Consider the following 57119-nt stretch of genomic DNA (forward strand, 5'->3'; position numbering starts at 1 on the left):
GCGCTCAGGCTTAACTGAACAGACGCATGGCGCGCTTGGAACCGGCAGGAATCTCGGCCGACTCCATCGCGCTGTAAAACGCACTGACCTGCTCGGCGATGTCGCTCAATGCGGCATCCGACAACAGCTGGTCGCTGTCGTCCACGACGGTGCCGCCCAGGCGCATCGCCAGCGAACGCGCACAAGCGATCATGGCGCCGTAGCCGTCGCGGGCCGGACCGACGCGCGGTACGTCCAGCAACAAGGTCAGGCGATCGGTGGTTTCTGCCGCGCCGGTGGCGTTGGTCGACATCGAGAACAGGACTTCGCCCTCGCCGTCCTGCATCACCAGGTGACCGTCGGTGCGGCGGTCGAAGCCCTGGCGCGTGAGCGCCGCCAGCAAGGTGCTGACGTTCCATGGCGCGCCGTTGGAGCGCACGTTCACGCCCAGCTGCACGTCGTGGTCCATGATGAACTGATGCAGCGCTTGCGCGGTTTTCATCACGTCGATCATGTCCGGGACTTCCGGTTCGGCGCCGATGGAATCGGTGAACTCGCGCAAGCGCATGATCAGCTCGGAATACTCCAGCTCGTTCAGCGCATTGTTGCGATTGGCCAGCTGCACGCCGGCCAGCAAGGCGTTGTACACGCTGCCGTGGGTGATCGCTTCCCATTCGCCGTCCACGGTGCGGCCGACGAAATTCACTGTCTTGTTGCCGACATGGCGCAGGTTTTGCACCCCCGGCAGAATCTTTTCGCCGCGCACCGACAAATCGAGCGCGATCGGGATGATGCAGTCGACCAGCTCATCCACCGGCAGCTCGCGTTGCGGTTGAGCAGCGGCAGCTTCTGCAGCCGGTTCCCCGGCGTACATGGTCGAATCGCTGAGCGAAGCCTCGACATGGCTCAGGTCGGCTTCCAGCTCATCCGCGCCCAGCGGATCGGCCGGGTAGTCGGAATGGCTGTCAACCGGCGTATCGAGCGACAGATAGGGCTCGATCGACTCGTCGTCGGAGGCGGAAAACTGCGGCTCGGCCGGCTGATTCAGCGGTGGATTGTGTGGATTCGGCACCGGCTTGGGACGCTCGTACAATTCCGGCTCTAGCCGGTCGTCCTCATACATGGACGCCGGCGATTTCGCCATCGGAGCGGTTTGCAGCGGGGCCGCCGCAGGCATGGGCGCTGCGGCGGGCGCTGCCGACACGGGCGCCTGATACGGCTTTTGCGCAGGCGGCAAAGGCTGCGACTGTGCATCGGCATTCATCAGCACATCGTCGTGATCCGACGAAAACGCGCGCTCGACGGTCTTGCGCGTCTTGTGCTCTTGCCATTTGTTATAGGAGATCACGCCGACGACGATCACGCCGCCGATGACGATCAGACTGGTCTGGAGATCTGTCATGCCGAATGTACCTTGGAATTATTCTTGAAAGTGACGCGCGCAGCGGCGCGGCTCATCACTGGACCGGCGCAAGGCGCCAGATCAATACGATCAAACATGTTCGGTTCGATAAAACTGGTCATAGCTGGTCTTTATGGATTCCTGAGAGTCGACAGATATTTGCACTGGTGCTGCAATGAAACCGGTACAACGCTGTCGTTACCATCTTGTTATTCTTTGCCTGAATCGCTTAGCAAGTCGTGCTAAAGCCCTTGTATGACAAGCCGTTTAGGGTAGTGTTCCGTTATAGGCTTGTCAAGCTGCACAAGCCCCGCGACATCCCGGCGCAAGCCGAAAAAACTCCAACTTGCGCCGCGTCCCTGCCTACCCCGTTCCGGCCGTCATCGCCGGACATCAGGCAGCCTGCACCTCCGAGGTGAAATTGGCTGCCGCTTCCATGTCCACCGCCACGATACGCGAGACGCCCTGCTCCTGCATGGTCACGCCGATGAGCTGATTGGCCATTTCCATCGCGATCTTGTTATGCGAGATGAACAGGAACTGCGTATTCGACGACATGCGCTTGACCATATTGCAGAAGCGCTCGGTGTTGGCGTCGTCCAGCGGCGCATCCACTTCGTCCAGCAGGCAGAACGGCGCCGGATTGAGCTGGAACATCGAGAACACCAACGCCGTCGCGGTCAACGCCTTTTCACCGCCGGACAGCAGGTGAATCGTTGCATTTTTCTTGCCTGGCGGCTGCGCCATGACCTGCACGCCGGAATCGAGGATTTCGTCGCCGGTCATGATCAGCTTGGCCTGGCCGCCGCCGAACAGGATCGGGAACAGTTCGGCGAAGTGGCCGTTGACCTTGTCGAAAGTATCTTGCAACAAGCCGCGGGTTTCGATATCGATCTTGTGGATCGCGTCCTGCAGCGTGGTGATGGCTTCGTTCAGGTCGGCGTGCTGGGCGTCGAGGAAATTCTTGCGCTCGGACGCGGTCGCCAGCTCATCCAGCGCGGCCAGGTTGACGGCGCCCAGTGCGGCGATCGCATTGGTCAGGCGCGTCACTTCGCCTTGCAGATAGGATGGGCGCATGTCGTCGGTCAGCTTCTCCGACAACGCCGCCTCGTCAGCCTGGGTGCTGGCCAGCGCTTCCGTGAATTGCTCCTGATTCAGGCGTGCAGCCTGTTCCTTCAATTGCAGTTCGGTAATGCGGTCGCGTTGCGGTTGCAGGCTGCGTTCGTTTTGCAGGCGCGCTTCTTCGTGCTGACGCAGCTTTTGCGACAACTGATCGAGTTCGTGACGGGCATCGGCCAGCGCACGTTCCTGATCGGTGCGCTTGTCCAGCAAGGATTGCAGACCGGCCTGCGCCGCCTGGTCGTCGAGGCTTTCGAGTTCCAGGCTGCCCTGTTGCATGCTGGCAAACAATTGCGCCGCCTGCTCCAGCGCGGTGGCGATGTTGCGCTTGAGTTCGTCGATCTTGTTGCGCTGGGATTTTTCCGAAAACTCGGTTTCCTGCGCAGCGCGTTCCAGCTCGCGCAGGCGCTGGCGGGCATCGTTAAGCTGTTGTTCTTTGCCGAGATAATCGGTCTGGCCGTTTTCGTGCGATTCCTGCAGCTCGGCCAGCTCGATGTCGAGTTGCTCGAACTTGGCTTCGGACTCGGTCTTGATTTGCTGCTGTTCGGTTTCCTGCGCTTCGATTTCGGCGAGGTCGGCGACGATTTGCGTGCTGCGTTGATTGAAACGCTCCTGCACTTCCGACAGCTTCATCACTTCGATCTGCAGGCTGTGTGCAGCCTGAGTCAAACCGGCGGCGCGCTGACGCAGTTCCTGCAGGCGCTGCGTGGCGTTGGTCATGGCCGCATCGGCGCGTACAGCACGCGACTTGGCTTCTTCCGCCAGCATGTATTGCGCACGCTGCTGCTTGGTGATGTTTTCGATTTCCTGCTGGCGCGCCAGCATGCCGTCCTGCTCCGAATCGGAGGCGTAGAAACGCACGCTCGACTGGCTCACGACGTGGCCTTGCTTGGTCACGAACAAGGCGCCGTTCGGCAGTTTGCTGCGGTCGACGAAAGCGCTGGCGGTGTCGTCGGCGATGAAGATGTTGTGCAGCCAGTCCTGCATCAGCGTGCGCAGGCCCGGATCGTTGAGTTGCAGCAGATTGATGAAAGGCTTCAGGCCGTTCGGCGCCGGTTCGGAAGGCTGGCCGGCCGGATTCGGTGCGAACAGCGCCAGCTTGGCCGGCGGCGCATCGTTGAAAAAGGCCTTGGCCCAATCCAGGTTCGATACTTCCAGCGCCGACATGCGCTCGCGCAGCACGGATTCCAGCGCGGTTTCCCAGCCGGCGTCGATGTGCAGCTTCTGCCACAGGCGCGGCAGATTGGCCAGCTCGTGCTTTTCCAGCCAGGGCTGAACCTTGCCTTGCGTCTGCACGCTTTCCTGCAATTGCTTCAGGGCCGAGAGACGCGCTTCCAGTTGCGCCAGTTCGGTGGTTTCCTTGCTGACCAGCTCTTGCGCGGTGCGGCGTTCTTCTTCCTGCTTCGGCAACTGCTCTTGCGCTTCTTCGAGATACATCGACGCTTCTTCCAGCGAGGCCTGTTTCTCTTCCAGTTGCAGCTTGAGATTGGACAAATGCGCGTCGTCCGGCATGTTGAGGCCGTTCTTTTCCTGCACCAGGCGCTCGCGGCGCACGGTGAGGCCGGACAGGATGTTGGAGGCGTTGCGCTGATGCGCCGACTCCAGTTCGATCTGCTGCTGAATCTGCATGATCTTGCCGCGCGACTCAGTGGTCTTGAGCTGCGCTTCGCGCCAGGCTTGTTCCAGCGTCGGCACCTTGTCGGTCGCGTCCTGCACGGCTTGCTGCGCCTGCTCGACGCGCATGCCCTGCTCTTCCAGCTGGATCTCGGCTTCGGCCAGGTCGTCCTGATGCTGCGTGCCCTGGCGCTGCCATTGATCGCGTTGCGCCGTCAGCGAATTCAGTTGCGATTGCAAACGGCTGCGCGATTCGATGACGAACTTGATCTGCGCTTCCAGGCTGCCGATTTCGGAGTTGGTCTGGTACAAGTGACCTTGCGCCGTATGCAAGCGGTCGCCGGCGCCGTAGTGTGCCTGGCGCATGTGTTCCAGCTCGGTTTCGACGTGGCGCAGTTTGGCAGTTTGCTCTTCGAGGTCGATCTGCGCGCGCTCGATTTCGCGGAAGTATTTTTCCTGCTCGGCCTTGGCTTCGTTCTTGCGCAACAGCCACAGCAGTTTTTGCTTCTCTTCCTGATCGGCGGTGAGCTCGTTGAATTTCTTGGCGACGGCCGCCTGCGCCTCCAGCTTTTCCAGATTGCTGTTGAGTTCGCGCAGGATGTCTTCGAGACGCGTCAGATTTTCGCGCGTGTCGTGCAGGCGGTTTTCGGTTTCGCGGCGGCGTTCCTTGTACTTCGATACGCCGGCGGCTTCTTCCAGGAAAATGCGCAGTTCTTCAGGGCGCGCTTCGATGATGCGCGAAATCATGCCCTGGCCGATGATCGCGTAAGCGCGCGGGCCGAGGCCGGTGCCGAGGAAGATGTCCTGAATGTCGCGGCGGCGCACTGCCTGGTTGTTGATGTAATACGAAGACGTGCCGTCGCGCGTGAGCGTGCGCTTGACGGCGATTTCTGCGTATTGACCCCATTGACCTGCGGCCTTGCCCATGGCGTTGTCGAAGATCAGTTCGACTGACGCGCGGCCGGCCGGCTTACGGTTGGTGGAGCCGTTGAAGATGACGTCCTGCATCGATTCGCCGCGCAGCTCGGAGGCCTTGGACTCGCCCAGCACCCAGCGCACCGCATCGATAATGTTGGACTTGCCGCAGCCGTTCGGGCCTACCACGCCTACCAACTGCCCCGGCACCTGGAAATTCATCGGATCGACGAAAGACTTGAATCCTGACAATTTAATGGAATTTAAGCGCACGTTATCTACAATTTCACAGAGTTTGACGGAAGCAGGCAAATTCGCCCGCAATAGCCCGGTATCATAACATTCCGGGAGGGAAAACCGCTGAAATCAGGGCCCGCAACCGCATCTCGATCGGCATTCCTGACAGCGGCAAAGGGCGAAAAGCAGCGAGGCAATGGCGACAAATGCAAAACGGCTTGCCTGATTGCTCAGACAAGCCGCTTGGGCCCGCCGCTGAAGTCTGCCTGCAGACAATGCAAGTCCGGCTTCTAAGCGATCAGAATGTTTCCCAATCGCCATCATCGCCAGCCGGCGACTTCGGCGCTGCCGGTTTCGCGTTCGCGGAAGGCAATGCACGAACCGGAGCCGCCTTGCGTGCCGGCGCCGGAGCTGACGCTGTCACAGGCTTGCGAGCTGCGGCTGCGGCAGCAAGCTTAGCGGCAGGCTTGACCGCGTTCGCCGCCGGACGAGCGGCAAACGCCGGCGCTGCCGGCGCGACCTCACTTGCCTGGAAAAAGGCAACCGCCTCCTTCAGTCGGCGTGCCTGCTCTTCCAGCGAACCGGCCGCCGCCGCTGCCTGTTCAACCAGCGCCGCATTCTGCTGCGTGGTCTGATCCATTTGCGTGATCGCCATGTTGACCTGGCCGATGCCGCTGCTTTGCTCTTCGGTCGCCGACGAAATTTCACCCATGATGTCGGTCACGCGCTGCACCGCATCGACCACTTCGCCCATGGTCTGGCCGGCGCGCTGCACCAGTTCCGAACCGCTGTCCACGCGCGTGACGGACACTTCGATCAGGTCCTTGATCTCTTTCGCCGCTTGCGCGCTGCGTTGCGCCAGACTGCGCACTTCAGATGCGACGACGGCAAAACCGCGCCCCTGTTCGCCGGCGCGCGCCGCTTCGACCGCTGCGTTCAGCGCCAGAATATTGGTCTGGAAAGCAATACCGTCGATCACGCCGATGATGTCGGAAATCTTGCGCGAACTTTCCGTGATGCCTTGCATGGTGTCGACCACTTGCCCGACCACTTCGCCGCCGCGGCGGGCGATGTCGGAAGCGGTATGCGCCAGTTGGCCGGCCTGGCGCGCGTTGTCGGCGTTCTGCTTCACGGTCGAGGTCAGCTCTTCCATGCTGGACGCAGTTTCTTCCAGCGACGCCGCTTGCTGCTCGGTGCGCGAAGACAGGTCGAGATTGCCGGCCGCAATTTCCTTGGCGCCGGTATCGATGGATTCAGTGCCGGTGCGGATGCCGCTGATCACCGTCGACAGGCGTTCACGCATGACGCTCATTTCATAGAGCAGGCTGCGCTTGTCGCCCGGACGCGTCTTGATGTCCATGGTCAGATCGCCGGAGGCGATGCCCGAGGCAACTTCAACCGCATACGCCGGCTCGCCGCCGAGGCTGCGCGTGATGTTGCGGATGATCGCCAGCATCATCGCCGAAACGATCACGCCGACCACGATCAGGATGCCGGCCAACTTCATCAGGTTCTGATAAAAGTCGCTTTCCACGTCATTGAGGAACACGCCCGACACCAGCAGCCAATCCCATGGTTCGTAGTAAATCAGGTAGCTGACTTTTTGCGTGCGGTTGGTATCGTCGGCGCCCGGCAGACGGCCCATGTAGTTGACGAAGCCGCGCTGCTGCGACTTGCCGACCTTGACCATTTCGACGTAGTAGAGCTTGCCGTCGCTGTCCTTGCGGTCGGAGACATTCTTGCCGACCACGCTCTTGTTGGTCGGGTGCATCAGCACGACCGGCTTGGAGTCGAAGACGAAAATGTAGTTGTCGTTGTCGTAACGCATGGCGGAGATCCGCGCCAACGCATGTTTCTTGGCGTCCTCGACCGTCGTATTGCCGGCAGCGACTTCCGCGGCATAACTCTTGAGGATGCCCTCAGCGGTTTCGACCACGCGCTTCAGGCCGGCTTCGCGCTCATGGATCATGTTTTGGCGGGTATTGAGCGCCGACCATGCGGCCAGCACCAGCAGGCCTATCCACATGACGACCAAGGCCAGCAACAGCTTTGCCTTTAATGTTTTCATTGTTACAACTCCGTTCAGTATGCAGTATCAGGGGGAGATTTATTTTTGAACCGTCAACACTAACTTACTTCACGGCAAAGGTATCCGGAGAACAAGGCGGTTTACTTCGTGCGATTGCAGCATTTGAAAAGAACGACGCCCCTGGCATGAGCACCGCCCCCACTATCGCCCCCTTGTGGTGCATGTCATGCAAGCTTTCCAGCGCAGCTTGAACACTGAGTGAATCCCTGTGCGCGATGCATCGGCATCGCCGGCCTTCAGCGTTCAACGACGACTCGGCCCCAACAGATCCGTGTGTTCAATCATTCTTTACCGAAGGTCTGGACAGGCACCCATTTTTTCTGTTCTGCGCGATACATCGTGTAGAAAGGATTGATCAAATTGCCCAGGGCATCGAATGAAATTGTCGTGCTTAGCCCCGGGTATTTGATGGTGTGCAGCGCCGCCACTATTTTCGCCGGCTCCAACGAGTTGGCTTGTTTGATTGCGGCAATCAGGACGCCTGTTGCATCGTAGGCGAAGGGTGCGGAAAACCCGATCTCACCCTGGAATCTGGCTTTGTAATTTTTCTCGAAAGACTTCCAGCCGCGCATTTTTTCCGTATCTTTCCCGGGCGACAATCCGAACGTGTTATCGCCGTCGTCGCCGACGAGTTGCAAAAATACAGGTCCGACGGTGCCGCCTCCCGTCAGCAGTTTCGCCGCTATGCCTTGCCGCTTCATGCTACGCGCCAGCACTGCAGTCTGCGCGCCCAGCCCGCCGAAAAAAATGAGATCGACGTTTTGCTGGTTCTTGATATTGTTTAATGCCGCATTGAAATCCGACGTCTTGCTCGACACCACTTCCCTGGCGACAATGTCCCGGCCATTTTTCTGCAAGGCTTTGACGAACTGATTGGCAAGGTCGCGCCCAAAAACAGTGTCGTCATCGATGACTGCGATGCGTTTGGCGCCCAGCGTCTGCATGGCATAGCTGGCGGCGTGAATGCTCCCTTCATCATCATGTCCGATGATCCGAAAGCTGTTGATATAGCCGGCCTGCGTATAAGCATGCCCGGTCGAACCGGGGGCGATCTGAGGGATTCCCGCGGCATGATACAGGCTTGATGCGGCGATGCTGGCGCTGGTGTTCCAGTGCCCGATCACGCCCACGACGCCCGACTTCACCAGATAATCGGCGATCAGCGCCGCCGTGCGCGGGTCGCCGCGATCGTCTTGCGGCAACAGCTTGAAGACAATGGTCTTGTTATTGATTTTGAGACGGCGTGCATTGGCTTCATCGATCGCGAGTTGGGCGGCATTCTCCATGCCCTTTCCTGCCGGCGCATAGTTGCCGGAAAGCGGTGCGGCGAAGCCGATGAGGACGGTTTGCGAGTTGTCGTCCGCCGCGACAGCCTGCACGGCAAAGACCATCGCTGCAATTCCACACCATATTTTCGGGACTATCGCGAAGTAGCGCATGTTCTGACCCCCTTGATTTTTTTATGGACAACTGCATGAATGCACTTTTTTAGTCAGTGCATTACTGATGCGCAAAAAATCACCCGGACGCGAATAGGCGCGGACAAGGACGAACGGAGTCAAAACCCTGCATTCCCCCATTGAATCCCGGCGCAGACCTGTCGTTGCCGTGTATCAATCCCGTGCATCAATCCCGTGTATCAATTCCTTTTATTTTTAATCGTTTTTTGATGGCTTCATCATGGCCAATTTCCGATACCTTGTCAAAATAGACATGCATCGCGCCGGAGACAGCCGGCCCGGTCCGCATTCTCGCCGCAACAATCAGTATAATGTCGCCCTATCCCTCTCTCGCTACGCTCCTCCGTGAATCCATTACTCGACAAGCTGCAGCCCTATCCCTTCGAAAAACTGAAACATCTGTTTTCCGACGTCACACCGAATCCCGACTACCGGCACATCAGCCTGGGCATCGGCGAACCGAAACATCCGACGCCCGCTTTCATCAAGCAAGCGCTGACCGACAACCTCGCCGGCCTGGCCAGCTATCCCAGCACGATAGGCTCGGAAGCCCTGCGCGGCGCCATCGCCGGCTGGCTGGAGCGCCGCTACGGCTTGCCGAAAATCGATCCGGCCACGCAGGTGCTGCCGGTCAACGGCTCACGCGAAGCGCTCTTCTCGCTGACGCAGACCGTCATCGATCCCTCGCAAAAAGACGCGCTGGTGATCTGCCCGAATCCGTTCTACCAAATCTATGAAGGCTCGGCTTATTTGTCGGGCGCGCAACCTTATTTCGTCAATTCGGACCCGGCGCGCAACTTCGCGCCCGATTTCAGCACCGTGCCGGACGATATCTGGCCGCGCGTGAAACTGGTCTTCCTGTGTTCGCCGGGCAATCCGACCGGCGCCGTGCTGTCGCTGGAAGATTGGAAGAAGCTGTTCGACCTGTCCGACCGTTACGGCTTCGTGATCGCTTCCGACGAGTGTTATTCGGAGATCTATTTCAAGGAAGAAGCACCGCTGGGCGGCCTGGAAGCTGCGCACAAGCTGGGCCGCGGCTACGACCGCCTGATCGCCTTCTCCAGCCTGTCGAAGCGCTCCAACGTGCCGGGCATGCGTTCGGGCTTCGTCGCCGGCGACGCGGCGATCCTGAAGAAGTTCTTGCTGTACCGCACTTACCATGGCGGCGCCATGAGCCCGTCGATTCAGAATGCGTCGATTGCCGCCTGGAACGATGAGACCCACGTGCAGGAAAACCGCGCCAAATACATCAAGAAATTCAGCCAGGTAACACCCCTGCTGCAGGAAGTGCTGGATGTCTCCTTGCCGGACGCCAGCTTCTACCTGTGGGCCAAGGTCGACAAACTGACCTCAATCACCGACACGGAATACGCCAAGCGCCTCTATGCCGAATATAATGTCACGGTATTGCCCGGCAGTTATCTGGCGCGCGAAGCCAACGGCGTCAATCCGGGCCAGCAACGCATACGCATGGCGCTGGTCGCCGAAGTGGAAGAATGCCTGGAGGCGGCACAACGCATTGTCGCTTTCACACGCAAACTGGCGGCCGCATAACGTTTTCAGCACCTCAGCCATCCCGGGCGCAGTTTCCATCGAGCATTCCAGCATCAAAGAAACGACGGCCCGGTTTTTATTCATTTTCAACCTAGATAAAACAAGATGACACAATCCATCCAGCAAATCATCGATCAGGCGTGGGAAGACCGCGCCAGCCTGTCGCCGAAGACCGCTCCTGCCGACATCCGTAACGCCGTGGCGGAAGTCATCGTCGGCCTGAACGAAGGCACCCTGCGCGTGGCGGATCGCCAAAGCGTCGGCCAATGGCAGGTCAACCAATGGGTCAAGAAAGCCATCCTGCTGTCGTTCCGCCTCGAAGACAACGTGCCGGTCAGTTCCGGCATCCCCGGCTATCCGCAGTTCTACGACAAGGTGCCGACCAAGTTCGCCAACTACACCGCTGAAGATTTCGCCAAGGGCGGTTTCCGCGTGGTGCCGCCGGCAGTTGCCCGTCACGGCTCCTTCATCGGCAAGAACGTGGTGCTGATGCCGTCCTACGTCAACATCGGCGCTTACGTCGATGAAGGCGCCATGGTCGACACCTGGGCCACCGTCGGTTCCGCCGCACAGATCGGCAAGAACGTCCACCTGTCCGGCGGCGTCGGCATCGGCGGCGTGCTGGAGCCGGTGCAAGCCGGTCCGGTCATCATCGAAGACAACTGCTTCATCGGCGCCCGTTCGGAAGTCGTCGAAGGCGTGATCATCGAAGAAAACTCGGTGCTGTCGATGGGCGTGTACATCGGTCAATCGACCAAGATTTACGATCGCGAAACCGGCGAAGTGCATTACGGCCGCGTGCCTGCCGGCTCCGTCGTGGTGCCGGGCAACCTGCCGTCGAAAGACGGCAAGTACAGCCTGTACGCCGCGATCATCGTCAAGAAGGTGGACGCGCAAACCCGTTCGAAGACTTCGATCAACGAACTGCTGCGCGGCGCGTAATCCGCCTCATGCATTGCCGGCCTGCGCCGGCAATGTTGTTTGCAGCAAGATCAGAAACACGGCCGGCATGGCATGACGCCGGCCTTCACTTTTTGTAAGACAGGATGTTGATTTCATGAGCACGCAAGTCACTCTCTACGGCATTCCCAACTGCGACACGGTCAAGAAGGCGCGCACCTGGCTCGATGCCAACGGCGTCGCGTACACCTTCCACGATTTCAAGAAGGCCGGCCTCGACGCCGGCCTGGTCAAAACCTGGCTCAAGGATATCCCCTGGGATACGCTGGTCAATCGCAAAGGCACGACCTGGCGCGCCCTGTCCGACGAGCGCAAGGCCGGCATTACCGACAACGCCAGCGCCACGGCGCTGATCGTGGAGATGCCGTCCATCGTCAAACGTCCGGTGCTGCACACCAGCGGCCAGCCTACGCATGTCGGCTTTACTGCAGACCTTTATCAACAGATTTTCAAGAACTGATTGCACGAATTCATCATGAGCAAAACCCTTGCCCTGACCCAGGAACTGATCGCCCTCTCCTCCGTGACGCCGGAAGACAAAGGCTGCCAGGCGCGCCTGGCTGAACTGCTGGCGCCGCTCGGTTTCGTCTGCGAAACCATACAGTCCGGCGACGTCACCAACCTGTGGGCGCGCAAGGGTACGGCGCAGCCGCTGCTGGCGTTTGCCGGACACACCGACGTGGTGCCGACCGGCCCGGTCGACAAATGGCAATCGCCGCCGTTCGTGCCGACCCAACGCGACGGCAAGCTGTTCGGCCGCGGCGCGTCCGACATGAAGACCTCGATTGCGGCGATGGTGGTCGCGGTCGAAGAATTTGTCGCCGCGCATCCCGACCACAAGGGTTCGATCGGTTTCCTGATCACCAGCGACGAAGAAGGTCCGGCGACTGACGGCACCGTGATCGTCTGCGACAAGCTCAAGGCGCGCGGCGAACAGCTCGACTACTGCATCGTCGGCGAACCGACCTCCGCCAAACAACTCGGCGACATGATCAAGAACGGCCGCCGCGGCACCATGTCCGGCAAGCTGACGGTCAAGGGCATCCAAGGGCACATCGCCTATCCGCAACTGGCGAAGAATCCCATCCACCTGGCGGCGCCCGCACTGGCCGAGCTGGTTGCCGAGCAATGGGATGCGGGCAACGAGTACTACCTGCCGACCTCGTGGCAAATGTCGAACATCCATGGCGGCACCGGCGCATCGAACGTGATCCCGGGCGAAGTCGTGATCGATTTCAATTTCCGCTTCTCGACCGCCAGCACGGTGGAAGGTTTGCAGCAACGCGTGCACGCCATTCTCGATAAACACGGCTTTGACTATGACCTGAAATGGACCGTCGGCGGCCGTCCTTTCCTGACGCCGCGCGGCAACCTGAGCGATGCCTTGTCGTCGGCGATCAAGGCCGAAACCGGCCTCGACACCGAGCTGTCGACCACCGGCGGCACTTCCGACGGCCGCTTCATTGCGCAGATCTGCCCGCAGGTGATCGAGTTCGGACCGCCGAACGACAGCATCCACAAGATCGACGAATACATCGAAGTACGCTACATCGATCCGCTGAAAAACATTTATCGCCGCACCATGGAAAACCTGTTGCTGTAGACCTTGATCAACAGCAGCAAACCAAACCCTGGCAGGACCTTATCCATGTACAGACCGAGAATATCGATCATGACACCAAACAATTTCGCTACCGTGCGCGACATCCTGCGCTATGCCATCACGAGCTTCAATACCGAGAAGCTGTTCTTCGGCCACGGCACCAACAATGCCTTCGACGAAGCCGCCTATCTGATCCTGCACACGCTCAAGCTGCCGCTGGATCAACTGGAACCTTTCCTCGATGCGCGCCTGCTGCAAGGCGAGATCGACAACTTGCTGCGCGTGATCATGCGCCGCACGGAAGACCGCGTCCCCGCCGCCTACATCACCAACGAAGCCTGGCTGGGCGGCTATCGTTTCTTCGTCGATGAGCGCGTGATCGTGCCGCGTTCCTTCATCGCAGAACTGATTCCGGAACACTTTTCGCCATGGGTGCAGGATCCGGCGCAAGTCGCCAACATCCTCGACGTGTGCACCGGTTCCGGCTGCCTGCCGGTCTTGCTGGCCGATGCCTTCCCGCAGGCGCATGTCGACGCCGTCGACATCTCGGCGGAAGCGCTGCAAGTGGCGCGCCGCAATGTCGACGATTACGAACTGGGCGGCCGCATCAACCTGGTCGAGTCGGATTTGTACACCAAGCTGCCGGCACGCAAGTACGACCTGATCATCAGCAATCCGCCGTACGTCAATTCGGATTCGATGAGCAAGCTGCCGAAGGAATACCTGCAGGAGCCGCAAATCGCGCTGGCCGGCGGCAAGGACGGCATGGACCTGGTGCGCAAGATCGTCAAGGGCGCCGCCCAACGCCTGACGCCGAACGGCGTGCTGATCGTCGAAATCGGCAACGAGCGCGCCTACGCCGAAGCAGCCTTCCCTGATCTGGAACTGACCTGGGTCTCGACCAGCGCCGGCGACGACATGGTGTTCCTGCTGACAGCGGATCAGTTGCAGCATCTGGCGTAATTGCCGGCCTCGTTTCTGTATTGCTTATGTTTCGCTCCTGTTTCGTTTTAACCTGATTTTTCTTCTTTGATTGCAGTTCCACGATGATTCGTTTTCAGCAAGTTTCCCTGGCCCGCGGCGTCAAGCCGCTGCTGGAGAATGTCGACCTTACGCTCAACCCGGGCGACAAGATCGGCCTCATCGGCGCCAATGGCGCCGGCAAATCCAGCCTGTTCGCCATGCTGCGCGGCGAACTGCATGCCGACCAGGGCAACATCGACTATCCAACGAAATGGCGCGTCGCCTACGTCGCCCAGGAAACCCCTGCGCTTGACCGCCCCGCCGTGGAATACGCGATCGACGGCGACGTCACCCTGCGTCGCCTGGAAGCGCAACTGGCAGCGGCCGAAGCCGAGCCGGAAAGCGCCGAAAACGGCACCCACATCGCAGAACTGTATGGCGCGCTGGCCGACGCCGACGTCTACACGGTGCGCTCGCGCGCCGAGCAGCTGCTGATCGGCCTGGGCTTCACGCTGGAACAAATGGAGCGCCCGGTCGCGAGCTTCTCCGGCGGCTGGCGCATGCGCCTGAATCTGGCGCAGGCGCTGATGTGCCCGTCCGATTTGCTGCTGCTTGACGAACCGACCAATCACCTGGATCTGGACGCCATCATCTGGCTGGAAGACTGGCTCAAGCGCTATGCCGGCACGCTGATCATCATTTCCCATGATCGCGACTTCCTCGACGGCGTGGTCAACGTGATCGTGCATATCGACGACCGCAAGCTGAAACGCTATTCCGGCAATTACTCCGCATTCGAACGCCAGCGCGCGGCGCAGCTGGAACTGGCGGCCGGCATGATCGAGAAGCAGATGCGCCAGCGCGCCCATTTGCATTCCTTCATCGATCGCTTCAAGGCCAAGGCCAGCAAGGCCAGACAGGCGCAGAGCCGCATGAAGGCGCTGGCGAAGATGGAAGAGCTGGCGCCGCTGCGCGCGGCGGCGGAGTTTTCATTCGAGTTCCGCGAACCCTTGTCGGCACCGAATCCGCTGCTGGTCATGGAGAAGGTCAATGCCGGTTATCGCATTGAAGATCCCGAGACGTATGCCATCAGCGAAAAAATCATCGTCGGCGGCATCGATTTTTCGCTGCAGACCGGCCAGCGCATCGGCCTGCTCGGCGTCAACGGCGCCGGTAAATCGACGCTGATCAAAACCATCGCCAACGAACTTGACCCGATCGCCGGCACAGCGCAATTCGGCAAGGGGCTGGTGATCGGCTACTTCGCCCAGCATCAGGTCGAAATGCTGCGTCACGACGAGTCGCCGCTGTGGCATCTGGCGCGCATCGCGCCGGATGTGCGCGAGCAGGAACTGCGCAACTTTCTCGGCAGCTTCAACTTCAACGGCACCATGGCGTCGTCCAGCATCGCGCCGTTTTCGGGCGGCGAAAAAGCCCGTCTGGCGCTGGCGCTGATCGTCTGGCAACGCCCCAACCTGTTGCTGCTCGATGAACCGACCAACCATCTGGACCTGGAAACCCGCGAAGCGCTGACCATGGCGCTGGCGCAGTTCGAAGGCACGCTCGTTCTCGTATCCCATGATCGCCATCTGCTGCGCGCCACCACCGACCAATTCCTGATCGTCGCCGACGGCAAGCTGCAGCCCTTCGACGGCGACCTCGACGATTACCGCGACTGGCTGTTCAAGACCAAGCTGGCGGCCAAGAACAGTGCGGCGGAAGCAGCCCAGGCTGCAGCTGCCAAGCCGAAAGCGGAACAAAAGGTCGAAAAGAAAGCGCCCGAACCGGTTGCCGCGACCGCTGCCGTGGTAGCGGTCGGCGACCGCCGCGAACAAAAGCGCCTTGACGCCGAAGAACGCCAACGCCTGGCCGGGTTGAAGAAACCGATCGAATCCCGCATCAAGCGACTGGAAGAACAGATCGCCAAATGCAACGAAAAGAAGGCCGTCATCGACGCTCGCCTGGCCGATCCGACCATCTACGACGCCGCCAACAAGGAAGAGCTGAAGAAACTGATCACCGACCAGGCCTATTGCACCAAGGAACTGGAGCAACTGGAGGAAGACTGGCTGGGTCAGCAGGAAGCCTTGGAGCAGTTGCAGGCTTGATGTTTTCAATGCTCAGCGTCAAGAGGCTGGAGAAAAGGCGAGCCGGCTAGGGTGTAGCAGGGAATTCGCACAGCCTGCTGTACGCCTGCGCAACGGTCCACGCATGCATGCGTGGATGCGCCCTGCAAGGGCATCGACGCAGACAGTACGCTAGTACGGCAAGGAGATGCAACAACGCCAGATCGTCTTTTCTCCAGTCTCGCCATATAAACTTCTTACATAGATGTCTTTGGTCTTAGCTTGCAAAACGATTAAGCTGCTCGCATATCGGATTTCCACCGATCAATATAATTATCGTCAAAGGAACAGACATGACATCCAAAACACTCCGCAAACTGTCCCCGTTGCTGGCCGGCCTGCTGCTGGTTGGCGCGACCGTCGGTGCACACGCTGCCGACCTGCTGGATACCGTCAAGGCGCGCGGCACGCTGAAAGTCGCCCTGGAAGGCAACTATCCGCCATTCAACTTCAAGGATCCCAAGACCAGCGAACTGACCGGCTTTGAAGTCGACGTCGCCAAGTTGCTGGCAGCCAAGCTGGGCCTGAAGCCCGAATTCACCACGACGGAATGGAGCGGCATCCTGGCGGGCCTGGGCGCCGGCAAGTATGACGTCATCATCAATCAGGTCGGCATCACCGACGAACGTCAGAAGGCGTTCGACTTCTCCGATCCGTACACCCTGTCGAGCGCGCAGCTGATCGTGCGCAAGGACGAAAAGCGCCAGTTCAACAGCCTGGAAGACCTGAAGGGCAAGAAGCTGGGGCTGGGCCAGGGTACCAACTTCGAACAAAAAGCCAAGAGCGTTCCCGGCATCGACGTCAAGACCTATCCCGGTTCGCCTGAATACCTGGCCGATCTGGCCAGCGGCCGCATCGACGCGGCACTGAACGACAGCCTGCTGGTCAGCTACCTGCTGAAGTCTGCAAACCTTCCGCTCAAGGGCGGCTCGCCGATCGGCACCGTCGACAAGATCGGTATTCCTTTCCAAAAGGGCAACCCGCAATTCAAGGCGGCCTTGAACAAGGCGCTGGCCGATATCCAGAAGGACGGCAGCTTCAAGCAGGCGTCGATCAAGTGGTTCGGCATTGACGTAAGCAAGCCGCCAGCCGCACAATAGGCCACTGAGTAAGCCACCGAGTTCTCTTGAAACCGATATCCCCGCAACAATGCGGGGATATTTTTATTGCGTCGACGAAAAATGGAAATTTGGGATTTGCTGCATCAGGCAGCGCCGATCATGCTCAAGGGCACGGGCTACACGCTGCTGTTCGCCTTGGCATCGATGGTCGGCGGCCTGGTATTGGGATTTGTGCTGGCGGTCGCACGCATCGTGCCGTGGAAGTTCGTCCATTGGCCGGCGGCCGTCTACGTCAGCCTGATGCGCGGCACCCCGCTGCTGGTGCAAATTTTCGTCGTCTACTACGGCCTGCCCAGCGTCGGCATCGAGTTCTCGCCGCTGATGGCGGGCGTGCTGACCCTGAGCCTGAACGCCAGCGCCTACTTGTCGGAAAGCCTGCGCGGCGCCATCCTCGGCGTCGGCAAAGGCCAATGGAGCGCCAGCTACAGCCTCGGCCTGACGTACATTCAGACCTTGCGCCATATCGTGGTGCCGCAAGCCATCCGCATCGCGGTGCCGTCGATGAGCAATACGCTGATCAGCCTGATCAAGGATACCTCTCTGGTGTCCGTCATCACCGTCACGGAATTGATGTTGTCGACCAAGGAAATCATTGCGGTGACCTTCCGTCCCTTGCCGCTGTATATCGCGGCAGCCATGGTCTACTGGTTCCTCAGCATCTGCTTCGAAGCCTTGCAGCATCGACTGGAGCGTCGCCTGGAACGCGCGCACCAGTGAGCGCCGGCAAATAAAAAACCCGGACGATTAAGTCCGGGTTTTTAGTATTCAGGGAAGTGAAATCTGACGAAGCTCAGCGTTTGACGCGGTAGATGTCCTGTCCTGCTTCATCAATCTGGCGCCGCAGTTCGCGACGCTCATCGGGACTCAATTTACCGCGACGCTGGTTGGCGTCCTGCTCAGGCGGCGGGCGTCCGCCGCCGTTGCCAAAACCGTTTCCGCCCTGATGGCGAAAATCGCCAGGCTGGTTCGGCATCCCGCGCCCGGGTTCGGGAGGACGCGCAAACGCGGCGGTAGCACCGAGCAACACAAACGCTGCAGCAACACCAAGTTTTTTTAAAACTGCAATATCCATAACGGCATTTTTCCACATTTTGGACCAACGACAAAGTGCATTCATCGATGTACCCAGTGTAGGTTGCTTGGCCGGATGGTATAAGATGATTAAGGTAAGGTATGTAACAGTTTGTAATCTTTGGCTGCTTACATGTTGCCGATCTCTGTGAAGACGCTACCATAACGCCATGAATACGACCAACACAAGCTCCCCCGCTACTCCGGCCCACCAATCCAAAGTTCTGGTGGTGGACGACGACATCCGTCTGCGTGACCTGCTGCGCCGCTATCTGACCGAACAGGGTTTCAACGTGGTCACGGCAGAGAATGCGCAGGCGATGAACAAACTCTGGATCCGCGAACGCTACGATCTGCTGGTGCTGGATCTGATGCTGCCCGGCGAAGACGGCCTGGCGATCTGCCGCCGTTTGCGCGGCGCCGGCGATCAGACGCCGATCATCATGCTCACTGCAAAGGGCGAAGACGTGGATCGCATCATCGGTCTCGAAATGGGCGCCGACGATTACCTGCCGAAGCCATTCAACCCGCGCGAGCTGGTGGCGCGCATCAATGCCGTGCTGCGCCGCAAAGGCCCGGACGAATTGCCGGGTGCGCCTTCAGAGTCGCCGGAGTCTTTCGAGTTCGGCGAATTCGTCCTCGATCTGGGCACACGTACGCTGAAGAAAAAAGGCGAAACCGTGCCGCTGACGACCGGCGAGTTTTCGGTGCTCAAAGTCTTTGCCCGCAATGCCCGCCAGCCGTTGTCGCGCGAAAAGCTGATGGAAATGGCGCGCGGCCGCGAATATGAAGTATTCGACCGCAGCCTCGACGTGCAGATCTCGCGTCTGCGCAAACTGATCGAACCCGATCCGGCCAATCCGCTGTACATCCAGACCGTGTGGGGCCTCGGCTACGTCTTCATCCCTGAGGGCAAACCGCGCTGATGCGCTTGCCCAGCCTGTCGGATTCTTCGAACCCGTCCACCGGGATTCACACTATGAGCGATCAAGCGCGCCAACGATGGTTCAGCAATGGACTGTTCTGGCGCACCTTCTTTTTGCTGACCTTCCTGATCACCGCCAGCATGGTGGCGTGGGTGGCGAGCTTTCGCATGGTCGAGCGCGGCCCGCGTGCTGAACAGCTGGCCGCGCAAATCGTTTCCGTGGTCACGATCACCCGCGCCGCGCTGACGCATTCGGCGCCGGAGATGCGCCGCGAACTCTTGTTCGACCTGGCCAGCAACGAAGGCATCCGCATCTATCCGCTGGAAAAGTCGGACAAGATCGCTCCGCCCGACGACTCGCCGGTCCTTCCCGAGCTGGAATACTACGTCAAGCAATCCATGGGCGACGACACGCAATTTTCGTCGAGCGTCAACGATGTCGACGGTTTCTGGATCAGCTTCAAGATCGACGAAGACCAATACTGGCTGATGCTTGACCGCGGCCGTCTCGATCGCACCTCCAGCCTGCAATGGCTGGGATGGGCTTCGATTGCGCTGGTACTGTCGCTGATCGGCGCGGTGTTCATCTCGACGCTGATCAACCAGCCGCTGGCGCGACTGACAGCCGCCGCACGCGCCATCGCCAAGGGCAAGCAACCGGATCCGCTGCCCGAATCCGGGCCGACCGAAATCAGGGAAGCCAACGGCAGTTTCAACCAGATGGTCGACGACCTCAACCGCATCGAATCCGATCGCGCCGTGATCCTTGCCGGCATTTCGCATGACTTGCGCACACCGCTGGCGCGCATGCAGCTGGAGGTCGAAATGGCCCACCTGTCCGACGAAGCGCGCGACGGCATGCATTCCGACCTGGCGCAGATGGACGCCATCATCGGCCAGTTCCTCGACTACGCAAAACCGTTCGACAGCAGCAGCTTCACACCGGTCGATCTGTCCGGCCTGCTGGAAGATGCCGCCAACCACAGCAAGCGCCAGAACGAAGTTCGTGTCACGACCGCGATCATGCCGGGCGTGGAAATCATGGGCAACACAGTCGAACTCGAACGCACGATCGGCAACCTGATCGAGAACGCGCGCCGCTACGGCAAGACGCCCGATACCGAGGTCGCGGATATCGACATCCTGTGCAAACTGGACGGCCATAACGTGAAAGTTGAGATCGCCGATCACGGCGCCGGTGCACCGGAAAGCGAACTGGAACGCCTGCTGCGCCCTTTCACGCGCCTCGATACCGCACGCGGCCAGGCCAACGGCTCCGGCCTCGGACTGGCCATCGTGAACCGGATCGTGATCCGCCATAATGGCAAACTGCACTTGCGCAATCGCGAAGGCGGTGGTCTGGTGGTGCAGATGATTTTTCCTCAGCCGCCACGCAGCGCGCATCCGCGCAAATAAGCCGGACGATGGGAGTGCGACGCCACGGCCGAGCGGCCCTGATGCTGACAATGGCCTGCTGGAGTGCTTGCCTGAGCAACAGCACCGCGTCGGCTCAGACGCGCGTTGATCGCACCCTCAGCGTACAACCGGCCGGCACACCGCCCACACCGCTGATCGGCGATTTTTCCACTGCGACGACAGCCGTGAAACCGGTCGCACCGGTCTCGGCGCCCACGCCTCCCGCCCCTGCAGCGCAACGTCGTGCCAGCGGTTCCTACGTATCCGACGCCATGGGCGCAAGCATCCTCGCGAAAAATGCCGACTACGAAACCACCTTCAGGATCAACGCGCCCGTACCCGCCGGCAGCACGATCAGCAATGTGTCGTGGCGCTACGGCCTGTCGAGCAAACCCGTGGGATTTGAAGCTGTGCTGTGCTGGAACAATCAACAGCGCTGCTGGAACGTGACCAACAACGCCAGCGGCAGCACCGTGGCCTTCAATGGCAAAGATGCCGCCCGGCCGTTCACGCTGCACTATAGGGTCAAAGGAAGCGGCCCGCTGGGACCACCGGCGCAGGGTGAAATGAATCAGGTCATCGTGACCTACGACCTGCCCTGATCATTACGCACAGCAACGCAAAAAAATAAGCGCCCGATCCGGGGCGCTTATTCATGGTTTGATTCACCGGCTTATTCGTCGATGTTGCGGATCTTTTGCAAGGCTTCATCGATACGCTCTACGGCAACCACTTTCAATCCTTCGACCTCTTGCTTGGGCGCATTCGCCTTGGGAATCATGGCGATCGAAAAGCCCAGCTTGGCCGCTTCGCGCAAACGCTCCTGGCCACGCGGCGCCGGACGGATCTCGCCCGCCAAACCGACTTCCCCGAATACCACCAGGCCGCGCGGCAGCGGCTTGTTGCGCATCGACGAATTGATCGCCAGCAGCACGGCAAGGTCGGCCGCCGGTTCGGTGATCTTGACCCCGCCGACCGCGTTGATGAAGACGTCCTGATCGAACGCAGCAATCCCGGCGTGCCGATGCAATACCGCCAGCAGCATGGCGAGACGATTCTGCTCCAGGCCGACCGACAAGCGGCGCGCATTGGGAACGTGCGAACTATCGACCAGCGCCTGGATTTCCACCAGCAGAGGACGCGTACCCTCTTGCGTGACCATGACGCAAGAGCCCGGCACCTGGCTGTCATGCTGCGACAAAAACAGCGCCGATGGATTGGAAACGCCCTTGAGCCCCTTTTCCGTCATGGCGAACACACCCAGCTCGTTGACCGCGCCGAAGCGATTCTTGAACGCCCGCACCAGGCGGAAACTGGAGTGCGTGTCGCCCTCGAAATACAGCACGGTGTCGACGATATGCTCCAGCACGCGCGGCCCCGCCAGCGCGCCTTCCTTGGTGACGTGGCCGACCATGATGATGGTGGTGTCGGAAGTCTTGGCGAAACGCGTCAGCTGCGCCGCGCATTCGCGCACCTGCGCCACCGAGCCGGGCGCCGAACTCAAGGCGTCGGAATACACCGTCTGAATCGAATCGATGACGGCGACATCCGGCTTGTGCTCGGCCAACGTCGACAGGATTTTCTCCAGCTGAATTTCAGCCTGCAGCTTGAGATCCTTGGCATCGACCGCCAGACGCTTGGCGCGCAAGGCGATCTGCGAGCCGGACTCTTCGCCGCTGACGTAGAGGACATGCTTGAGTTTGGAAATGTTGGCCAAGGCTTGCAGCAGCAGCGTCGACTTGCCGATCCCCGGATCGCCGCCGATCAGCACCACGCCGCCCGGCACCAGCCCGCCGCCCAGCACCCGATCGAACTCTTCGATGCCGGTGCCGAAACGCGGCACGTCGATTGCTTCGATGTCGACCAGCGACAGCACCGGCGCCGTCTGCGCCAGGCCTTGATGCTGATTCGAATAACGATTGGCGCCGGCGGTTTCGACCAGCGTCTCCACCAGCGTGTTCCACTGACCGCAGGCCGGGCATTGCCCCGCCCATTTATTGCTGATGCCGCCGCATTCGGTACAGGTGTAATTGGTTTTGGCTTTTGCCATATCAGTTCTTTTCCCGCACGGTGACGCGTGGCGCCAGGGCGCACATCAATTCATAGCCGATGGTGCCTGCCGCAAAAGCGACGTCGTCAATCGGCAAAGCCTCGCCCCACAGGACAACGTGGCTGCCGACGCCGGCGCCGGAAATCTGGGTCAGGTCCACGATCAGCATGTCCATGGAAACGCGGCCGACAGTGCCGGTCTTGACGCCATCGACCACCACCGGCGTGTTATTGGGCGCGTGGCGCGGATAGCCGTCGGCATAACCGCAGGCGACGATGCCGATCTTCATCGGCTTGTCTGCGACAAAACGGCTGCCGTAGCCGACCGCGTCGCCCGGGCCGATTTCCTGCACGGCGATGATTTCGCTTTCCAGCGTCATGGCAGGACGCAGGCCGAAGTCCTGAGCCGTACCGCCGCCCGGCGTGCCGCCGTAGAGCATCACGCCCGGGCGCACCCAGTCGTATGCCAGCTCGGTGTGCAGCAGATCGGCAGCGGAGTTCGACACGCTGCAAGAACCGGCCAGCCCTTGCGTGGCCGCCTTGAAGCGCCTGATCTGTTCCGCCAGCGGCAGATCGGGATTGGACGCGTCATCGGCATTGGCAAAGTGCGTCATCATGGTGATACTGCGCACGCAAGCCAGTTTCTGCAGCCGTTCATAAGCAGCGCGGTAGGCTTCCGGCTTGAAACCGAGGCGATTCATGCCGCTGTTCATTTTCAGGTGCACATCGAATTGCGTGCCGGCCGCAAGCCTGGCGGCTTCCAGTAATTGAATCTGCTCATTGCAGTGCACGGCAAATTGCAACTGGTGCTGTTCCAGCACGGCGATGTCGTCCGCATCGAAAAAGCCTTCCAACAGCAAAATCGGCTTCTTCCAACCCAACTCGCGCAGTTGCACCGCGTAATTGACTTCAATCAACGCCAGGCCGTCCGCATCGGCAAACGCGCGGACCGCGCGCGACAGTCCATGTCCATATGCCTGCGCCTTGACCACCGCCCACGCCTTGGCGCGAGGAGCTCGCGCTTTCGCGACTGCAAGATTGTGTTGTAGTGCAGAAATATCGATGGTGGCTACGAGTGGTCTTGGCATGGAAGCAGGTAAAGGCAGATAAGTGAATATTGGACAGAAACGCGATGGCGGCGGCAAAAATCCGACCATTCGGGAACAAGAGTCCATTTTACCGGACCAACTTGTTTCTATGAAGCAGATGCGCCGAAGCCTGGTTGCAGCATACTGCTCTTCCCGCTCCTTATATTCACTCATCATACTTATCACTGGCATGTCATCTTTTCATGGTATAAAGCAAGCCGGAGATAATTTGTCACATCTTGGATACGGATGAATCGCGGCTTCTACACAATCATGGCGGCGCAGTTTTTTTCGTCGCTTGCCGATAATGCCCTGCTTATTGCTGCTATTGCACTCCTTGCGGAGATGCATTCTCCGGCATGGATGACGCCGCTGCTGAAATTGTTCTTCGTGCTGTCGTACGTGCTGCTGGCGGCCTTCGTAGGCGCGTTTGCCGATGCATTCCCCAAAGGCAAGGTCATGTTCATCACCAACCTGATCAAGGTGGTCGGATGCGCATTGATGTTCTTTACCGTCCATCCCCTGATTGCCTATGCCGTCGTCGGTTTTGGCGCTGCGGCGTACTCTCCGGCCAAATACGGCATCCTGACCGAACTGCTGCCGCCGGAAAAACTGGTCGCCGCCAACGGCTGGATCGAAGGCCTGACGGTCTGCTCCATCATCTTCGGCACGGTGTTGGGCGGCGCGCTGGTCAATCCGCATGTATCCTCGGTGTTGCTTGAGTTCGATTTCCCGGTATTCGACTTCAACATCAACACCCCGACCGAAGCAGCGCTGTGCGTCATTACCGTGATTTACATCATCGCCGCGATCTTCAATCTCAACATCCTCGACACCGGCGCCCGTTACGCCCACCAGCAGCACAATCCCATCAAACTGATCGCCGACTTTTCCAATTGCTTCATCACCCTGTGGCGCGACAAGCTCGGCCAGATTTCGCTGGCGGTGACCACGCTGTTCTGGGGCGCCGGCGCAACGCTGCAATTCATCGTGTTGAAATGGGCTGAAAAGTCGCTGCACATGCCGCTGGACAAGGCTGCGATCCTGCAAGGCATCGTCGCCCTCGGCGTTGCGCTGGGCGCCGTCGGCGCCGCCCGCTTCGTGCCATTGAAAAAATCGCTGACCGTGATGCCCCTGGGCATCGTCATGGGCATCGTCGTGATCGCCATGACTGCGGTCACCTCGGTCTGGATCGCCTACCCGCTGCTGATCATCATCGGCGCGCTCTCGGGTTACTTCGTGGTGCCGATGAACGCCCTGCTGCAACACCGCGGCCACGTCCTGATGAGCGCCGGCCACTCGATCGCGGTACAGAATTTCAATGAAAACCTGTCGGTCCTGACCATGCTGGTGCTGTATGCGCTGATGGTCAGACTCAATCTCAACGTCAACATCGTGATCATCATTTTCGGCGTCTTTGTCGCCAGCATCATGTATCTGATCATGCGCCTTCACGCAGCCAACCAGCGCGACCACGACTCGCTGGCGTTAATCGGCGAGCACAAGCATTGACAGATTGACCGGCTGATCGACTGCCGCCCGGCTGAAGTGGGGACTTCACCCGGCCTGCAGCAATACCTGAAGCACCGCACCGTTTCTGCCATAACAAAAAACAGAGGATCCATGCCCCTGCCGCATCTTACGCAACCACTTGCACAACGACTCCTGCTTTCCATTTCGCTGCTCGCCCTGCTCGGCGCCTGCGCCTCGCCGGAAGAACGCGCCGCCAAACGGCAACTGAAGCTGGAACGCCAACAGCAAAAAGCGCAGCGCGTTGTCGATCGCGCCAACGACAAAAAAGACCAGGCAATCACCGATCCTGCCGCCAGGCAAAAAGCCGCACCCGATGAATTGCTGAAAGCCTTCGCAAACTGCGACGGATCAATGTTCAAGGTCGCCGCGCAGTACAAGGCCGAACTCTCAGGGAACTGGCCGATTGCCACCAAGGGCGACATCGGCAATATCCTGGTCCCTGACCGCGGTTCTCCGGACAAGCACTTCGCCGCAGCCAGAAACAACCCGACCATGCTCAATCTGCCCGTCAGCGGCTATTTCGATGAAGTGATGACGCTGGGAACCGGCAGCAGCCCGAACTATTGGTGGGGCTTCTTCAGCCCGCTGTCGCCGAGGGAAGCCTATCGCATCCTGTCGCTGCGCCTGCCCGAACTCAAACGCCTGCGTGCCGACAAGGATGGCGCTTATGTACGGCTCGACCGATGGGACGGCGCCAACTGGCGCAGGGTCACGAATGCCGCCAGCTATCGCGGTGCGGCGACGGAGACCGCAGAACGCGTGCTGATCATCGACAAGTCCGACCAGGCGGCGTATCCCGGCACCCGCATCGCGTGCTCGCTGCAAGGTCCGGTGCCGGCCCCGACATTGCTGTTGTTGCGACCGGATCTGCAGTAAGCGGATAACGCCGCTTCCGGCTTCGAAAAATAAAAAAGCGCGTCTTCCAACGCGCTTTTTTATTTTCCGGCCTGATCGAAGCAAGCGATGCCGCATCGACGCCGTCTCAGTATTTGACGACAGCATGCTGCACGCGCTGCGCTGCCTTCTCCTGCCAGTCGTCCGGCACGATAAAGCCGCGCTGGCGCTCCAGCACGACGTCGCCGTGCCGATCGCAGACGGCAATCATCACCGGCGCCAGCGTCTCGGCAAAACACAGGGAAACAGCTTCATGCAGCTGATCCGCCGACAAGGCCTTACCCGCCAGCGCGCGCGCCGGCGCCAGCCATTCGAGGCGCGGCAGCACCAGATAGTGTTCGGCCAGCGATAAATCCAGGGCCGACAGTTCGCACCAGAATCCGCGGCAATGTCCGGGCGCAACGCCCAATCCCGGCGGCAGCGGCGTGGAGGCGGCAAGCTCATCGCGATAAAACAGCCATCCCTTGACCAGCGCCTGCGCCTGCGTCACCGGCTGCGGCAGGTAGCCGGCAGCCGCCGGATGCTCGGCCAGCTTCAGTTGCTGCTGCATGATCTTGTCCATCTTGGCGCCCAGCGAATCCGCGAGATTCGGCCCGACGAAAGCTTCGGCCTGCATCTGCGCCTGATGCGATTCCAGCAGATAGAACTTGGTCGCAAACTCCCAATGCACGGCGCCGGTACGCTGCGCGTCATGCACCAGAAAATCGAATTCGCCTATCGTGTCGTTGGGGCCGTTGCGGACCTGCACGTTGTGTGCGATCAGCCGCCCCGTCTGCTGCAGATAAAAAGTCAGCAGCTTCTCGGCGTAACGTCCCAGTCGCGCCGACGGCTGGGCGTTGATCAGCACATACAGGGCACGCGGATTGCGATCCAGGGCGTGCAGCCAGGTGATGTCCATTTCGCTGAGCGGTCCCAGCGTCGCGATGCGGCCGCTCCAGCGCGCCGCATGGATGTCCAGCAAATCCGGGGCTTCCAGCAGCCAGGCCAGTGCGCGCACATGCGGATCGCGCAAACTGCTCCAGCGTTCATGAAATTGCGATTGACAGGTCCGGCCGGGCAATACAGCCCGGTGGCTTGACTCTGACGATGGCTCAGTTTGCTCAGTTTGCTCAGTTTGTAGTGTCGGCATAAGTAGTCATGGCAAGGCAGAGATCGGCCCAGGCCTTGCTCTTGTCGCCAAGCTGCCGCAACAGGTAAGCCGGGTGGTAGGTGACAACCAGCGGCAAGTCCCGATAGCGATGGACGGTGCCGCGCAACTTCGATACCGGCGTCGCCGGGTCCAGCCCCAGCAGCGACAAGGCTGCGGTCTTGCCCAGCGCGACCAGCACGGTAGGCTGTATCAGGTCGATCTGGCGTTGCAGATACGGAATGCACGATGCAACTTCCTGCGGCGACGGCGGACGATCCTTGCCGTTTTCGTCGGTGGGACGGCATTTGACGATGTTGGCGATGTAGGCGTTCTCGCCGCGCTTGAGGCCCATGGCGACCAGCATGTTGTCGAGCAGCTTGCCGGCCGGGCCGACGAAGGGTTCGCCCTGCATATCCTCGTTGCGTCCGGGACCTTCGCCGATGAAGAGCCATTTGGCCTTTTCGTCGCCGACGCCGAACACCGTTTTCTTGCGCCCTTTGCACAGGCCGCATTGCTGGCAATCGGCGACCGTTTCCTTGAGCTTGCCCCAATCCATCGTGGCGATGGCGGGATTGATCCTGACGACCGGTTCGTCGTCTTCCTCATCGTCATACGGCATGAAGCCGCCGGAGACCATGTCGGCCCCATCCATTTCGCTCAGCCACGGCGGCAGGCCGTCGTCCGGCGCTGATGCAGACGACTGGGCCGGCGCAGACGGGCGCTGCTGGATAGCGGCCGCGGCGGCGAGAATGGCGTCGCGCTTGGAGACAATGACGCGCTCCGGCTGCGCTGCCGGCGATGCCGCCGCCGGCGCAACGGCGGATTCCGCCTCCGCCTGGACAAGCGAAGCCGGCTCGGCCTCTTCCATTGCGGCTGCGTCGATGGACTCCACAGGCAGATGCCGCCGGACCCAGACGGGGCCGACGCCGATTTCTTCCAATACCCGGGCCGAAGCGGCCAATGTGTGCTGACTCATAGCGGTAAACTCATCACGATCGCGTCTTCGCGCGTATGTTGATCGACCGGATAGTAATTCTTGCGGCGGCCGATTTCAACGAAACCATAGCGTTTATAAACATGCAGCGCGCGCAGGTTCGACACCCGCACTTCCAACAGCATGATCGTCATCTTATGCTTGCGCGCCAGATCGACGGCGCAATCGAGCAGCAAATGCCCGAACCCTTCGCCTTGCAAATCTTGCGCCACGCTGATGTTGAGCAGGTGCGCCTCGTCCACCGCCTCCATCACCAGGAAATATCCCAGCAGCCGCCCGGCCGGATCGCGCATGGTCAGCGTCTGATAACCGCTGAACAGCGAGTCGAGGAAGTTGCCGCGCGTCCAGGGATGCGCGTAAATCTTGTCTTCGATCTGCACCACTTCGTCCATGTCGGCGACCTGCATGGCGGCAAACTCCAGCGCTCCGAACTTGCTCTGCAACGTTTGCAGCAAGGCGTCGTTCACGCCGCGCCTTTCGCCAGGGTTTTTTCCGCATCGCGCACCTGCCGTTCCGCCGTGGTCAGCGCGACCTTGTTGCGCAAATACAGCGGCTGCGCATCTTGCAGGGGAATCGTGCGCCCCTGCTGAAAAGCCCTGGCGCCCAGCGTCGCGACCTGCGATGCATGCGGCATCACTTGCGCCATGCCGTTCGCAGCAAATGCTTGCGCGGAAAAATCCTGCGCATACGCCGTCAATCCGTTGCCGCAAGCCTGCACGGCGCCTTGCGCCTGCACGTTCGCTGCGGCCGACAAGGTCGGCTCGACCACGATCCGCCAGCCATCGGCGTGATGACGATACTGCGCCCAATACACCTCGCCCATGCGCGCGTCCAGAATCGACAGCACGTCGGTCGATTGCGCCGTCTCGAAACACGCTTGCGCCATGGCTTCCAGCGTCACGACAGGAATCACCGGCAAATCGCTGCCGAACGCCAATCCCTGCACCACGCCGCAAGCCGTACGCACGCCCGTGAAGGAACCCGGGCCGACGCCGAAAGCAATCGCGTCGCAGCGCGACAGCGCAATGCCGGCCTGCGCCAGCAGCAGCTGAATCATCGGCAAAATGGTTTCGGAATGCGTTTGCACGCCCAGCGATTCGCGGGCGATCAGCTCGTCGCCGTGCAGCAAAGCGGCGGAGGCGAGTTCGGTCGAGGTTTCAAGGGCAAGAATGATAGACATCCCGCTATTTTACCGCGCCGGGGCAGCCCCGGCCTTGCGAGAAAAGCACTTTTCGGGACTGAATCGCTGCGCCGCCCTCCTTTGCGCCGATTTTTCTCATCCGGAGTAGAATAGGCCGCCTTATGTCCTATCAGATTTTTTCCGACAGCAACCGCGAAGAACTCGCCGCCGCCCTGCGCAGCGGCAAGTGGGTGGTCGCCTGCCTGTGCGCCGGCTGGTGCGGCAGTTGCCGCGAATATGGCGTCAATTTCGCCGCATGGGCCGAACGCAGCCCGGAACACCACTTCGTCTGGATCGACATCGAAGACCAGGCCGACCTGGTCGGCGATCTCGACATCGACAATTTCCCGACCCTGCTGATGCAGCAGGGATCGACGGTCAGCTTCTTCGGCACCATGGAGCCGGATACGCGCCAATCGGAGCGCCTGCTGCAGGCGCTGACGACCAAGACCGGGGAAGAGCTGGCGCGCGAGGCGCACAGCAGCGACGAGCGCCGCAGCTGGCAGGAATGCGATCTGCAAAAACGCCTCAACGCCCTGTCCGACGCCGGCTGACCTTCGTCGCGTTCACAGCCAGGGATCCGACTCCGGCTGCGGAAACTTGTCCATGATGAAGTCCACAAAACTGCGCACCTTGGCCGACAGCAAACGCCGGCTCGGATAAGCCATCATCACCGCAACCTGCCCCATCTGATAATCCGCCAGCACCCGCTGCAGCTTGCCGCAGCGCAGGTCGTCGCCCAGACTGAAGGACGGCCGCATCGTGATGCCCATGCCGGACAGCGCAAAGTCGCGCAGCAAGATGGCGCTGTTGGACACCAGCTTGCTGGTGATCGGGATGTCGCGGATACCGTCTTCGGTCTTGACGTGCCAGTAATGGCGCAGATGTTCGTGCGAAAAATTGAGGCAGGCGTGGCGCGAAAGATCGTCGGGCGTTTCCGGTGCGCCATGCTTGGCGATGTACGACGGCGAGGCGCACAGCACGACTTCCGCCACGCCGATCTTGCGCACCACCATGCTGGCGTCGAACTTTTGCAGACTGCTGAAGAAACCGATGTCCAGGCCTTCTTCGACCAGATCCATGGTGCGCTCGGACAAAGAAATGTCGAGCACCACATCCGGATAGGCCTGGGAATATTCCGGCAACAGCTTGCCCAGTTGCCCCTGGCCAAAACCGACGTGCGAATACAAGGACAAAGTGCCGGCCGGCTTTTTGGTCTCCATCGCCACGATCGCTTCGGCTTCCTCGATTTCCGGCAGAATGTGCCGGACTCGTTCGAGGAAAGCCTGCCCCGACTCGGTCAGCGACAAGCGCCGCGTCGAGCGATTCAGCAAACGCGTGCCGAGATGGTTCTCCAGGTCGACGATATAGCGCGTCACCACCGCATTCGACAGCGACATGATCTCCGCCGCCCGGACAAAACTCCCCTGCTCCACCACCTTGGCAAACACTTTCATTGAGTGCAAGCGATCCATTTCAAGCCCCTGATTGTTTCTTTAATCGAAATAGTGCATTGCCATTAAACCCATTTTTCCCGGCCTAAGCAATAGATACACTTGCTCCATCGATGACGGACATGCAGCCACAAGCCAAATCGCCCGCTCATCGACGTGCAACTTTCATTTACTGTTTTAGGGAGAATTACCATGAACACCAAGCAAATCACTGCCGCTATCGTCCTCTTTGCCGCTGCCGGCGCCGCCATGGCTGAATCGCCATTTCCACCGGAAACCAAGTTCGTGTCGACCAAGACCCGCGCTGAAGTGACTGCAGAACTGCAACAAGCGCAAGCACAAGGCCTGATCACCAACGGCAACAACTACCCGATCGTCATCCAGGCGCGCAGCCCGCTGACACGTTCGGACGTCGTCAGCCAATCGAAGTCGGCCGGCGACAATAGCGTCTACGCCGGTGCTTAATCCAGTCGATACCCTGCGTTTCTCGTTGTAAGCAGCAAGCAATACTGCGGCGCCGCCCGCAACCACCGTCTACCTTGGTCGGACTGCCACACGGCAGCACCATGGTGGATGGCGTGTCCGACATCCTCCTGCGCATTTCCCTTCTGCATCAAATTCTGTAAAACTGCCCCGGAATCGCCCGAAAACGCCCATTTTCAGTGCCTTTTGCTTGTTATTTCGGGCCTCAGCATGTAAAGTCGAGGGTTTGTTTCCTCCGGCCTTTGTGCAGATTTTTGGCAATTCCGGCAACAAATAGCAGCGCCAATAGCAGTACTCAGTCACGCAATTCAGACCTACCTTTCCTATGGCTTTATACGTTCACAAATACGGCGGCACCTCGATGGGCTCGACAGAGCGCATCAAGAACGTCGCCAAGCGCGTTGCCAAGTGGCACGACGCAGGCCACCAGATCGTTGTTGTTCCTTCCGCAATGTCTGGTGAAACCAATCGCTTGCTGGGTCTGGCCAAGGAAATTATGGCCCAGCCCGATTCCCGCGAACTGGACATGCTGGCCTCCACGGGCGAGCAGGTTTCCGTGGCCCTGCTGGCCATGGCGCTGCAGGCAATCGGCAAAGAAGCCGTCTCCTACGCCGGCTGGCAAGTGCCGATCAAGACCGATTCCGCCTTCACCAAGGCCCGCATCCGCTCGATCGACGACGCCAAGGTGCGCAAAGACCTCAACGCCGGCAAGATCGTGATCATTACCGGCTTCCAGGGCGTCGACGCCGACGGCAACATCACCACGCTGGGCCGTGGCGGTTCCGACACCTCGGCCGTGGCTGTCGCCGCCGCCATCAAGGCTGCCGAATGCCTGATTTACACCGACGTCGACGGCGTGTACACCACCGACCCGCGCGTGGTCAGCGAAGCGCGTCGCCTGAACACCGTGACGTTTGAAGAAATGCTGGAAATGGCATCCCTGGGCTCCAAGGTCTTGCAGATCCGCTCGGTGGAATTTGCCGGCAACTACAAGATGCCGACGCGCGTATTGTCGTCGCTGACCGACCCACTAATGTCGCTGGAAGAAGAAACCAAGTCCGGCACACTGATTTCGTTTGAGGAAGACACCAAGATGGAACAAGCAACCATTACCGGCATCGCGTTCAGCCGCGACGAAGCCAAGATCACCGTACTCGGCGTACCGGATCGCCCAGGCATCGCCTACCAGATCCTCGGCCCGATCGCCGACGCCAACATCGAAGTGGACATGATCATCCAGAATCAGTCCGTCGAAGGCAAAACCGATTTCACCTTCACCGTGCCGCGCGCCGAATACGCCAAGGCTGTTGAAGTCCTGAACGCCAGCGTCAAGGCCCACATCGGCGCCGCCAGCATCGTCGGCGACACCAAGGTGTCGAAGGTCTCGGTGGTCGGCGTCGGCATGCGCAGCCACGTCGGCATCGCCTCGCAGATGTTCCGCACGCTGTCGGAAGAAGGCGTCAACATCCAGATGATCTCCACATCCGAAATCAAGATCTCGGTCCTGATCGACGAAAAATACATGGAACTGGCCGTGCGCGCATTGCACAAGGCCTTCGATCTGGAAAATGGCAAGTGAGCGGCAACTGAGTAGCAAGTAAGCGGCAAGTAAGCAGTAACCTGCGTCTCTGAAATTCTGTCGGATGGAAAAATAATTCTTCCAAAATTGCAGAGTTTCATTGACCAAATCCGCATGAAAAGATATTATGCGGGACTTCTTTGCTGAGGCAGCGCAGTATCTGCCTACAGCGTGGAGACGTGGCCGAGTGGTCGAAGGCACTTCCCTGCTAAGGAAGCATATGGGCTTAAACCTGTATCGAGGGTTCGAATCCCTCCGTCTCCGCCAGAATACAAACACCCGCTTCGGCGGGTGTTTTTATTTGTACTTCCCGTTTTGTTTGCGCAGCCCCCTACCCGAGATGAGTAAGCCGCCTGCGCGCTTACGCGAGGGATTCGAAGGGAATCGCTTGCAAGCGATTCCGCGGCCTGCGAAACGCAGACGAATCCCTTCGTCTCCGCCCCCTCCTGTAGATTTGCATCGCAAATCTACACCCCCACTTTTGACCGCATTGGGTGCCTGCTCACCGCAAAATAAATGATGAAGTAAAATGGAATTATCTTAAAAAAATATGAATTTTATTCATTCATCATGATTGACCGCATTCATCTATCCATCGTGCAAGAGGTGGAAAAACAAGGTTCGCTGACTGCAGCTGCAGGCGTCCTGCACGTGACACAGTCGGCTTTAAGCCACAGCATGAAAAAGCTGGAGCAGCAGCTGGGCACCGACATCTGGCTGCGCGAAGGCCGTAGCCTGCGCCTGACCCAGGCCGGCCAATATCTGCTGGCGGTGGCCAACCGGGTGCTGCCGCAGCTGGATCTGGCAGAAGAACGTCTGCGGCAGTTCGCCCAAGGTGAGCGAGGCGCGCTGCGCATCGGCATGGAATGTCACCCCTGTTACCAATGGTTGTTGAAAATCGTGTCGCCCTATCTGGCCGCGTGGCCGGATGTGGACGTGGACGTAAAACAGAAATTCCAGTTTGGCGGCATCGGCGCGCTGTTCGGTTACGAGATCGACCTGCTGGTCACGCCCGATCCGCTGGACAAGCCGGGCCTGGTATTCGAACCCGTGTTCGATTACGAACAAGTCCTGGTTGTGGCCGGCAACCACAAACTGGCCAAAGAGGAATACATCAAGCCCAGGCAACTGGCCAATGAGGTACTGGTGACCTATCCGGTGCCGGTCGACCGCCTGGATATCTACAGCATGTTCCTCGCGCCGGCTGGAATAACGCCCAAACGCCATAAGGCGATCGAGACCACCGACATCATGCTGCAGATGGTCGCCAGCGGCCGCGGCGTGGCTGCGCTGCCGCGCTGGCTGGTGCTGGAATACGCAGACAAGATGGATGTGGTGCCGGTCCGCTTGGGCAAGAACGGCATCGCCAAACACATCTTTCTGGGTGCGCGCGAGTCGGACGTGAGTATCGATTACCTGCGCGCGTTTATCGAACAGGCGAAAAGGCCCGCCTTGGCTTGATGCTTGACGCTGCCGTGGCAGCCTGAACACGGTTGTCCTGTCGTCACCGGCGCTCCGGGCTGAACAGGCTTTCGGGCCATTCCATTCATCATTCTCTGCCTCTCCGTGAGAGGCGTCTCTTTCACGCCTGCCCCATTTCACAGTGCACGGCCGGCTGTTCTCCGAAGCGAACGAACCAGCTGATCCCGCACGGCCTTCGCCAGGTTCGCCTGGCGACTCCGTCGCATCCATTTGGAACGCATCATGAGCGTAACTAATGCTTCCATGAGATCAAATCATTTTTATTCATCGATGGCGCAGCATAAAATTCGTCTCACATATCGGCAATGCAAAAACTGCTGAATCAAGACACCAGAAAATAGCAGTGGAAAGTGCTGAAGAAAACAAGAAACAACCGCAGGTTTTATCTCAGGAATTAAGGCGCCGGATCACCATGAGTAAAGAATTCACATTTGCCATCAAGAGCGTTTGTTTTGATGAAGACTATCGTCCTTCAGACACGACGCGCATCACCACCAACTTTGCGAATTTGGCCAGAGGAGCGAGTCGCGAGGAAAACCTGCGCAACACCTTCAGGATGATCGACAACCGTTTCAACGCCCTGGCGCATTGGGATAACCCCCAAGGCGATCGTTATACGGTCCAGCTTGAAATCATTTCCGTTGAGCTGAATATCGATGGTGAAAGCAGTGGCAATGCCCTCCCCTTGATTGAAATATTGAAGACGAATATCGTCGATCGAAAAACCAGCGAACGCATTGAGGGCATCGTCGGGAATAATTTTTCCTCTTACGTGCGGGATTATGACTTCAGCGTGCTGTTGCCGGAGCACGCCAGGAATCAGCCCGCATTCGGTACGCCGGATAATTTCGGGGATCTGCATGGCAAGCTGTTCAAGTGCTTCGTCAATTCAGACACTTACAAAGAGCATTTCGCCAAACCGCCGGTGATATGTCTCAGTGTGTCTAGCAGCAAGACCTATCATCGGACCGAAAATCAGCATCCCGTACTGGGCGTGGAATACCAGCAGGATGAATATTCCCTGACGGATGACTATTTCAAGAAGATGGGGATGAAGGTGCGTTACTTCATGCCATCCAATAGCGCCGCGCCGCTGGCGTTTTATTTCTCCGGCGATCTGCTGGGTGATTACACGAACCTTGAGCTGATCAGCACCATCAGCACGATGGACACTTTCCAGAAAATTTACCGGCCTGAGATTTACAACGCAAATTCTGCGGCCGGGAAATCCTATCAACCCAGCTTGAAGCATCAGGACTATTCATTGACCCGGATTGTCTATGACCGGGAAGAACGTAGCCAGCTGGCTATTGCGCAGGGAAGGTTTGTTGAGGAAAACTTCATCAAACCATACCAGGCCGTTCTTGAGCAGTGGTCCGCTAATTACGCTCTCTGACTAATCAAAAACATAAGGTCATCTACTGTGAAAAAATTGTTACCCACTTCAACGGCCGGCAGCCTGCCCAAACCATCCTGGCTTGCAGAACCCGAGAAACTTTGGTCGCCCTGGAAATTGCAAGGCGACCAATTGAGCGACGGCAAGCAAGATGCCTTGCGTTTGTCGTTGCAAGAGCAACTGCACGCCGGGATCGATATCGTCAGCGACGGTGAACAAACGCGCCAGCATTTCGTGACGACGTTCATTGAGCATCTCGACGGCGTTGATTTCGAGAAGCGTGAGACCGTGAGAATTCGCGATCGCTATGACGCGAGCGTACCGACGGTGGTTGGCGCCGTCTCTCGCCAGAAGCCGGTGTTTGTCGAGGATGCCAGGTTCTTGCGTCAGCAGACCAAACAGCCGATCAAATGGGCGCTGCCGGGTCCCATGACGATGATCGATACGCTGTATGACAGCCACTACAAAAGTCGCGAAAAGCTGGCCTGGGAATTCGCCAGAATTCTCAATCAGGAGGCGCGGGAATTAGAGGCTGCCGGTGTCGATATCATCCAGTTCGATGAGCCCGCATTCAATGTCTTCTTTGATGAGGTGAACGAATGGGGCGTCGCCGCCTTGGAACGGGCCATTGAAGGGCTCAAGTGTGAAACCGCGGTCCATATTTGCTATGGCTATGGCATCAAGGCCAATACAGATTGGAAGAAGACGCTGGGATCGGAGTGGCGGCAATATGAAAAAGCCTTCCCCAAGCTGCAAAAATCCAGTATTGATATCGTCTCGCTGGAATGCCACAACTCTCATGTTCCAATGGATCTGATTGAGCTCATTCGCGGCAAAAAAGTGATGGTCGGCGCCATTGACGTGGCAAGCAACTCCATTGAAACGCCCGAAAAAGTCGCCAACACCCTGCGAAAAGCACTGCAGTTCGTCGATGCCGACAAGCTCTATCCTTGCACCAACTGCGGCATGGCGCCCTTGCCGCGTCACGTCGCAAGAGGCAAGCTGAATGCGTTAAGCGCAGGCGCAGAAATCGTCCGCAGAGAACTTTCGAACTAGTTCTGAAGCAGACAAATGGCCGTCGTGAGCTGCTCGCGACGGCCAAACGTGAAGGATGGCGTGGGGGATCCGGCCGGTTTTGATCGATGGGTCGCCTGCACGCTGGCCAAGGAGGAAGTCGGCCAACATGACTGGACCACTTCAGGCCTTCCTTGAGACTTTCGAACTGCATCCGGCATTGAGCACCTACCATGTCACTTCCCAGTACAGCTATCGAGCCGTTGCGCTTTCGCGAAGCGCTCGGGCACTACGCATCCGGTATCACGGTGATTACCTCACACATCGATGGCGAGCCGATCGGCTTCACTTGCCAGTCGTTCCATAGCGTGTCGATGAGTCCGCCGCTGGTGTCGTTCAGCGTCATGTCCGGTTCAGCCAGCTATCCCAAAATTCGCCGGGCGGGTCGATTCGCCGTGAATATCCTGTCAGATGAGCAAGTCGGGATTTCCAACCAGTTCGCCCGGCGAGGCACGGACAAGTGGCGCGGAATCGAATGGCAGGAATCGCCCTTGGGCAATCCGGTCATTGCCGGCAGCCTGCACTGGCTCGATTGCGAAATTTACGCCGAACACGTCGCAGGCGACCACCTGATCGTGATTGGCGAAGTGAAAGCATTAAACCTGCAAGAAGCCGCTGCAGCGCAGCCCTTGCTGTATTTCAAAGGACAATATCGCAACATCGCCGTGCACGGCGTGGTTTGAGCGTTTGCCTTCGTTGCCTGGCATCCTCTCTCGCATCTTCCATTTGCCGCCGGCTATCAAGCTTCGCTCGTCGAACGGTTGCCCAATCCAAGTCTCCGCCAGAATACAAACGCCCGCAATCGCGAGCGTTTGTATTCTGGCATTCGACGCAATGAGCCCTCTTCAAGCCCTCATATAAGCCCAACCCTCAGCCTGCCGCCGGGCGATATGCAATACCGCTGCCGGCACAACTTCGACGCCCTCAGGCGCGGTCAGCTGATTGGCCGTCAGCGTATTGCGGCAAACGCGCAAATGTCCGTCGAGAGGGTCCGGCTGGCTTAACGCTGCCGCTACCGCACCGGCATTGATCACCAGTTCCACCTGGGCGTCAGGCGCCAGCTTCAGCAAATTGGCGAGATTGCGGCGGGCGCGCTCAAGGGCTGTCGCAGTCGGCGCATGAATGAGTAATCGCAAGGTTTCCATATCGGGCTTTGCATAAAGGATGAGGTTGGGGGCAGGAAGCTGATGACAGAAACGCTATTCCACGCCCAGCCACGACGACAGATGCGTCACGTAGTGCGCAAACTCGGCGGAGTTGCGATCACGCGGGCGCGGCAAGTCGATTTGCAGATTTTCCACAACGGTCGCAGGCCGGTTCCCCAGCACGACAACGCGATCGGCCAGATAGACAGCCTCGTCGATATCGTGCGTGACGAACATGACTGCCGTATGCGTGGTTTCCCAGATGCGGATCAGCTCGGTCTGCAACTTGCGCCGGGTCAGCGCATCGACGGCGCTGAAGGGTTCGTCCATCAACAAGATATCCGGCTCGACCGCCAGCGCCCGTGCAATACCGACGCGCTGGGCCTGGCCGCCGGAGAGTTGATGCGGCCAGCGGTCGTACAATTCTGCCAGGCCGGTAAGCCGCAACGCTTCCGCCACCCGTGCAGCGCTTTGGGCCTTGTCGATGCCGAGCGTTTCCAGTCCGTAGGCGATGTTCGCCTCTACCGTGCGCCAGGGCAGCAGACGGCTATCCTGAAACACGATCGCGCGGCGGCGACGGCCAGGTCGTTGCGGCAGATTGAAACGCATCTCGCCGGATCCCGGCGCCAGCAAACCGGCGGCCGTGCGCAGCAAGGTCGATTTGCCGACGCCGGAGCCGCCTACCACCGCGATAAAACTGCCTGCCTCGATATCCAGCGACAGATCCTGGATCACCGGCATCCCGGCGCCTGGATGCGTGTAGGAGAGGCGATCGAACTCGATTACGGACGCCATGACAGCACCCTCCTTTCAACCAGCGTGTACAGCAAATCGGTGGCCGCGTACACGGCAGAGATAGTCAGCATATACACCACCACCGCATCGTAAGCGCCGACGCCGGCGGCGGCGTTCATCTCCTGCCCCATGCCGGGCACGCCAAGCAGCTCTGCCGCGATCAGCGTCATCCAGGCTTGTCCGATGCCGGTGCGAATGCCGGACAGCAGCCCCGGCGCAATCGCCGGCAAGGTGATGCTGATGGAGCGGCGCCAGTAGCCGCCCTGCCCGAAACTGCGCGCCAGCTCATAGAAACGCGGATCGATGTTGCGCACCGCGCTATAGGTCGCGAAATAGTTGACCCAGAATACCCCGATGGCAATCACGAACGCTGCACCGGCATGGCTGACCTTGAACCAGGCAATCGCAAACACCACCCAGGCCAGCGGCGGAATCGGCCGCAGAATGCGCGATACGTAGGCCTGCAACATGTCGAAGCGCTGCACCGTGGCGGCAGCCAGTCCGACCACAATGCCGCACACTGCGCCGAGGCCGAGTCCCCACACGTAATGGATCAGGCTAGAACCGATGGCCGGCAGCAGCCGGTCGCTTTGCCATTCGAGCAGAAAGGTTTCCGGCAGCAGGAAGGGATCGGGAAGAATGCCCGGGTTCACCCAGCCGAATACACCGACCGCCTTCCACAGCAGCACGAACAGAATGACGCCGACAACACCGTAGCCGATGCGCGTCGGCAGAGAATAGGAGAGTGTCATCGTCAGACCGTCGACAAGAGAAAATCAATGCGCGGCGGCGTCATAGAAGGTGGTATTGAACATGTTGGGGACATCGACTGCCGGTCCGGACAAGGTACCGGTCTCGGCCTGGAATTTTTGCAATGCCAGCGTGGCGGGAATGATCAGATTCGGATCGGCGACAAACTGGCCTTTGGAATTGCGAATCGCCTGCTCCACCAGTTTGACCGGCAAGCGGCCGCCGCCGACATATTTTTGCACCATCGGCGCAGCCTTCGCAGGCTCATTCTCCAGCATCCTGGTTGCAGCAATGTGCGCCGCCAGCAGCGCCTTCACCAGCGCAGGCTGCTCACGCAATACTTTTTCACGAACCAGCAAGACGGCGCCCGGCTGCTTGGGAAACAGCTCCGATCCGCGCGCGATCACTTTCGACTTCGGCGACTTATTCAGCACATTGGTCGTGGTCGGTTCCAGAATGACGGCGCCATCGATGGCGCCCGTCAGCAAGGATTCCTGAATCTGCGATTCGCCCTGGTAGATCAGCTTCAGCTGAGACGTATCTGCGCGCACGCGGTTGCGCAACCAATACTGCAAAGCCGCCTCCGGTACAGCGCCTTTGGGATAGCTGGCAATCACCGCCTGGCGGCCCTTGTCTTTTGCAAAACGTGTGAATGCGGAAGCCGGATCGCCCGAAGCGAAGTAAGGCGCCAGATTGCCCAGCGCCACAAAACTGACCTGTTCCACGATGTTGGATGCCACGACCTTGATATCCGCGCCCTTGGCGCGCGCCACCAGCGCCGGACCGATGCCGACATAAGCGATATCGAGCTGCCCCGCCAGCAACGCCTGCACCATGGCAGGTCCGCTCTGGAATTGCACCAGCTTGGGCGCGCCGGCGTCTTTCGGGAATGTCCCCTGCTCCATCGCGATGAACAGCTGGGCGTCGGGAAGAATCGGCATGTAACCGACTTCAAGCGGCGCCGACATGGCGGGCTGTGCGCCAAGCAAAGCAACGGTCAGCACCGGCAACATCCAGGCAAATACTCGCTTCATTGTTCTCTTTCTATGGGGTAAGGAAGGCGCATCGGGTAGCCGCGCATTATAAATTATTCTGTCTGCCGGCCTGCGCCCGGAGCTTCAGCCGGCGGCGCGCAAGCCTTTTTGCACCTGCCATGACAAGGGCAAGGTCAACAGCAGGATCACCGCCAGGCTGATCAGCGCAAACGAAATCCCCGCCGTATCGCCCAACCAGCCGAACACCACCGGCGCCGCAGCACCGCCCGCAATGGTGCCGGTATAGAACAAGGCGAAGGCATGTTCGTGCTTGCCCGGCTCCGCCAGTTCCGGCACCACGCCATACAGTACGGATGACGTACCGTTCAGCGCCAGTCCCAGCAAGGGCAGCATCAGCATCACGCCCGGCAACGGCAAGAATACCGCCGCCACGATCAGTAACGACGTCGCCGATTCGGTGATCCAGACCGTCTTCATCATGCCGATGCGCGCGCCCAGATAGCCGCACAACAGTTTTCCGAAAGCACCGCCGACGAACAGCAGCGACAGCGCAAGGCCGATGCCGGCCGTACCGGCGCCTTTGCTCTTGAGCAGAAACGGCAGGAAAGTCAGGAAGCCCATGCGCACCGCGCTATCGAGCGTGCCGGTCATGAGCAAGGCCCGCAGTCCGCTGCGGGAACCAAGGCCGATGGAAGTTTTCACTTTTTTTGCTTTCGCCAATGCCCGTTCGTCCCGCACAGGAATCAGCCACCATAGCAAACCAGCCGCCGCCAGCCCCAGCAAGCCCATCAGGGTCACGCTGGTTTGCCAGCTCATGACCACCAGCGACAGCCCGACCAGTCCCGGGATCAGCGTCTTGCCGATGTCGCCGGCAAAATTGTATTGCGACAGCGCTTCCTTGACGCCGCCGCCGGCCTGGTGCGCATCGGTGACCAGCGATGATGCCAGCGGATGCTGCGTGCTGGCGCCCAGTCCGCCCAGCACCAGCGCAATCATCAGCACCGCCAGTCCGCCGGCCTGTCCGGCAATCAGATAGGCCACGCCCGCCAGCGCCGTACCGCCCACCAGCATGCGTTCGCGCCCCCAGCGTCTGGCCATCCTGCTGGCCAACAACTGGAACGCCGCCATCGTGCCGGAATACGATCCGCGCAGCAGCCCCACCAGCGCATAGCTGATGGAAAACTGCGTCTGCCAGATCGGCAGCAGCACATAGATGAGATCGGTCAGCCCGTCGTGAACGGCGTGCGCGCTGCAGGCGGCGATCAGCGAGCGGCGGCGGACGGATGCATCGCTGATGTCCACACTGCCGGGGAGGGATGCGGCGTTGGTATCCTTCATGATTCTTTTGCGCGGGAGAAAGACGGAAGCCGCCAGTTTACTACCGTCTCCGGCATCGCGTCATACCCGCCGATGCCGCCGCGCATACCCGACTTATCCCGAGATCGCGTGCTCTTCTTCCAGCTTGTCCCACGCGCTGGCGGTATGGCGAATCTCTGCGCGTATCGTCTGCGGATTCTTCAGCAGATTCAGAATCGGGCAAGTCTTTTCAACCGTCTCGAACAAGGCCTGCACGCTCTCTGCGCTCGCCGGCGACACCAGATGGACGGTGTAGCCGATGTCGTGCGGATAGATCGGGATATCTTCATATCCCGGACGCCCGCCGCGCGGATCGATCTTCCCCGTGACTTCGACTTCGAGCGAATCGACCGGCACCTGCTGATGCGCGGCGTGGATCAGGAAGATGTGCGTCACGCAGGAACCCAGCACGCCCAGTTGCAATTCAGGAGAACTCGGTCCGAGGTTGTAGCCGGCGAAATCCGGCGGGCTGTCGCTGATGATCTGATGGTCGCGGATGCGGATGCGGCGCACGCCGCTGCGTCCTTCAGCGCTGACTTTTGCCGCCAGTGCCGCCGGGCCTGCGTCGCCGGCAGTGATAAGGGCTTCGCGCGCCAGCACGGCGCTGCGCTTTTCGGACAGATAGTGATTGAGTGTCGTCATGGTCTCTTTCTTTGTAGGAGGAAATGCGGATTGGATGCACGCAGCCGGTAGTCTCCCGCCGCCGGAGAGCAGCGGCAACGAAGGTTTTTACATATCCATATTTGCCGTATTACGTTTGATGGCAAGACGCACTCTGCGCATAAATAAACGCATTCTTATTCTTTGACCATGCCGACTGCGGTCATTAGTCTTCACTTGTTTCGTCGGCGGCGCGTCTGCATTGCCAAGACATGTGCAGCGCTCGTCTTGCCGTTCCGGTCAACCAAGTGGGAGTTACCAATAATGAAAAAAAACAGCATTGTTCCAGAGTCCGATATCCTCTCTTCATGGTCGCGCCGCGACGTATTGCGTGCCGGTGCAGCCGCCGCGCTGGTGGGCGCCGGCGCTTCGCTCGCCTCGCGCAACGCCTGGTCGGCGCCGCCGCGCAAGCTGACCTTCGCCTGGAGCGCCATTTCGTTCTGCCTCTCGCCGGTAGTCGTGGCGCAGGAACGCGGCTTCTTTGAAAAGAACGGCCTCGATGTCGAATTGCTCAACTGGGGCGGCTCCACCGATCAACTGCTGGAAGCGCTGGCAACCGGCAAGGCCGACGTCGGCGTCGGCCTGATCCACCGCTGGCTCAAGCCGCTGGAAGCAGGCTTCGACGTCAAGATCGTCGGCGCAGCCCACGGCGGCTGCCTGCGCATGGTGGGCGCCAATCAGGCCGGCGTGAAAGATCTCAACAGCCTCAAGGGCAAGGTCATCGGCGTCTCCGACCAGAACAGCCCGGCCAAGAATTTCTTCGCCATCCATCTGGCCAAAAAAGGTTTCAATGTCGAGAAAGACGTGGAATGGCGTGTCTATCCGGCCGACCTGCTCGACGTCGCCGTGAAGAAAGGCGAGATCCAGGCCATCGCCGACGGCGACCCGAACATCTTCCTGATCGAGAAGCGCAACAAAGGCGTCTTCACCGAAATCGGCAATAGCGCCATCGGCGAATACAAGGACAAGATCTGCTGCATCCTGGGCGCACGCGGCGATCTGGTGCGCAACGACAAACCGGCTGCAGCCGCCGTCGTGCGTTCCATCGTGCAGGCGTCGGAATACGTCGCCGAGAATCCCAACGAAGCCGCCAAAATCTATGCCAAATATTCGCCGAAAGTACCGGTTGAAGACCTGCGCGCCCTGCTGACCAGCCTGACGTATCACAACCATCCGACCGGCAAGCCCTTGCGCGATGAAGTCGAATTCTTCGCCCGCGATTTCCACACCGCCGGCGTGTTGAAAAAATCGACCGATCCGGTGCGGCTGGCCAATCACGTCACCTTCGATCCGCTGGCCTGATCTGCAACGTAAAAATGCAACGCAAACGGAGTTCACCATGACAACTTCCACGACCAACGATGTCTTGCTCAGGGCCGGCCAGGCCGGTCTGTTCGACGGCGTACGCGCATCAGGCATTTCCGGCATCTGGCGCACCGGTTTGCTTGCGGCGGCCACCTGGCTGCTGCTGGGCTTGATCACACTGCGCTGGCCCAACAAGGAAGTCGGCTTCAGCGACTGGGCCTTCACCGATGAGTTCGGCTACGCCGCAGTGGCAGTCGCCGTGCTGCTGGCAGTACTTGCCCTGAGCGGCGACCGAGCGGGCCGCGTGGCGCAACTGCTGCGCCCCGCCGGCCAATGGCTGGTCGCAGCGCCCTTGCTGCTGGGCATATGGGAAATCCTGACCGCCAAGCTGGGTGTGCTGCCCACGCCCTTCTTCGCGCCACCGCAGAGCCTGATCGAAGTCTACAGCGAAGACTGGCGCCGTCTCGGCATCAGCACCGGTTACTCGCTGCGCCTGCTGGTGCACGGCTTCGCTGCCGGCGGCCTGGTCGGCTTTCTGGTCGGCGCCACCATCGGCTGGTCGCGCGTGGCGGGCTACTGGGTACATCCGGTGTTGCGTTTCCTCGGCCCTGTGCCGGCGTCGGCATTGCTGCCGCTGGCGTTCTTCTTTGCACCGTCCAGTTACGCGGCGGCGGTCTTCCTGATCGCACTGGCGACCTCCTTCCCGGTGGCGGTGCTGACCTGGTCCGGCGTGGCCTCGGTGAACAAGAGCTACTACGACGTGGCGCGCACGCTGGGCGCATCGGAGTGGTTCCTGATTCTGCGGGTGGCAATTCCTGCGGCCCTACCGCAAGTCTTCGTCGGTCTGTTCATGGGACTCGGCGCAGCGTTTTCGGTACTGGTGACGGCTGAAATGATGGGCGTGAAGGCCGGCCTCGGCTGGTATCTGCAATGGGCCCAGGGCTGGGCAGCCTACAGCAACATGTATGCGGCGCTGATCGTGATGGCGATCCTGTGCTCGAGTCTTATCACCCTGCTGTTCAAGGTGCGCGACCGCGCGCTGTCGTGGCAGAAAGGAACCGTCAAATGGTAAACGTAACGGTGACAACGCTGGAACAGCAACCTCAACAAGCGCCAGCGCAAAGCAAAGCCGGCGCACGCATCGACATCGAACATGTCAGCCACTGGTTCAAATTGCCCAATGGCGTGCTGCAGGTGCTCGACGATATTTCCCTGACGGTGGAGCCAGGCGAATTCGTCGCCCTGCTCGGTCCCAGCGGCTGCGGCAAGTCCACGTTGCTGCGCCTGGTTGCCGGATTGGAGCCGGCAACCACCGGGCAAATTGCACAAAACGCGGAGAAGATCACGCGCCCCGACCCGTCGCGCATTGTCGTGTTCCAGGATCCGACCCTGTATCCGTGGCGCAAGGTGTGGGACAACGTTGCGCTCGGCTTGCAGGCGCGCGGCCTGTTGAAGGAACAACGCCAGCGCGTCGACGATGCGCTGGCGCTGGTCGGCCTGAGCGAATTCGCCGACGCTTTCCCGCATCAGCTGTCGGGCGGCATGGCGCAACGCGTGGCGCTGGCGCGCGCGCTGGTCAACGATCCGCAATTGCTGGTACTGGACGAGCCGCTGGGCAAACTCGATTCGCTCACCCGATTGCAGATGCAGAGTGAACTGGTATCGCTGTGGCAGCGCAATGGCTTTTCCGCGCTGCTGGTGACGCATGACGTGGAAGAAGCGCTGTTCCTCGCCAACCGCGTGATCGTCTTCAGCGACCGCCCCGCGCGCATCCGCGCCGAGCTCAGGGTTGACTTGCCGTATCCACGCCACCGCGGCGATCCGCGGCTGGCGGAGCTGCGCCATGAAGCCTTGCGTCATCTGGGATTGGATGCAAGCTGGTGATTTTTTCTTCGTTGTCCGACTGGATCAATCTGCTGCTGAGTGCGATCCAGGTTTTGCAAGAGAGTTTTCTGCATGCGCTGGCGGCGCTGGGATTGGCGCAAAGCAGTCACGGCCAGCCGGCCTGGCCTTTCTCCCATCGTCTCAGCGGCGAGGTCATGCTGATCGATCGCAGCGTGGCGCGGCAACTGCTGAGCGCGCTGGGATGGTCTGCCGCGGCCTTGCTGTCGTTCGCCATCGCCTGGTTGTGGCGGCGCGGCCGCCTGGCGATGCTGCTGGTCGCCGCGGTCATCGTATTTTTCACTTCATGGCCGGACCGCCGGTTGCTGCTGGCGCCGGCCGAACCGACCAGCTTTCACGTTTCTCCTTCCGGCTTCAGCGCCGCGGCCATCGTCCACGGCAAGCAACTCTACGACCAGCGCTGCGCCGCTTGCCATGCCGCCGATGGCAAGGGCGACACGCCGCTGGCGCTGTCAGCGCCGGTCGCACCGCCCAATCTTGCCAGCGGCCTGTTGTGGCGACGCGCCGATGGCGAGCTGTTCTGGAAGATCGCTTACGGCATGCATGATCGCCACGGCGCGACCACCATGCCTGGCTTCACGCGCCAGCTTACAGATAACGATCTGTGGGACCTGATCGATTTCATGAAGGCCAATGCCGCCGGCGCGAGCATCCGCGACATCGGTGCATGGGATCAGCCGGTCGCCCTGCCGACGCTCGCCGGCGGCTGTGAACAATCCTCGCAACCGCCCACCACATCATCGAACCCATGGCCCGGTCAGCGCGTACGCCTGGTGCTGGCTTCGGCAAAACAGCCTGCATCGTTCCCGCTCGACGACCCGCGTCTGCGCAGCGTGATTCTTGCCGACGGCGCAGTCTCTCTCCCTGCATCGCACGCGGGCGCACCGGCCATCGATTGCCTGCTGCATTCGGACGACGCCTGGCAGGCGCTTGCCATCATCACCGGCGTTTCCCCCGACAAACTCGCCGGCACACAATTGCTGACCGACCGCGACGGCTGGCTGCGCGCGCGCAAGCAGGCCGATGACAATGGCAACTGGTCCGAGTCCGACATCCTCTGCCGGGCGCCTGCGACGATGAACAAGGACAATGCAGCCGGCGGTCTCGACAGCCTGATCGCAGCGATGGATGCGGAGCCGGTACGCTTCGTCAAAGGCGGCTTCGTGCATGCGACGCAATAGCCGTCCAAAGCAGTCTGCGCGCAGCCTCTGGCGATGACGCTTCTCTCGGATGACATCAGAACAAGCACACCTGGAAACACACAATGTCCCTCTTTAATTTACTCAGCATTTCCTCCGGCTTGCCGGAGGCATGGCAATCCACCGTCCTCGGCCAGGTCGGACCGGCACGCATCAAGGTGCTCAGGATGAACGAGATGTCGTACGAGGAGGAAGTGCACGATTACAACGAAGGACTGTTGGTCCTCAGCGGCCGCATGCTGCTGGCAGTCGCGGGAGAAACGGTGACCGTCAGCGCCGGTGAACTCTACCTCGCCGAAGCAGGCGTGGCCCATGCGGTCTTGCCCGGCAGCGACGGCTGTCTGGTGATTGTCGACGTGTGATCCGCAGCGGCGGAGGCGTACTCTCCGTCGCAGAGTCCAAGAAATAAAAAAGCCCGGTTTCCCGGGCTTTTTAACGTCATCGGATAGCGATGATGGCGAACATCAAGACGTCAGAACGCCGGAACGACAGCGCCTTTGTACTTCTCTTCAATGAATTTCTTCACTTCAGGCGAGTTCAGCGCGGCGGCCAGCTTCTTGAATGCCGGGCTGTCCTTGTTGTCTTCGCGCGCCACCAGCAGGTTGGCATACGGCGAATTGGCGTCTTCGATGAACAGCGAATCCTTGACTGGGTTCAGCTTGGCTTCGATCGCATAGTTGGTGTTGATCAGCGCCACGTCGACCTGGTTCAGCACGCGCGGCAAGGTCGCTGCTTCCAGCGCGCGAAATTTCAGCTTCTTCGGATTGTCGGTGATGTCCTTTTGCGTGGAGGAGATGTTGCTGGTGTCCTTCAGCTTGATCAGACCGTTGCGCGCCAGCAGCAGCAAGGCGCGGCCGGAATTCGACGGATCGTTGGGGATGGCGATCGTCGCGCCGTCCGGAATATCTGCGGTCTTCTTGTATTTCAGCGAATACGCGGCGAACGGTTCTACGTGCACCTTGGTGACCGGCACTTCGATGTCGTTCTTGTGGCTCTTCTTGAACTCGTTCAGGTAAGGCTGATGCAGGAAGAAATTACCGTCGACCTGTTTTTCATTGGTTTGCGCAGCCGGCTGGACGTAGTCGGTGAACACCTTCACCTGCAGATCGACGCCTTCCTTGGCCAGCGTGGGCTTGAGGAATTCCAGGATTTCGGCATGTGGGACCGGCGTTGCGGCGATCACCAGCTTGTCGGCTGCCTGCGCCCCGCTGATGGCAAGGTAAGACAACGAGGCTGCGAGCAGAAGGGATAATTTGCGGGACATGTAAGACTCCTTTTTTATTTACGTGTGAAATGCAGGACCAGGCGATCGCCGAAGAACTGCAGTAACTGCACCAGTACCACCAGGACCGCGACGGTGACGATCATCACCTCGGTCTGGAATCGTTGATAGCCGAAGCGAATCGCAAGATCGCCGAGGCCCCCGCCGCCGATCACGCCCGACATGGAGGCATACGACATCAGCGTGATGGCAGTGATCGTGACGGCTGCAAGCAAGCCGGGAAGCGCCTCCGGCAGCAAGGCGCCGAAGATGATCTGATAGGTGCGCGCGCCCATCGCCTGACAGGCTTCAATCACGCCGCGGTCGATCTCGCGCAGGACGTTTTCAACCAGACGGGCAAAGAACGGCGCGGTGCCGATCACCAGCGGCGGGATCGATCCCTCGACGCCGAGCGAGGTCCCCACCAGCACCAGCGTCACAGGAATCAGGACGATCAGCAGGATCAGGAAAGGCACCGAACGCAGCACGTTGATCACAAACGACAGCACGAGATAGACGCCGCGCTGCGGGATCAACTGCTGGCGCGCCGTGATGAACAACAAGATTCCCAGCGGCAGACCGATCAGGACGGTAAAGAACAGCGATGCGCCGGTCATGACCAGCGTCTCCAGCGTGGCCTGCCAGACGTCGCTCCAGTCGACGATGGAGAAGTCGATCATGACAGCACCTCGTGATGAATCTGATACTGATCGAAATGCGCAAACACGCGCCGGATGTCGTCGTCGCTGCCGTTGAGTTCCACCAGCAGCTGTCCGTAAGGCGTGTCCTTGATGCGCGAGATCGTGCCTTGCAAGATCGTGATCAGAGCCTGCGTCGCAGCAGTGATATTGGTCAGGATAGGCTGGTAGGTAATGTCGCCGACGAAGGTCAGGCGCACCAGCTTTCCCTTGAACTGATCGGCGCGCAAATCGGATTCGTTGTCGAAGATATGACTTTCGGCAACCAGCTTTTGCGTCACCGCATGCTGCGGATGCAGGAAGACATCCGCTACCGTCCCGGTCTCCACGATGCGGGTATCGTCGATGACCGCGACGCGATCGCAGATGGTGCGGATGATCTGCATCTCGTGCGTGATCAGCACGATCGTCAAGCCGAGCTTGCGGTTGATGTCGAGCAGCAGGCGCAGGATGGCTTGGGTGGTTTCCGGATCGAGCGCGGAAGTCGCCTCGTCGCACAACAGCAGATGCGGATAATTGGCGAGCGCGCGGGCGATGCCGACGCGCTGCTTTTGTCCGCCGGACAACTGAGAAGGATACTTGTCGCGATGTTCGCTCAGGCCGACCAGCTCGAGCAATTCCGCCACGCGCCGGCGGCGCTGCTCCGGTGTATATTTGCCGGTGACCTTCAGCGGCCAGTCGATGTTGGCGGCGACCGTCTTGGCGCTGAGCAGATTGAAATGCTGGAAGATCATGCCGACGCGCTGGCGCAGCTTGTGGAGATTGGCGCTGTCGAATTGCGTGATGTCTTGGTCTTCGATGAAGACGCTTCCCGAAGTCGGACGCTCAAGCAGATTCAGCGTACGTATCAGCGTACTTTTTCCTGCGCCGGAGCGACCGATGATGCCGAACACTTCGCCTGCTTCGATCTGCAGGTTGATATCGGTCAGTGCTGTGATGTCCCGGTTGGCAACGTGGTAGGTTTTATGGAGATGCTCGATGCGAATCACGGGATGACAGGGATGAGTTATTGAATAAGATGCGGTCAGTCTAACAATGGAAAAACAGGCTGTGAACGCATAAATCCGCCGATGCATATCTGGTTTTGTAATAAGAAAAATACGCGCACTCATCTGCACAACCGGCAAACAACAATCCCGTATAACCGTCTCTCAAACACCGCATATGCATAGCCGGAAATATTCGTATTGCGGCGCAAACGCGACTTCTATACTCGGACGACTTTCCACTTCGTCACGAATAAAATGAAAAAAACATTGCACGCTCTGGCCTTTACCGTATTCGCTGCATCGACGCTCCTGACGGGAACCGCCGTCGCACAAAACAAGGAAGTCGTCATCGCCTATCAGGACATGGTGGTGCCGTGGCGCTATGCGCAGGATGCGCAGACGCTGGAGCAAAAGACCGGCTACAAGGTCACCTTCCGCAAGCTGGCCAGCGGCGCCGATGTGATCCGCGCACTGGCGTCCGGTTCGGTGCAGATCGGTGAAGCCGGCTCGGCGCCGATTGCATCCGGTCTGTCGCAGGGCCTGGAGATCGAACTGTTCTGGATCCTCGACAACATCAACGACGCGGAAGCGCTCGTAGTGCGCAACGGCAGCGGCGTCAAGAGCCTGGCCGATCTGAAGGACAAGCGCATCGCGGTGCCGTTCGTCTCCACTTCGCACTTCCATACCCTGCTGGCGCTGGAAAACGCCAAGGTCGATCCGCGCAGCGTGAAGATCCTGAACATGCGTCCGCCTGAGATCGCTGCCGCATGGGAGCGCGGCGACATCGACGGCACCTTCATCTGGGATCCGGTGCTGGCGAAAGTGAAGAAGAACGGCCAGGTGCTGATCACTTCCGGCGAGATCGCCAGACAGACCGGCAAGGCGACCTTTGACGGTATCGTCGTGAGCAAGACGTTCGCCCGCCAGAACGACGCCTTCCTCACCGAATTCGTGAAGACGCTGGCGGCGACCGATGACAACTACCGCCGCAACAAGGCGGCATGGACTGCTGATTCGCCACAAGTCAAAGCCGTTGCGAAATGGTCCGGCGCGGAGGCGGCTGAAGTACCTGCCAGCCTGGCGCTGTATGAATTCCCGACACTGGAGCAGCAAGCCTCGGCGCAATGGCTGGGCGGCGGCGCGGCCAAATCGCTGGCCGCCACGGCCGCGTTCCTGAAAACCCAAGGCACCATCCAGACCGTCTTGCCGGATTACAGCACAGGAGTGAATGCAACATGGGTACGCAAAGCAACAGCAGCACGCTGACCCCTCCGGCGGCCCAGACGCAGACCGGCGGCCGGCTCGACATACGCCGGCTGTCGGTGCGTTTTGCATCGACGGCCCGGGATGAGGTGCGAGACCAGGCGCTGGCCTTGTCCCATGTCGATCTGGCCATCGCGCCGGGAGAATTCGTGGTGGCGCTGGGGCCTTCCGGCTGCGGAAAAACGACGCTATTGAATTGTCTCGCCGGATTCGTGCAAGCGTCCCAGGGCGAGGCCTTGCTTGACGACGTTCCGATCACCGGCCCCAGCCCGGAACTGGGCGTGGTGTTCCAGAAGCATGCCCTGCTGCCGTGGCTGAACGTGGTCGACAACGTCGCACTCGGCTTGCGTTTTCGCGGCATTGCGCGCAGCGAACGCAGCGCCGTCGCGCTGGAAAAACTGCGGCTGGTCGGGCTGGAGCAATTTGCACAATCGCCGGTCTATCAACTGTCGGGCGGCATGCAGCAGCGCGTCGGCATCGCCCGCGCGCTGGCCAACGATCCGCGCGTGCTGCTGATGGATGAACCGATGGGTGCGCTTGATGCCTTGACGCGCGAGTCGATACAGGAGCTGCTGGTCGAGGTGTGGCAGCGTACCGGCAAGACGATTTTTTTCATCACGCACAGCGTGGAGGAAGCCTTGTTCCTGGGTTCGCGCGTGATCGTCATGTCGCCGCGTCCGGGCCGCATCGCGCATCAGTTCGAGCTGCCTTTTTCACGCGACTATCTGGCGTCAGGAGATGCCCGCGCGGTCAAGTCGTCGCCGGATTTCATCGCGTGGCGCGAACGTCTGTTGCAACTTGTGCATCAGCCATCCTGATATCTTTCAAGGCTTCCGATCATGACTCCTCCTTCGTCGTCGCCTGTCGCTCCGGATACCTTCTGGAGCGATGCGGCTGCACCTTCCCCCGCATCTGTTCAGATCCCCGTCGCAACCACGCTGTTGCCGGCGGCGAAAGTCTATCCGCGCCCCGGCAGCGGCAAGACACTGGGCGTCACCATCGTAACGATCGCGATTCTTTTTCTGGCCTGGTGGGGCATCACTGCGCAGGCGTGGATTCCGCCGCTGTTTCTGCCGTCGCCGTCGGCAGTGTGGAATGCGGCAGTACAGGCATGGAACGGCAATGTGCAAGGCGGCCTGCCGCTGTGGCAGCATCTGGCGTGGAGCCTGCTGCGCGTGTTCGGCGCCTTCGTTCTGGCCGCAGTGACCGCCGTGCCGCTTGGTTTGCTGATGGGTACCAGCAGCATCGTGCGCGGCGTCTTCGATCCCTTGCTGGAGTTTTACCGGCCCTTGCCGCCGCTGGCCTATCTGCCGCTGATCGTGATCTGGTTCGGTATCGATGAGACGGCAAAGATTCTACTGATTTTTCTCGCCTGCTTTGCGCCGATCGCCGTGGCCACGCGCGCCGGCGTCGCCGGGGTGCTGTCGGAGCAATTGCATGCCGCGCTGTCGATGGGCGCGAGCCGCCGGCAACTGCTGCGGCATGTGATCCTGCCGGCGGCGTTGCCTGATATCCTGACCGGCCTGCGCATCGCCATCGGCTTCGGCTGGACCACGCTGGTGGCGGCGGAAATGGTGGCCGCCACGGCCGGCGTCGGACAACTGGTGTTGAATGCCTCCAACTTCCTGCGCACCGACATCGTGATCATGGGCATCGTGCTGATCGGCATCGTGGCGTATCTGTTCGACCTGGTCATGCGCCGGCTGGAACACAAGCTGGTGCCGTGGAAGGCGCATCGCTGATATCTCAATTCACTTTCGTGATGCACTACCCTGGCAGCTGCTGAGGTAGGCGCAAAACATGTCAGCCATGGCGTCGGCGTAGACCTTGATCTGCGCCGGCGTACGCGCGCTTTCCGAAAAATCCTTGCCTACCGCGCTTAGCGTGGCCGTGATCAGCTCGCCGGCCATGGCGCGCGTCTTCTTCGATGCATCGGGCAACACCTTCAGCATGAAGCGCTGAATGACGCATTCACCGGCGGCTTTTGCGGCCTGCACTTCGGGGGCGTCCCGATACAGCGGTGCGGCGTCGTTGAGCGCCACGCGCATGGCGGCTTCCTCGCATTCCGAACGGATGAAGGCATGCACCAGGATACGCAATCGCGTCAGCGGCGGCTTGCGGACATCTTCCAGGATCGTGCGCAGCAAATCGGTAGTCTGCTGCCACTCGTCGCTTTGCAGACGGAACAAGATCGCCGCCTTGTTCGGAAAGTATTGATACAGCGAGCCGACGCTGACGCCGGCCCTCTCCGCCACGCGGGTGGTGGTGAAGCGTTGCGCCCCTTCCTGCGCCAAAACCTGAATAGCGGCTTCAAGCACCGCCGCAACGAGGTCGTTCGAGCGTGCCTGCTGGGGCTGTTTTCTAGAGGAGAGCTGGGCTTTTCGGCGATCGGTCATAAGTGGAATGGCAATGCGAATAGGAAACCTGAAGACTTATTCGTATTATACCTACTCCCATTTCAACTACATTTATCGCTATGACGACCTTAACCACTACCCCGCTTGCTCCCTTGTTGTCGCGCCTGTTCGACGAAGCCAAAGCCGCCTCGACAGACGTGATGGCCGCCGTGGCCGATCTCTCCGAATCGGAGCGCACCCGCCTGATGCGCAGCAAGACCGACTACCGCGATCTGTATGCGCGCTTCAGGCATGTCGGGCTGCCGGTCTCGCGCGAAACCGGCACGCTGCTCTATATGCTGGCGCGCAATTGCCGCGCACGTTCCATCGTCGAATTCGGCACCTCGTTCGGGATCTCTACCCTGCACCTGGCGGCCGCCTTGCGCGACAACGGCGGCGGTCATTTGATCACCAGCGAGTTCGAGCCGTCGAAGGTGTTGCAGGCGAAGGCCAATCTGGAGGACGGCGGCCTGCTCGATCTGGTGGAAATCCGCGAAGGCGATGCCTTGCAGACGCTGAGCGTGGATCTGCCGGAAACCGTCGACTTGCTGCTGCTCGACGGCGCCAAGGCGCTCTATCCGGAGATCCTCAGCCTCATCGAGAATCGCCTGAAGCCGGGGGCATTCATCGTTGCCGACAATGCCGACTACAGCCCCGACTATCTGCAGCACGTGCGTTCTCCCGGGAGCGGCTATATGTCAGTGGCTTTTGCCGACGACATCGAATTGTCGATGTGGACCGGCAAAGTGCATCTGTAAACCGTACTGAATCCTGCCGATCCAAGGCAGGCGCCGGCCCTTGCATAAGCCTGGAGGTCGCTATCGTCCCAGCCTGAAATTGACGGTCTGCGGCCGGCCCGGCAAGTTCAGGCTGGCCCGCGCCGCCGGCGCCTGACTGAGGACTTTGCCGCGGCGAATCACGAATCTGCGTGCCGCACGCAGGCGGATGGCCTCGATCGGATCGGCCGCATCCAGCAACACCAGATCGGCATGGCAGCCGACCTGCAATCCGTATCCGTCCAGACCCAGGATGCGCGCAGGCGTTTCCGTCACCGCCCTGAAGCAGTCGCGCATGGCCTCTTGTCCTGTCATCTGCGCCACATGCAACCCCATGTGGGCGACTTCCAGCATGTCGCCCGAGCCCAGGCTATACCAGGGATCCATCACGCAATCGTGGCCGAAGGCGACGTCGATGCCGGCGGCCAGCATCTCCGGCACGCGCGTCATGCCGCGGCGTTTCGGATAGCTGTCGTGACGCCCTTGCAAGGTAATGTTGATCAGCGGATTGGCGATGGCGGCAACACCTGCCTCCTTGATCAGCGGCAGCAGCTTGCTGACGTAGTAGTTGTCCATGGAATGCATCGACGTCAGATGCGAACCAGCCACCCTGCCCTGCAGTCCCAGGCGTTGCGTGTGATAGGCCAGCGTCTCGATATGGCGCGACAGCGGATCGTCGGATTCATCGCAGTGCATGTCGACCCGCAAGCCTTTTTCGGCGGCGAATTCGCACAGCAACCGGACCGACTCCGCGCCATCGGCCATGGTGCGTTCAAAATGCGGAATGCCGCCGACCACATCCACACCCATGGCAATCGCGCGCTGCAGATTCGCGAATGCGGTCGGACTGCGCAATACGCCGTCTTGCGGAAACGCCACCAGTTGCAGGTCGAGATAAGGCGCGACCTTTTCCCTGACATGCAGCAAGGCTTCCACCGCCAGCAAGCGATCGTCGCAGATATCGACATGCGAGCGGATCGCCAGCAAACCGCGCCCGACCGCCCAGTCGCAATATTGCAAGGCGCGCTCGACCAGCGCTTGCTGCGTCAGTTCAGGCTTGAGTTCCCCCCACAGCGCAATGCCCTCGAGCAGCGTGCCGGACGCGTTGACGCGCGGCAGGCCGTAGCTCAAGGTGGCGTCCATGTGGAAATGGGCATCGACGAACGGCGGCGTCACCAGATCGCCGGCGGCGTCGATTTCCTGTGCGCCCTGCATGGCGATACCTGCACCAATGGCGGCAATGCGCCCGTCTTCGATGCCGATGTTCACGCCTGAACTGCCGTCCGGCAGACTTGCATTGCGTATGACCAGATCCATCCGAAATCTCCCCAGAGTGGTAAGCGGCAGGTCAGCGATAAGTCAAATACAGGTCATCAGGCCGTGCGCTTTGCCGTGACTTTTGTTACGCGTATTCCTACGTCTCTTCCGTATTTGACCGTATTTGCACCTTGCACAGCCTAAGCTTACTGCAGCGCCGCAATTTTGGGGAACATTGGCGCGCGCATCGCGTCTGCCTGCATGCAGATGCAAACAATCCAGGCAGACCAGCCTTTCGTGAACAGGCCATTATGTTGAAAAAACTCAATCGCATGTGGCTGAGCAGCGTCAGAAAAGCCGGCAAGGCGCAACAAGCCAGGACGGTGAATATGTTCAAGGCCATGCTTGCCCAACCCAGCCCGGTCAAGGCTGTGCGGGTGAAATCATCCGCGTCGGCGGTACCGCGCAAGCCGAAGGCGGCAATAAAGACTGCGGCACTGCCAGGCACGTGGAGCAACGCCTATTGCTCAACTGACACCGTCCCTGTGCGCCGCATGCGTTACTGGCTTTACCTGCCGCCGGCGGAGACTGTCCCGGCATCGGGCAAGCCGCTGCTCGTCATGCTGCACGGCTGCGAGCAAAACGCCGCCGATTTTGCCGAGGGAACGCGCATGAACCGGCTGGCCGGCGACAAGGGCTACGCGGTGCTGTATCCGCAGCAGTCGCTGCGCACGCATCCGAACCGCTGCTGGAAATGGTATGACCCGGCCACGCAGCGCGGCGGCGGCGATATCGCGCTGATCGTCAGGATGATTCGTCATGTCATCGAAGAACACGCCATAGACCCTCGCCGCATCTACGTATGCGGCATCTCGGCGGGTGCGGCGATGGCGCAGATTCTTGCGCTCACCCATCCGGAACTGATCGCGGCGGTCGGCATGCATTCGGGGCCGGTATTCGGCGTCAGTCGCACCGCGATGGGTGCTTACGGCGTCATGCAGCACGGCAGCGCAAACTCGCTGGCGCCGATCGTCAAGGTATTGGAAAAGATCCCTGCCTTTCCTCCGATGCCGGCGATCCTGATCACCGGCGACGATGACAAGGTCGTTCGATCGCTCAATCAGATACAGCTTGCGGGACAGTTTATCCGGCTTAACCACGCAGCCGATCTCACGCCCTTGCCGCCCGTTGAGAAGAAATTCGGACGCGTATCGAAGAAGCATCCACGCAAGAACACCATCCAGGTTCGCGATTTCGTCGCGGGCAAAGCAGTCCTGGTCAGATCGATACATATCGCCCGCCTCGGCCATGCCTGGAGCGGCGGCGACGACAAGTTGCCGTTTCACGCCAAGGGGCCGGACGCCGGAAAGCTGATGCTTGCGTTTTTCTCACGGCATCGGCGCAAGGCCTGAGGTTCCTGATCGACGGCAACAAAAAAGCCCGCAGTTGGATTGCGGGCTTCCTGTTTTGCCAATCCTGCCGG

53 protein-coding genes and 1 tRNA gene are annotated in these 57119 nt (G+C 60.0%); 31 read left to right on the top strand and 23 right to left on the bottom strand.

Annotated elements, in window-relative coordinates; all coding sequences use genetic code 11:
* Positions 1 to 10: 10 nt before the first annotated feature.
* The 4 genes from AKL25_RS07830 to AKL25_RS07845 all read right to left on the bottom strand — a co-directional run bounded on the left by AKL25_RS07830 (position 11) and on the right by AKL25_RS07845 (position 8794).
* Positions 11 to 1381: a cell division protein ZipA C-terminal FtsZ-binding domain-containing protein gene (locus AKL25_RS07830; protein WP_050477094.1), complete on the bottom strand. Its 1371-nt coding sequence runs from the start codon at positions 1379 to 1381 to the stop codon at positions 11 to 13.
* A 393-nt stretch (positions 1382 to 1774) separates the two neighbouring features.
* On the bottom strand, positions 1775 to 5302 hold the full coding sequence (gene smc, locus AKL25_RS07835; RefSeq protein ID WP_050477095.1) for a chromosome segregation protein SMC: 3528 nt from the start codon (positions 5300 to 5302) through the stop codon (positions 1775 to 1777).
* A gap of 262 nt (positions 5303 to 5564) precedes the next feature.
* Positions 5565 to 7334, bottom strand: a complete 1770-nt coding sequence (locus AKL25_RS07840) for a methyl-accepting chemotaxis protein (protein WP_050477096.1) — start codon at positions 7332 to 7334, stop codon at positions 5565 to 5567.
* 302 nt (positions 7335 to 7636) lie between these two features.
* Positions 7637 to 8794 carry a branched-chain amino acid ABC transporter substrate-binding protein gene (locus AKL25_RS07845; RefSeq protein WP_240475679.1) on the bottom strand — a complete coding sequence of 386 codons (1158 nt, stop codon included), beginning with the start codon at positions 8792 to 8794 and terminating at the stop codon, positions 7637 to 7639.
* Between the two features lie 366 nt (positions 8795 to 9160).
* Between AKL25_RS07845 and dapC the strand changes: the two genes are divergently transcribed.
* From dapC to AKL25_RS07885, 8 genes are all read left to right on the top strand, one after another.
* A complete protein-coding gene (gene dapC, locus AKL25_RS07850; RefSeq protein WP_050477098.1) occupies positions 9161 to 10369 on the top strand; it encodes a succinyldiaminopimelate transaminase in 1209 nt (402 codons plus the stop codon).
* A 105-nt stretch (positions 10370 to 10474) separates the two neighbouring features.
* The gene (gene dapD, locus AKL25_RS07855; RefSeq protein ID WP_050477099.1) at positions 10475 to 11311 is read left to right on the top strand and encodes a 2,3,4,5-tetrahydropyridine-2,6-dicarboxylate N-succinyltransferase; all 837 of its coding nucleotides are present in this window, start codon (positions 10475 to 10477) and stop codon (positions 11309 to 11311) included.
* A 115-nt stretch (positions 11312 to 11426) separates the two neighbouring features.
* On the top strand, positions 11427 to 11789 hold the full coding sequence (locus AKL25_RS07860; protein ID WP_050477100.1) for an ArsC family reductase: 363 nt from the start codon (positions 11427 to 11429) through the stop codon (positions 11787 to 11789).
* A gap of 15 nt (positions 11790 to 11804) precedes the next feature.
* A complete protein-coding gene (gene dapE, locus AKL25_RS07865) occupies positions 11805 to 12932 on the top strand; it encodes a succinyl-diaminopimelate desuccinylase (RefSeq protein WP_050477290.1) in 1128 nt (375 codons plus the stop codon).
* Between the two features lie 69 nt (positions 12933 to 13001).
* The gene (gene prmB, locus AKL25_RS07870) at positions 13002 to 13895 is read left to right on the top strand and encodes a 50S ribosomal protein L3 N(5)-glutamine methyltransferase (RefSeq protein ID WP_050477101.1); all 894 of its coding nucleotides are present in this window, start codon (positions 13002 to 13004) and stop codon (positions 13893 to 13895) included.
* A gap of 83 nt (positions 13896 to 13978) precedes the next feature.
* Entirely contained in the window at positions 13979 to 16003 is a 2025-nt protein-coding gene (locus AKL25_RS07875) for an ATP-binding cassette domain-containing protein (protein WP_050477102.1), read from the top strand.
* A 311-nt stretch (positions 16004 to 16314) separates the two neighbouring features.
* Complete coding sequence (locus tag AKL25_RS07880) at positions 16315 to 17121, top strand: cystine ABC transporter substrate-binding protein (RefSeq protein ID WP_050477103.1); 807 nt, start codon at positions 16315 to 16317, stop codon at positions 17119 to 17121.
* A gap of 81 nt (positions 17122 to 17202) precedes the next feature.
* Entirely contained in the window at positions 17203 to 17859 is a 657-nt protein-coding gene (locus AKL25_RS07885) for an amino acid ABC transporter permease (RefSeq protein ID WP_050477104.1), read from the top strand.
* A 73-nt stretch (positions 17860 to 17932) separates the two neighbouring features.
* Here AKL25_RS07885 and AKL25_RS07890 read toward each other — a convergent pair whose 3' ends face one another.
* Positions 17933 to 18259, bottom strand: coding sequence for a hypothetical protein (locus tag AKL25_RS07890; RefSeq protein WP_420840705.1), 327 nt, complete (start codon positions 18257 to 18259; stop codon positions 17933 to 17935).
* A gap of 124 nt (positions 18260 to 18383) precedes the next feature.
* On the opposite strand from AKL25_RS07890, the gene ompR reads away from it, so the two are divergent.
* From ompR to AKL25_RS07905, 3 genes are read left to right on the top strand one after another with little or no spacing between them, the layout of a single operon-like run.
* On the top strand, positions 18384 to 19139 hold the full coding sequence (ompR, locus tag AKL25_RS07895) for an osmolarity response regulator transcription factor OmpR (RefSeq protein WP_050477106.1): 756 nt from the start codon (positions 18384 to 18386) through the stop codon (positions 19137 to 19139).
* Between the two features lie 53 nt (positions 19140 to 19192).
* Positions 19193 to 20554: a sensor histidine kinase gene (locus tag AKL25_RS07900; RefSeq protein WP_050477291.1), complete on the top strand. Its 1362-nt coding sequence runs from the start codon at positions 19193 to 19195 to the stop codon at positions 20552 to 20554.
* A 41-nt stretch (positions 20555 to 20595) separates the two neighbouring features.
* Positions 20596 to 21156, top strand: a complete 561-nt coding sequence (locus AKL25_RS07905) for a flagellar protein FlhE (RefSeq protein ID WP_050477107.1) — start codon at positions 20596 to 20598, stop codon at positions 21154 to 21156.
* Positions 21157 to 21227: 71 nt separating this feature from the next.
* On the opposite strand, the gene radA is transcribed toward AKL25_RS07905, so the two are convergent.
* Both radA and alr read right to left on the bottom strand, forming a co-directional pair.
* Positions 21228 to 22604, bottom strand: a complete 1377-nt coding sequence (gene radA / locus AKL25_RS07910) for a DNA repair protein RadA (protein WP_050477108.1) — start codon at positions 22602 to 22604, stop codon at positions 21228 to 21230.
* A gap of 1 nt (position 22605) precedes the next feature.
* Entirely contained in the window at positions 22606 to 23691 is a 1086-nt protein-coding gene (alr, locus tag AKL25_RS07915; protein WP_050477109.1) for an alanine racemase, read from the bottom strand.
* Positions 23692 to 23940: 249 nt separating this feature from the next.
* Between alr and lplT the strand changes: the two genes are divergently transcribed.
* Positions 23941 to 25203, top strand: coding sequence for a lysophospholipid transporter LplT (gene lplT, locus AKL25_RS07920; protein WP_050477110.1), 1263 nt, complete (start codon positions 23941 to 23943; stop codon positions 25201 to 25203).
* Between the two features lie 111 nt (positions 25204 to 25314).
* A complete protein-coding gene (locus AKL25_RS07925; RefSeq protein WP_050477111.1) occupies positions 25315 to 26100 on the top strand; it encodes a hypothetical protein in 786 nt (261 codons plus the stop codon).
* A 106-nt stretch (positions 26101 to 26206) separates the two neighbouring features.
* Here the strand turns inward: AKL25_RS07925 and AKL25_RS07930 are convergent, their stop codons facing one another.
* From AKL25_RS07930 to tsaB, 4 genes are all read right to left on the bottom strand, one after another.
* Positions 26207 to 27130, bottom strand: a complete 924-nt coding sequence (locus AKL25_RS07930; protein ID WP_420840706.1) for a DUF1853 family protein — start codon at positions 27128 to 27130, stop codon at positions 26207 to 26209.
* A gap of 97 nt (positions 27131 to 27227) precedes the next feature.
* Positions 27228 to 28223 carry a uracil-DNA glycosylase gene (locus AKL25_RS07935; RefSeq protein ID WP_050477113.1) on the bottom strand — a complete coding sequence of 332 codons (996 nt, stop codon included), beginning with the start codon at positions 28221 to 28223 and terminating at the stop codon, positions 27228 to 27230.
* Complete coding sequence (rimI, locus tag AKL25_RS07940; RefSeq protein ID WP_240475689.1) at positions 28220 to 28648, bottom strand: ribosomal protein S18-alanine N-acetyltransferase; 429 nt, start codon at positions 28646 to 28648, stop codon at positions 28220 to 28222. The genes AKL25_RS07935 and rimI overlap by 4 nt, the downstream gene beginning before the upstream one ends.
* Before the next feature lie 56 nt (positions 28649 to 28704).
* Positions 28705 to 29421 carry a tRNA (adenosine(37)-N6)-threonylcarbamoyltransferase complex dimerization subunit type 1 TsaB gene (gene tsaB, locus AKL25_RS07945; RefSeq protein WP_050477115.1) on the bottom strand — a complete coding sequence of 239 codons (717 nt, stop codon included), beginning with the start codon at positions 29419 to 29421 and terminating at the stop codon, positions 28705 to 28707.
* 122 nt (positions 29422 to 29543) lie between these two features.
* Here tsaB and AKL25_RS07950 point away from each other — a divergent pair, with 122 nt between their 5' ends.
* Positions 29544 to 29975 carry a thioredoxin family protein gene (locus AKL25_RS07950; protein WP_050477116.1) on the top strand — a complete coding sequence of 144 codons (432 nt, stop codon included), beginning with the start codon at positions 29544 to 29546 and terminating at the stop codon, positions 29973 to 29975.
* A gap of 12 nt (positions 29976 to 29987) precedes the next feature.
* On the opposite strand, the gene AKL25_RS07955 is transcribed toward AKL25_RS07950, so the two are convergent.
* Positions 29988 to 30896, bottom strand: a complete 909-nt coding sequence (locus tag AKL25_RS07955; protein ID WP_050477117.1) for a LysR family transcriptional regulator — start codon at positions 30894 to 30896, stop codon at positions 29988 to 29990.
* Positions 30897 to 31067: 171 nt separating this feature from the next.
* Here AKL25_RS07955 and AKL25_RS07960 point away from each other — a divergent pair, with 171 nt between their 5' ends.
* The 7 genes from AKL25_RS07960 to AKL25_RS07990 all read left to right on the top strand — a co-directional run bounded on the left by AKL25_RS07960 (position 31068) and on the right by AKL25_RS07990 (position 37572).
* Positions 31068 to 31340, top strand: a complete 273-nt coding sequence (locus AKL25_RS07960) for a DUF4148 domain-containing protein (RefSeq protein WP_050477118.1) — start codon at positions 31068 to 31070, stop codon at positions 31338 to 31340.
* Between the two features lie 343 nt (positions 31341 to 31683).
* Positions 31684 to 32937, top strand: a complete 1254-nt coding sequence (locus tag AKL25_RS07965; protein ID WP_050477119.1) for an aspartate kinase — start codon at positions 31684 to 31686, stop codon at positions 32935 to 32937.
* Between the two features lie 173 nt (positions 32938 to 33110).
* A tRNA-Ser gene (locus tag AKL25_RS07970) sits at positions 33111 to 33204 on the top strand.
* Positions 33205 to 33507: 303 nt separating this feature from the next.
* Positions 33508 to 34398, top strand: a complete 891-nt coding sequence (locus AKL25_RS07975) for a LysR family transcriptional regulator (protein WP_050477120.1) — start codon at positions 33508 to 33510, stop codon at positions 34396 to 34398.
* Positions 34399 to 34831: 433 nt separating this feature from the next.
* Complete coding sequence (locus AKL25_RS07980) at positions 34832 to 35815, top strand: DUF1852 domain-containing protein (RefSeq protein WP_050477121.1); 984 nt, start codon at positions 34832 to 34834, stop codon at positions 35813 to 35815.
* 27 nt (positions 35816 to 35842) lie between these two features.
* Entirely contained in the window at positions 35843 to 36871 is a 1029-nt protein-coding gene (locus tag AKL25_RS07985) for a methionine synthase (RefSeq protein WP_050477122.1), read from the top strand.
* Between the two features lie 191 nt (positions 36872 to 37062).
* The gene (locus AKL25_RS07990; protein WP_050477123.1) at positions 37063 to 37572 is read left to right on the top strand and encodes a flavin reductase family protein; all 510 of its coding nucleotides are present in this window, start codon (positions 37063 to 37065) and stop codon (positions 37570 to 37572) included.
* 162 nt (positions 37573 to 37734) lie between these two features.
* On the opposite strand, the gene AKL25_RS07995 is transcribed toward AKL25_RS07990, so the two are convergent.
* From AKL25_RS07995 to AKL25_RS08020, 6 genes are all read right to left on the bottom strand, one after another.
* Positions 37735 to 38025, bottom strand: a complete 291-nt coding sequence (locus tag AKL25_RS07995; RefSeq protein WP_240475680.1) for a DsrE family protein — start codon at positions 38023 to 38025, stop codon at positions 37735 to 37737.
* 63 nt (positions 38026 to 38088) lie between these two features.
* Positions 38089 to 38829, bottom strand: a complete 741-nt coding sequence (locus AKL25_RS08000; protein WP_050477125.1) for an ABC transporter ATP-binding protein — start codon at positions 38827 to 38829, stop codon at positions 38089 to 38091.
* Positions 38817 to 39581 carry an ABC transporter permease gene (locus AKL25_RS08005; protein WP_205627226.1) on the bottom strand — a complete coding sequence of 255 codons (765 nt, stop codon included), beginning with the start codon at positions 39579 to 39581 and terminating at the stop codon, positions 38817 to 38819. Before AKL25_RS08005 ends, AKL25_RS08000 begins: the two co-directional genes overlap by 13 nt.
* Before the next feature lie 24 nt (positions 39582 to 39605).
* Positions 39606 to 40613, bottom strand: a complete 1008-nt coding sequence (locus tag AKL25_RS08010; protein WP_050477126.1) for an ABC transporter substrate-binding protein — start codon at positions 40611 to 40613, stop codon at positions 39606 to 39608.
* A gap of 84 nt (positions 40614 to 40697) precedes the next feature.
* Complete coding sequence (locus AKL25_RS08015) at positions 40698 to 41912, bottom strand: MFS transporter (protein WP_050477127.1); 1215 nt, start codon at positions 41910 to 41912, stop codon at positions 40698 to 40700.
* 93 nt (positions 41913 to 42005) lie between these two features.
* Positions 42006 to 42572, bottom strand: a complete 567-nt coding sequence (locus AKL25_RS08020) for an OsmC family protein (RefSeq protein ID WP_050477128.1) — start codon at positions 42570 to 42572, stop codon at positions 42006 to 42008.
* A 282-nt stretch (positions 42573 to 42854) separates the two neighbouring features.
* On the opposite strand from AKL25_RS08020, the gene AKL25_RS08025 reads away from it, so the two are divergent.
* From AKL25_RS08025 to AKL25_RS08045, 5 genes are all read left to right on the top strand, one after another.
* Positions 42855 to 43892: an ABC transporter substrate-binding protein gene (locus AKL25_RS08025; RefSeq protein WP_083444614.1), complete on the top strand. Its 1038-nt coding sequence runs from the start codon at positions 42855 to 42857 to the stop codon at positions 43890 to 43892.
* 37 nt (positions 43893 to 43929) lie between these two features.
* Positions 43930 to 44967, top strand: coding sequence for an ABC transporter permease (locus AKL25_RS08030; protein WP_157050541.1), 1038 nt, complete (start codon positions 43930 to 43932; stop codon positions 44965 to 44967).
* A complete protein-coding gene (locus tag AKL25_RS08035) occupies positions 44961 to 45779 on the top strand; it encodes an ABC transporter ATP-binding protein (RefSeq protein ID WP_050477129.1) in 819 nt (272 codons plus the stop codon). Before AKL25_RS08030 ends, AKL25_RS08035 begins: the two co-directional genes overlap by 7 nt.
* Positions 45776 to 46978 (top strand): c-type cytochrome, encoded by a 1203-nt coding sequence (locus tag AKL25_RS08040; protein ID WP_083444615.1) that lies wholly within the window; start codon positions 45776 to 45778, stop codon positions 46976 to 46978. Before AKL25_RS08035 ends, AKL25_RS08040 begins: the two co-directional genes overlap by 4 nt.
* 83 nt (positions 46979 to 47061) lie before the next feature.
* Complete coding sequence (locus AKL25_RS08045; RefSeq protein ID WP_050477130.1) at positions 47062 to 47358, top strand: cupin domain-containing protein; 297 nt, start codon at positions 47062 to 47064, stop codon at positions 47356 to 47358.
* A gap of 110 nt (positions 47359 to 47468) precedes the next feature.
* On the opposite strand, the gene AKL25_RS08050 is transcribed toward AKL25_RS08045, so the two are convergent.
* From AKL25_RS08050 to AKL25_RS08060, 3 genes are read right to left on the bottom strand one after another with little or no spacing between them, the layout of a single operon-like run.
* Positions 47469 to 48260, bottom strand: a complete 792-nt coding sequence (locus tag AKL25_RS08050; protein WP_050477131.1) for a MetQ/NlpA family ABC transporter substrate-binding protein — start codon at positions 48258 to 48260, stop codon at positions 47469 to 47471.
* Positions 48261 to 48274: 14 nt separating this feature from the next.
* Positions 48275 to 48937, bottom strand: coding sequence for a methionine ABC transporter permease (locus AKL25_RS08055; protein WP_050477132.1), 663 nt, complete (start codon positions 48935 to 48937; stop codon positions 48275 to 48277).
* Complete coding sequence (locus AKL25_RS08060) at positions 48934 to 49944, bottom strand: methionine ABC transporter ATP-binding protein (RefSeq protein ID WP_050477133.1); 1011 nt, start codon at positions 49942 to 49944, stop codon at positions 48934 to 48936. The genes AKL25_RS08055 and AKL25_RS08060 overlap by 4 nt, the downstream gene beginning before the upstream one ends.
* A gap of 255 nt (positions 49945 to 50199) precedes the next feature.
* Between AKL25_RS08060 and tauA the strand changes: the two genes are divergently transcribed.
* From tauA to AKL25_RS08075, 3 genes are read left to right on the top strand one after another with little or no spacing between them, the layout of a single operon-like run.
* Positions 50200 to 51210, top strand: coding sequence for a taurine ABC transporter substrate-binding protein (gene tauA / locus AKL25_RS08065; RefSeq protein ID WP_050477296.1), 1011 nt, complete (start codon positions 50200 to 50202; stop codon positions 51208 to 51210).
* Entirely contained in the window at positions 51180 to 52025 is an 846-nt protein-coding gene (locus AKL25_RS08070) for a taurine ABC transporter ATP-binding protein (RefSeq protein WP_240475681.1), read from the top strand. Before tauA ends, AKL25_RS08070 begins: the two co-directional genes overlap by 31 nt.
* A gap of 21 nt (positions 52026 to 52046) precedes the next feature.
* Complete coding sequence (locus tag AKL25_RS08075; protein ID WP_050477134.1) at positions 52047 to 52949, top strand: ABC transporter permease subunit; 903 nt, start codon at positions 52047 to 52049, stop codon at positions 52947 to 52949.
* A gap of 9 nt (positions 52950 to 52958) precedes the next feature.
* On the opposite strand, the gene AKL25_RS08080 is transcribed toward AKL25_RS08075, so the two are convergent.
* Positions 52959 to 53603: a TetR/AcrR family transcriptional regulator gene (locus AKL25_RS08080; protein ID WP_050477135.1), complete on the bottom strand. Its 645-nt coding sequence runs from the start codon at positions 53601 to 53603 to the stop codon at positions 52959 to 52961.
* An 80-nt stretch (positions 53604 to 53683) separates the two neighbouring features.
* On the opposite strand from AKL25_RS08080, the gene AKL25_RS08085 reads away from it, so the two are divergent.
* Positions 53684 to 54361 (top strand): O-methyltransferase, encoded by a 678-nt coding sequence (locus tag AKL25_RS08085; RefSeq protein ID WP_050477136.1) that lies wholly within the window; start codon positions 53684 to 53686, stop codon positions 54359 to 54361.
* 60 nt (positions 54362 to 54421) lie between these two features.
* Here AKL25_RS08085 and AKL25_RS08090 read toward each other — a convergent pair whose 3' ends face one another.
* Positions 54422 to 55696 (bottom strand): amidohydrolase family protein, encoded by a 1275-nt coding sequence (locus AKL25_RS08090; protein ID WP_050477137.1) that lies wholly within the window; start codon positions 55694 to 55696, stop codon positions 54422 to 54424.
* A 251-nt stretch (positions 55697 to 55947) separates the two neighbouring features.
* On the opposite strand from AKL25_RS08090, the gene AKL25_RS08095 reads away from it, so the two are divergent.
* Positions 55948 to 57048 carry an extracellular catalytic domain type 1 short-chain-length polyhydroxyalkanoate depolymerase gene (locus AKL25_RS08095; RefSeq protein ID WP_240475682.1) on the top strand — a complete coding sequence of 367 codons (1101 nt, stop codon included), beginning with the start codon at positions 55948 to 55950 and terminating at the stop codon, positions 57046 to 57048.
* Positions 57049 to 57119 lie beyond the last annotated feature (71 nt).

Origin of the sequence: Herbaspirillum rhizosphaerae (assembly GCF_001189965.1) — a bacterium.
GTDB lineage: Bacteria > Pseudomonadota > Gammaproteobacteria > Burkholderiales > Burkholderiaceae_D > Herbaspirillum > Herbaspirillum rhizosphaerae.

What these genes read in the sequence shown, in the direction of transcription:
- tauA (WP_050477296.1), top strand. Translation starts at nt 50,200, where the DNA reads ATGAAAAAAACATTGCACGCTCTGGCCTTTACCGTATTCGCTGCATCG.
- AKL25_RS07975 (WP_050477120.1), top strand. Translation starts at nt 33,508, where the DNA reads ATGATTGACCGCATTCATCTATCCATCGTGCAAGAGGTGGAAAAACAA.
- lplT (WP_050477110.1), top strand. Translation starts at nt 23,941, where the DNA reads ATGAATCGCGGCTTCTACACAATCATGGCGGCGCAGTTTTTTTCGTCG.
- AKL25_RS08005 (WP_205627226.1), bottom strand. Translation starts at nt 39,581, where the DNA reads ATGACACTCTCCTATTCTCTGCCGACGCGCATCGGCTACGGTGTTGTC.
- dapE (WP_050477290.1), top strand. Translation starts at nt 11,805, where the DNA reads ATGAGCAAAACCCTTGCCCTGACCCAGGAACTGATCGCCCTCTCCTCC.
- AKL25_RS08020 (WP_050477128.1), bottom strand. Translation starts at nt 42,572, where the DNA reads ATGACGACACTCAATCACTATCTGTCCGAAAAGCGCAGCGCCGTGCTG.
- AKL25_RS08000 (WP_050477125.1), bottom strand. Translation starts at nt 38,829, where the DNA reads ATGGCGTCCGTAATCGAGTTCGATCGCCTCTCCTACACGCATCCAGGC.
- AKL25_RS07950 (WP_050477116.1), top strand. Translation starts at nt 29,544, where the DNA reads ATGTCCTATCAGATTTTTTCCGACAGCAACCGCGAAGAACTCGCCGCC.
- AKL25_RS07935 (WP_050477113.1), bottom strand. Translation starts at nt 28,223, where the DNA reads ATGAGTCAGCACACATTGGCCGCTTCGGCCCGGGTATTGGAAGAAATC.
- AKL25_RS08045 (WP_050477130.1), top strand. Translation starts at nt 47,062, where the DNA reads ATGTCCCTCTTTAATTTACTCAGCATTTCCTCCGGCTTGCCGGAGGCA.
- tsaB (WP_050477115.1), bottom strand. Translation starts at nt 29,421, where the DNA reads ATGTCTATCATTCTTGCCCTTGAAACCTCGACCGAACTCGCCTCCGCC.
- AKL25_RS08025 (WP_083444614.1), top strand. Translation starts at nt 42,855, where the DNA reads ATGAAAAAAAACAGCATTGTTCCAGAGTCCGATATCCTCTCTTCATGG.
- alr (WP_050477109.1), bottom strand. Translation starts at nt 23,691, where the DNA reads ATGCCAAGACCACTCGTAGCCACCATCGATATTTCTGCACTACAACAC.
- AKL25_RS07890 (WP_420840705.1), bottom strand. Translation starts at nt 18,259, where the DNA reads ATGAATGCACTTTGTCGTTGGTCCAAAATGTGGAAAAATGCCGTTATG.
- AKL25_RS08080 (WP_050477135.1), bottom strand. Translation starts at nt 53,603, where the DNA reads ATGACCGATCGCCGAAAAGCCCAGCTCTCCTCTAGAAAACAGCCCCAG.
- AKL25_RS08070 (WP_240475681.1), top strand. Translation starts at nt 51,180, where the DNA reads ATGGGTACGCAAAGCAACAGCAGCACGCTGACCCCTCCGGCGGCCCAG.
- AKL25_RS07845 (WP_240475679.1), bottom strand. Translation starts at nt 8,794, where the DNA reads ATGCGCTACTTCGCGATAGTCCCGAAAATATGGTGTGGAATTGCAGCG.
- AKL25_RS07955 (WP_050477117.1), bottom strand. Translation starts at nt 30,896, where the DNA reads ATGGATCGCTTGCACTCAATGAAAGTGTTTGCCAAGGTGGTGGAGCAG.
- AKL25_RS07960 (WP_050477118.1), top strand. Translation starts at nt 31,068, where the DNA reads ATGAACACCAAGCAAATCACTGCCGCTATCGTCCTCTTTGCCGCTGCC.
- AKL25_RS07860 (WP_050477100.1), top strand. Translation starts at nt 11,427, where the DNA reads ATGAGCACGCAAGTCACTCTCTACGGCATTCCCAACTGCGACACGGTC.
- AKL25_RS08030 (WP_157050541.1), top strand. Translation starts at nt 43,930, where the DNA reads ATGACAACTTCCACGACCAACGATGTCTTGCTCAGGGCCGGCCAGGCC.
- ompR (WP_050477106.1), top strand. Translation starts at nt 18,384, where the DNA reads ATGAATACGACCAACACAAGCTCCCCCGCTACTCCGGCCCACCAATCC.
- dapD (WP_050477099.1), top strand. Translation starts at nt 10,475, where the DNA reads ATGACACAATCCATCCAGCAAATCATCGATCAGGCGTGGGAAGACCGC.
- AKL25_RS08010 (WP_050477126.1), bottom strand. Translation starts at nt 40,613, where the DNA reads ATGAAGCGAGTATTTGCCTGGATGTTGCCGGTGCTGACCGTTGCTTTG.
- AKL25_RS08055 (WP_050477132.1), bottom strand. Translation starts at nt 48,937, where the DNA reads ATGATCGACTTCTCCATCGTCGACTGGAGCGACGTCTGGCAGGCCACG.
- AKL25_RS07990 (WP_050477123.1), top strand. Translation starts at nt 37,063, where the DNA reads ATGTCACTTCCCAGTACAGCTATCGAGCCGTTGCGCTTTCGCGAAGCG.
- AKL25_RS07980 (WP_050477121.1), top strand. Translation starts at nt 34,832, where the DNA reads ATGAGTAAAGAATTCACATTTGCCATCAAGAGCGTTTGTTTTGATGAA.
- prmB (WP_050477101.1), top strand. Translation starts at nt 13,002, where the DNA reads ATGACACCAAACAATTTCGCTACCGTGCGCGACATCCTGCGCTATGCC.
- AKL25_RS08035 (WP_050477129.1), top strand. Translation starts at nt 44,961, where the DNA reads ATGGTAAACGTAACGGTGACAACGCTGGAACAGCAACCTCAACAAGCG.
- AKL25_RS07905 (WP_050477107.1), top strand. Translation starts at nt 20,596, where the DNA reads ATGCTGACAATGGCCTGCTGGAGTGCTTGCCTGAGCAACAGCACCGCG.
- AKL25_RS07965 (WP_050477119.1), top strand. Translation starts at nt 31,684, where the DNA reads ATGGCTTTATACGTTCACAAATACGGCGGCACCTCGATGGGCTCGACA.
- AKL25_RS07925 (WP_050477111.1), top strand. Translation starts at nt 25,315, where the DNA reads ATGCCCCTGCCGCATCTTACGCAACCACTTGCACAACGACTCCTGCTT.
- AKL25_RS07885 (WP_050477104.1), top strand. Translation starts at nt 17,203, where the DNA reads ATGGAAATTTGGGATTTGCTGCATCAGGCAGCGCCGATCATGCTCAAG.
- AKL25_RS08085 (WP_050477136.1), top strand. Translation starts at nt 53,684, where the DNA reads ATGACGACCTTAACCACTACCCCGCTTGCTCCCTTGTTGTCGCGCCTG.
- AKL25_RS07900 (WP_050477291.1), top strand. Translation starts at nt 19,193, where the DNA reads ATGAGCGATCAAGCGCGCCAACGATGGTTCAGCAATGGACTGTTCTGG.
- AKL25_RS08015 (WP_050477127.1), bottom strand. Translation starts at nt 41,912, where the DNA reads ATGAAGGATACCAACGCCGCATCCCTCCCCGGCAGTGTGGACATCAGC.
- AKL25_RS08075 (WP_050477134.1), top strand. Translation starts at nt 52,047, where the DNA reads ATGACTCCTCCTTCGTCGTCGCCTGTCGCTCCGGATACCTTCTGGAGC.
- AKL25_RS08090 (WP_050477137.1), bottom strand. Translation starts at nt 55,696, where the DNA reads ATGGATCTGGTCATACGCAATGCAAGTCTGCCGGACGGCAGTTCAGGC.
- AKL25_RS07830 (WP_050477094.1), bottom strand. Translation starts at nt 1,381, where the DNA reads ATGACAGATCTCCAGACCAGTCTGATCGTCATCGGCGGCGTGATCGTC.
- AKL25_RS07880 (WP_050477103.1), top strand. Translation starts at nt 16,315, where the DNA reads ATGACATCCAAAACACTCCGCAAACTGTCCCCGTTGCTGGCCGGCCTG.
- AKL25_RS07875 (WP_050477102.1), top strand. Translation starts at nt 13,979, where the DNA reads ATGATTCGTTTTCAGCAAGTTTCCCTGGCCCGCGGCGTCAAGCCGCTG.
- rimI (WP_240475689.1), bottom strand. Translation starts at nt 28,648, where the DNA reads ATGCAGGTCGCCGACATGGACGAAGTGGTGCAGATCGAAGACAAGATT.
- radA (WP_050477108.1), bottom strand. Translation starts at nt 22,604, where the DNA reads ATGGCAAAAGCCAAAACCAATTACACCTGTACCGAATGCGGCGGCATC.
- AKL25_RS07840 (WP_050477096.1), bottom strand. Translation starts at nt 7,334, where the DNA reads ATGAAAACATTAAAGGCAAAGCTGTTGCTGGCCTTGGTCGTCATGTGG.
- AKL25_RS08050 (WP_050477131.1), bottom strand. Translation starts at nt 48,260, where the DNA reads ATGTCCCGCAAATTATCCCTTCTGCTCGCAGCCTCGTTGTCTTACCTT.
- AKL25_RS08095 (WP_240475682.1), top strand. Translation starts at nt 55,948, where the DNA reads ATGTTGAAAAAACTCAATCGCATGTGGCTGAGCAGCGTCAGAAAAGCC.